Source organism: Burkholderia sp. KBS0801, from assembly GCF_005937855.2.
Taxonomy (GTDB): Bacteria; Pseudomonadota; Gammaproteobacteria; order Burkholderiales; family Burkholderiaceae; genus Burkholderia; species Burkholderia ambifaria.
In genome coordinates, this window is the sequence record NZ_CP042179.1 from 743,462 (window position 1) to 801,132 (window position 57,671).

Annotated in this window: 45 protein-coding genes and 2 pseudogenes (2 of these 47 running past the window's edge); 16 read left to right on the plus strand and 31 right to left on the minus strand. The window is 67.0% G+C overall.

What is annotated here, in order from left to right; genetic code table 11:
• The 3 genes in view from narJ to FFI87_RS32935 are tightly spaced (each overlapping or abutting the next) and all read right to left on the minus strand, a layout consistent with a single transcriptional unit that may run on beyond the window.
• Positions 1–311, minus strand: partial view of a nitrate reductase molybdenum cofactor assembly chaperone gene (gene narJ, locus FFI87_RS32925; RefSeq protein ID WP_138850577.1) — the 5' end (the start) only. 391 nt of this gene lie to the left of the window's left edge; the window shows 311 of its 702 coding nt (coding positions 1–311); its start codon is at positions 309–311; its stop codon lies off the left edge, out of view.
• Positions 308–1,843, minus strand: coding sequence for a nitrate reductase subunit beta (gene narH / locus FFI87_RS32930; RefSeq protein WP_138850578.1), 1,536 nt, complete (start codon positions 1,841–1,843; stop codon positions 308–310). The genes narJ and narH overlap by 4 nt, the downstream gene beginning before the upstream one ends.
• On the minus strand, positions 1,840–5,610 hold the full coding sequence (locus tag FFI87_RS32935; RefSeq protein ID WP_138850579.1) for a nitrate reductase subunit alpha: 3,771 nt from the start codon (positions 5,608–5,610) through the stop codon (positions 1,840–1,842). The genes narH and FFI87_RS32935 overlap by 4 nt, the downstream gene beginning before the upstream one ends.
• 427 nt (positions 5,611–6,037) lie before the next feature.
• On the opposite strand from FFI87_RS32935, the gene FFI87_RS32940 reads away from it, so the two are divergent.
• Positions 6,038–7,228, plus strand: a complete 1,191-nt coding sequence (locus FFI87_RS32940) for a tetratricopeptide repeat protein (RefSeq protein WP_138850580.1) — start codon at positions 6,038–6,040, stop codon at positions 7,226–7,228.
• Positions 7,229–7,334: 106 nt separating this feature from the next.
• On the opposite strand, the gene FFI87_RS32945 is transcribed toward FFI87_RS32940, so the two are convergent.
• Together FFI87_RS32945 and FFI87_RS32950 are read right to left on the minus strand one after the other, a co-directional pair.
• Positions 7,335–7,526: a DUF2964 family protein gene (locus tag FFI87_RS32945; protein ID WP_011660611.1), complete on the minus strand. Its 192-nt coding sequence runs from the start codon at positions 7,524–7,526 to the stop codon at positions 7,335–7,337.
• A gap of 14 nt (positions 7,527–7,540) precedes the next feature.
• Positions 7,541–8,020 (minus strand): universal stress protein, encoded by a 480-nt coding sequence (locus FFI87_RS32950; protein ID WP_012372759.1) that lies wholly within the window; start codon positions 8,018–8,020, stop codon positions 7,541–7,543.
• A gap of 264 nt (positions 8,021–8,284) precedes the next feature.
• Here FFI87_RS32950 and FFI87_RS32955 point away from each other — a divergent pair, with 264 nt between their 5' ends.
• On the plus strand, positions 8,285–9,046 hold the full coding sequence (locus tag FFI87_RS32955; RefSeq protein WP_138850581.1) for a 2-keto-4-pentenoate hydratase: 762 nt from the start codon (positions 8,285–8,287) through the stop codon (positions 9,044–9,046).
• 294 nt (positions 9,047–9,340) lie between these two features.
• Positions 9,341–10,753 carry a 3-deoxy-D-arabino-heptulosonate 7-phosphate synthase gene (locus FFI87_RS32960; RefSeq protein WP_138850582.1) on the plus strand — a complete coding sequence of 471 codons (1,413 nt, stop codon included), beginning with the start codon at positions 9,341–9,343 and terminating at the stop codon, positions 10,751–10,753.
• Positions 10,754–10,798: 45 nt separating this feature from the next.
• Here the strand turns inward: FFI87_RS32960 and FFI87_RS32965 are convergent, their stop codons facing one another.
• The 3 genes from FFI87_RS32965 to FFI87_RS32975 form a co-directional block, all read right to left on the minus strand.
• Positions 10,799–11,851: a helix-turn-helix transcriptional regulator gene (locus tag FFI87_RS32965; protein WP_138850583.1), complete on the minus strand. Its 1,053-nt coding sequence runs from the start codon at positions 11,849–11,851 to the stop codon at positions 10,799–10,801.
• 145 nt (positions 11,852–11,996) lie between these two features.
• Entirely contained in the window at positions 11,997–12,323 is a 327-nt protein-coding gene (locus FFI87_RS32970; RefSeq protein ID WP_138850584.1) for a hypothetical protein, read from the minus strand.
• A gap of 31 nt (positions 12,324–12,354) precedes the next feature.
• The gene (locus FFI87_RS32975; protein WP_138850585.1) at positions 12,355–13,869 is read right to left on the minus strand and encodes a hypothetical protein; all 1,515 of its coding nucleotides are present in this window, start codon (positions 13,867–13,869) and stop codon (positions 12,355–12,357) included.
• 418 nt (positions 13,870–14,287) lie between these two features.
• Between FFI87_RS32975 and FFI87_RS32980 the strand changes: the two genes are divergently transcribed.
• Together FFI87_RS32980 and FFI87_RS32985 are read left to right on the plus strand one after the other, a co-directional pair.
• Complete coding sequence (locus FFI87_RS32980) at positions 14,288–16,459, plus strand: hypothetical protein (RefSeq protein WP_138850586.1); 2,172 nt, start codon at positions 14,288–14,290, stop codon at positions 16,457–16,459.
• Positions 16,460–16,466: 7 nt separating this feature from the next.
• Entirely contained in the window at positions 16,467–17,174 is a 708-nt protein-coding gene (locus FFI87_RS32985; RefSeq protein ID WP_138850587.1) for a DUF3142 domain-containing protein, read from the plus strand.
• A gap of 81 nt (positions 17,175–17,255) precedes the next feature.
• Here FFI87_RS32985 and FFI87_RS32990 read toward each other — a convergent pair whose 3' ends face one another.
• Positions 17,256–18,092: an alpha/beta fold hydrolase gene (locus FFI87_RS32990; protein WP_138850588.1), complete on the minus strand. Its 837-nt coding sequence runs from the start codon at positions 18,090–18,092 to the stop codon at positions 17,256–17,258.
• A 177-nt stretch (positions 18,093–18,269) separates the two neighbouring features.
• Complete coding sequence (locus FFI87_RS32995) at positions 18,270–19,322, minus strand: RNA-guided endonuclease InsQ/TnpB family protein (protein ID WP_138850589.1); 1,053 nt, start codon at positions 19,320–19,322, stop codon at positions 18,270–18,272.
• 204 nt (positions 19,323–19,526) lie between these two features.
• Here FFI87_RS32995 and FFI87_RS33000 point away from each other — a divergent pair, with 204 nt between their 5' ends.
• Entirely contained in the window at positions 19,527–19,901 is a 375-nt protein-coding gene (locus FFI87_RS33000) for a VOC family protein (RefSeq protein WP_012372769.1), read from the plus strand.
• An 80-nt stretch (positions 19,902–19,981) separates the two neighbouring features.
• Here the strand turns inward: FFI87_RS33000 and FFI87_RS33005 are convergent, their stop codons facing one another.
• On the minus strand, positions 19,982–20,815 hold the full coding sequence (locus FFI87_RS33005; protein ID WP_012372770.1) for an oxidoreductase: 834 nt from the start codon (positions 20,813–20,815) through the stop codon (positions 19,982–19,984).
• Between the two features lie 94 nt (positions 20,816–20,909).
• Here FFI87_RS33005 and FFI87_RS33010 point away from each other — a divergent pair, with 94 nt between their 5' ends.
• Positions 20,910–21,881: an AraC family transcriptional regulator gene (locus FFI87_RS33010; protein WP_138850590.1), complete on the plus strand. Its 972-nt coding sequence runs from the start codon at positions 20,910–20,912 to the stop codon at positions 21,879–21,881.
• Between the two features lie 30 nt (positions 21,882–21,911).
• Here the strand turns inward: FFI87_RS33010 and FFI87_RS33015 are convergent, their stop codons facing one another.
• On the minus strand, positions 21,912–23,075 hold the full coding sequence (locus FFI87_RS33015; protein ID WP_138850591.1) for an aldose epimerase family protein: 1,164 nt from the start codon (positions 23,073–23,075) through the stop codon (positions 21,912–21,914).
• Between the two features lie 175 nt (positions 23,076–23,250).
• On the minus strand, positions 23,251–24,579 hold the full coding sequence (locus tag FFI87_RS33020; protein ID WP_138850592.1) for an MFS transporter: 1,329 nt from the start codon (positions 24,577–24,579) through the stop codon (positions 23,251–23,253).
• Between the two features lie 240 nt (positions 24,580–24,819).
• On the opposite strand from FFI87_RS33020, the gene FFI87_RS33025 reads away from it, so the two are divergent.
• Complete coding sequence (locus FFI87_RS33025; RefSeq protein ID WP_138850880.1) at positions 24,820–25,725, plus strand: ketopantoate reductase family protein; 906 nt, start codon at positions 24,820–24,822, stop codon at positions 25,723–25,725.
• Positions 25,726–26,145: 420 nt separating this feature from the next.
• Here FFI87_RS33025 and FFI87_RS33030 read toward each other — a convergent pair whose 3' ends face one another.
• The 5 genes from FFI87_RS33030 to FFI87_RS33050 all read right to left on the minus strand — a co-directional run bounded on the left by FFI87_RS33030 (position 26,146) and on the right by FFI87_RS33050 (position 29,425).
• A complete protein-coding gene (locus FFI87_RS33030) occupies positions 26,146–27,063 on the minus strand; it encodes an anti-sigma factor family protein (RefSeq protein ID WP_138850593.1) in 918 nt (305 codons plus the stop codon).
• Positions 27,060–27,608 (minus strand): RNA polymerase sigma factor, encoded by a 549-nt coding sequence (locus tag FFI87_RS33035; RefSeq protein WP_006751176.1) that lies wholly within the window; start codon positions 27,606–27,608, stop codon positions 27,060–27,062. The genes FFI87_RS33030 and FFI87_RS33035 overlap by 4 nt, the downstream gene beginning before the upstream one ends.
• A gap of 202 nt (positions 27,609–27,810) precedes the next feature.
• Positions 27,811–28,656, minus strand: coding sequence for a CPBP family intramembrane glutamic endopeptidase (locus FFI87_RS33040; RefSeq protein WP_138850594.1), 846 nt, complete (start codon positions 28,654–28,656; stop codon positions 27,811–27,813).
• Positions 28,657–28,713: 57 nt separating this feature from the next.
• The gene (locus tag FFI87_RS33045; RefSeq protein WP_012372778.1) at positions 28,714–29,130 is read right to left on the minus strand and encodes an organic hydroperoxide resistance protein; all 417 of its coding nucleotides are present in this window, start codon (positions 29,128–29,130) and stop codon (positions 28,714–28,716) included.
• A gap of 49 nt (positions 29,131–29,179) precedes the next feature.
• The gene (locus FFI87_RS33050; protein ID WP_012372779.1) at positions 29,180–29,425 is read right to left on the minus strand and encodes a DUF4148 domain-containing protein; all 246 of its coding nucleotides are present in this window, start codon (positions 29,423–29,425) and stop codon (positions 29,180–29,182) included.
• Between the two features lie 325 nt (positions 29,426–29,750).
• Between FFI87_RS33050 and FFI87_RS33055 the strand changes: the two genes are divergently transcribed.
• Positions 29,751–30,197, plus strand: a complete 447-nt coding sequence (locus tag FFI87_RS33055) for a cupin domain-containing protein (RefSeq protein ID WP_138850595.1) — start codon at positions 29,751–29,753, stop codon at positions 30,195–30,197.
• 92 nt (positions 30,198–30,289) lie between these two features.
• Entirely contained in the window at positions 30,290–31,543 is a 1,254-nt protein-coding gene (locus FFI87_RS33060) for a condensation domain-containing protein (RefSeq protein WP_138850596.1), read from the plus strand.
• Between the two features lie 92 nt (positions 31,544–31,635).
• On the opposite strand, the gene FFI87_RS33065 is transcribed toward FFI87_RS33060, so the two are convergent.
• From FFI87_RS33065 to FFI87_RS33095, 7 genes are all read right to left on the minus strand, one after another.
• A complete protein-coding gene (locus FFI87_RS33065) occupies positions 31,636–32,829 on the minus strand; it encodes an MFS transporter (RefSeq protein ID WP_138850597.1) in 1,194 nt (397 codons plus the stop codon).
• A 184-nt stretch (positions 32,830–33,013) separates the two neighbouring features.
• On the minus strand, positions 33,014–33,436 hold the full coding sequence (locus tag FFI87_RS33070; protein WP_138850598.1) for a DUF3331 domain-containing protein: 423 nt from the start codon (positions 33,434–33,436) through the stop codon (positions 33,014–33,016).
• Positions 33,437–33,458: 22 nt separating this feature from the next.
• A complete protein-coding gene (locus FFI87_RS33075; RefSeq protein WP_138850599.1) occupies positions 33,459–34,307 on the minus strand; it encodes an SDR family NAD(P)-dependent oxidoreductase in 849 nt (282 codons plus the stop codon).
• Between the two features lie 248 nt (positions 34,308–34,555).
• Positions 34,556–35,683 (minus strand): sensor histidine kinase, encoded by a 1,128-nt coding sequence (locus FFI87_RS33080; protein WP_138850600.1) that lies wholly within the window; start codon positions 35,681–35,683, stop codon positions 34,556–34,558.
• Between the two features lie 135 nt (positions 35,684–35,818).
• Complete coding sequence (locus FFI87_RS33085) at positions 35,819–36,202, minus strand: response regulator transcription factor (RefSeq protein WP_012372786.1); 384 nt, start codon at positions 36,200–36,202, stop codon at positions 35,819–35,821.
• Between the two features lie 227 nt (positions 36,203–36,429).
• The gene (locus tag FFI87_RS33090) at positions 36,430–37,074 is read right to left on the minus strand and encodes a response regulator transcription factor (RefSeq protein WP_409995127.1); all 645 of its coding nucleotides are present in this window, start codon (positions 37,072–37,074) and stop codon (positions 36,430–36,432) included.
• A 132-nt stretch (positions 37,075–37,206) separates the two neighbouring features.
• Positions 37,207–42,264, minus strand: coding sequence for a trifunctional serine/threonine-protein kinase/ATP-binding protein/sensor histidine kinase (locus FFI87_RS33095; RefSeq protein ID WP_138850602.1), 5,058 nt, complete (start codon positions 42,262–42,264; stop codon positions 37,207–37,209).
• Positions 42,265–42,810: 546 nt separating this feature from the next.
• Here FFI87_RS33095 and FFI87_RS33100 point away from each other — a divergent pair.
• Both FFI87_RS33100 and FFI87_RS33105 read left to right on the plus strand, forming a co-directional pair.
• Complete coding sequence (locus FFI87_RS33100; RefSeq protein WP_138850603.1) at positions 42,811–43,047, plus strand: DUF4148 domain-containing protein; 237 nt, start codon at positions 42,811–42,813, stop codon at positions 43,045–43,047.
• 395 nt (positions 43,048–43,442) lie between these two features.
• The gene (locus FFI87_RS33105; RefSeq protein WP_012372790.1) at positions 43,443–43,874 is read left to right on the plus strand and encodes a universal stress protein; all 432 of its coding nucleotides are present in this window, start codon (positions 43,443–43,445) and stop codon (positions 43,872–43,874) included.
• Positions 43,875–43,950: 76 nt separating this feature from the next.
• On the opposite strand, the gene FFI87_RS33110 is transcribed toward FFI87_RS33105, so the two are convergent.
• The 3 genes from FFI87_RS33110 to FFI87_RS33120 all read right to left on the minus strand — a co-directional run bounded on the left by FFI87_RS33110 (position 43,951) and on the right by FFI87_RS33120 (position 46,567).
• The gene (locus FFI87_RS33110; protein ID WP_012372791.1) at positions 43,951–44,391 is read right to left on the minus strand and encodes a DUF3331 domain-containing protein; all 441 of its coding nucleotides are present in this window, start codon (positions 44,389–44,391) and stop codon (positions 43,951–43,953) included.
• Positions 44,392–44,487: 96 nt separating this feature from the next.
• On the minus strand, positions 44,488–44,877 hold the full coding sequence (locus tag FFI87_RS33115) for a BON domain-containing protein (RefSeq protein WP_138850604.1): 390 nt from the start codon (positions 44,875–44,877) through the stop codon (positions 44,488–44,490).
• A gap of 238 nt (positions 44,878–45,115) precedes the next feature.
• On the minus strand, positions 45,116–46,567 hold the full coding sequence (locus FFI87_RS33120; protein ID WP_261378660.1) for an ATP-binding protein: 1,452 nt from the start codon (positions 46,565–46,567) through the stop codon (positions 45,116–45,118).
• A gap of 293 nt (positions 46,568–46,860) precedes the next feature.
• Here FFI87_RS33120 and FFI87_RS33125 point away from each other — a divergent pair, with 293 nt between their 5' ends.
• From FFI87_RS33125 to FFI87_RS33140, 4 genes and pseudogenes are all read left to right on the plus strand, one after another.
• Positions 46,861–47,538 carry a TetR family transcriptional regulator gene (locus FFI87_RS33125; RefSeq protein ID WP_006751159.1) on the plus strand — a complete coding sequence of 226 codons (678 nt, stop codon included), beginning with the start codon at positions 46,861–46,863 and terminating at the stop codon, positions 47,536–47,538.
• Between the two features lie 57 nt (positions 47,539–47,595).
• The gene (locus FFI87_RS33130; protein ID WP_138850605.1) at positions 47,596–48,450 is read left to right on the plus strand and encodes an FAD binding domain-containing protein; all 855 of its coding nucleotides are present in this window, start codon (positions 47,596–47,598) and stop codon (positions 48,448–48,450) included.
• Positions 48,431–51,253, plus strand: coding sequence for a molybdopterin-dependent oxidoreductase (locus FFI87_RS33135; RefSeq protein WP_138850606.1), 2,823 nt, complete (start codon positions 48,431–48,433; stop codon positions 51,251–51,253). The genes FFI87_RS33130 and FFI87_RS33135 overlap by 20 nt, the downstream gene beginning before the upstream one ends.
• A 27-nt stretch (positions 51,254–51,280) precedes the next feature.
• Positions 51,281–52,558, plus strand: a pseudogene (locus tag FFI87_RS33140) (MFS transporter).
• Positions 52,559–52,632: 74 nt separating this feature from the next.
• Here the strand turns inward: FFI87_RS33140 and FFI87_RS33145 are convergent.
• The 3 genes and pseudogenes from FFI87_RS33145 to FFI87_RS33155 form a co-directional block, all read right to left on the minus strand.
• Positions 52,633–53,412 (minus strand): GNAT family N-acetyltransferase, encoded by a 780-nt coding sequence (locus tag FFI87_RS33145; RefSeq protein ID WP_138850607.1) that lies wholly within the window; start codon positions 53,410–53,412, stop codon positions 52,633–52,635.
• Positions 53,413–53,562: 150 nt separating this feature from the next.
• Positions 53,563–57,084: a pyruvate carboxylase gene (locus FFI87_RS33150; RefSeq protein ID WP_138850608.1), complete on the minus strand. Its 3,522-nt coding sequence runs from the start codon at positions 57,082–57,084 to the stop codon at positions 53,563–53,565.
• Positions 57,085–57,398: 314 nt separating this feature from the next.
• A pseudogene (locus FFI87_RS33155) lies at positions 57,399–57,671 on the minus strand (LysR substrate-binding domain-containing protein); its annotated part runs 159 nt beyond the window's last position; the annotation flags it as partial.

Here is a 57,671-nt window from a genome sequence, read left to right on the forward strand (position 1 = left end):
TCGTACATCTGCAGCAGGTCGACCATCGCCTGCCCGCGATCGCGCGATTCGCCGTGCACGTGCTCGAACAGGTGCAGCGACGTCGCGCGGCCGCGATCGAACAGCGCGACGTAGTTCTCCTGCAGCGTCAGCAGGTCGCGCTCGCGCACGTACGCGAAGAACCTGTCGAGGCCCGCACGCACCGCCTGCGGCACGCGCATGCGTTCGCGCAGATGGGCTTCGATCGAGTCGAGCACGTCGACGAGCGCGTCGTCGGGATAGTCGAGCAGCGCCGCGAACGCCGCGTAGGTCGGATCGGGTGCGGTGCTCATCGCGATACCTCGTGAATCGGAATCGTCCGCGTGCCCTTCTCCTTCTTCGCGCTGAACAGGCTCGCCGACGAGCGGCCATCGGAACAGCCGTTGCCGAACGAGAAGCCGCACGATGCGCGCAAGTCGTACGCGTTCTCCGCATACTCGCGATGCGTGGTCGGGATCACGAAGCGATCCTCGTAGTTCGCGATCGCGAGATAGCGGTACATCTCCTCGACCTGCGCGAGCGACAGCCCGACCTGGTCGAGCACGGCGCGCGCGTCGATGCCGTCGACGTGGCGCGCGCGCATGAACGCGCGCATCGCGAGCAGCCGTTCGAGCGCGAGCTTCACGGGCGCCTCGTCGCCGGCGGTCAGCAGGTTCGCCAGATAGCGCAGCGGAATGCGCAGCGATTCGACGTCCGGCAGGTAGCCGTTCATCCCGAGCGCGCCGCTGTTCGCGGCGGCGTTGATCGGCGACAGCGGCGGCACGTACCAGACCATCGGCAGCGTCCGGTATTCCGGATGCAGCGGGAACGCGATCTTCCAGTCGATCGCCATCTTGTAGGTCGGCGAGCGCCGTGCGGCGTCGATCCATGCGGCCGGCACGCCGTCGCGCTCGGCCTGCGCGATCACGGCCGGATCCTCCGGATCGAGGAACAGCGACAGCTGTGCCTCGTACAGGTCCTTCTCGTTTTCCGCGCTGGCGGCCTCGCTGATCCGGTCCGCGTCGTACAGCAGCACGCCGAGGTAGCGGATGCGGCCCACGCAGGTCTCCGAACACACGGTCGGCTGGCCGGCCTCGATGCGCGGATAGCAGAAGATGCACTTCTCGGCCTTGCCGCTCTGCCAGTTGTAGTAGATCTTCTTGTACGGGCATCCCGACACGCACATGCGCCAGCCGCGGCACTTGTCCTGGTCGATCAGCACGATGCCGTCTTCCTCGCGCTTGTAGATCGAGCCCGACGGGCACGCCGCGACGCATGCCGGATTCAGGCAGTGCTCGCAAAGACGCGGCAGGTACATCATGAAGGTGTTCTCGAACTGCCCGTAGATGTCCTTCTGCACGTTCTCGAAGTTGTAGTCCTTCGCGCGCTTCTCGAACTCGCCGCCGAGGATTTCCTCCCAGTTCGGGCCCCACTCGATATTCTCGAGCCGCTGGCCGCTGATCAGCGAGCGCGGTCGCGCCACCGGCATCGCGCGCGTGTTGCCCGCTTCCTGCAGGTGGGCGTAGTCGAACGTGAACGGCTCGTAGTAATCGTCGATCTCGGGCAGGTGCGGGTTCGCGAAAATCTGCGCGAGCAGCCGCCATTTGCCGCCGAGGCGCGGCTCGATCCGGCCGTCCGCTCGCCGCTGCCAGCCGCCGCGCCAGCGGTCCTGGTTCTCCCAGTCCTTCGGATAGCCGATGCCCGGCTTGGTTTCGACGTTGTTGAACCACGCGTATTCCATCCCTTCCCGGCTGGTCCACACGTTCTTGCAGGTCACCGAGCAGGTATGGCACCCGATGCACTTGTCGAGGTTCAGCACCATCGCGATCTGTGCACGTATTTTCATGACGTTTCTCCCGCCCGTACCGCTTGCGTTGTCGGCTCGACCGCGCGCTCTTCTCCGTCGAGCCAGTCGATCCTGCTCATCTTGCGCACGATCAGGAACTCGTCGCGATTCGAGCCGACCGTGCCGTAGTAGTTGAAGCCGTACGACAGCTGCGCATAGCCGCCGATCATGTGCGTGGGCTTGAGCGCGATGCGCGTGACCGAGTTGTGAATGCCGCCGCGCGTGCCGGTGATCTCGGAGCCCGGCGTGTTCACGATCTTCTCCTGCGCGTGGTACATCATCACCATCCCCGATGGAATCCGCTGGCTCACGACCGCCCGCGCGCACAACGCGCCGTTCGAGTTGTAGCATTCGATCCAGTCGTTATCGACCGCGCCGATCGCCTTCGCGTCGTCCTCCGACATCCACACGATCGGGCCGCCGCGCGACAGCGTCAGCATCAGCAGGTTGTCCGTGTAGGTGCTGTGGATGCCCCACTTCTGGTGCGGCGTCAGGAAGTTCAGCACGCGCTCGGGGTTGCCGTTCGAGCGCTTGCCGACCATGTGCGCGTAGCTGCCCGTATCGATCGGCGGCTTGTATGCGCACAGCGACTCGCCGAACGCGCGCATCCACGGATGGTCCTGGTACAGCTGCTGACGGCCCGTGAGCGTGCGCCATGGCACGAGTTCGTGCACGTTCACGTAGCCGGCGTTGTACGACACGTGCTCGGATTCGATTCCGCTCCACGTCGGCGACGAGATGATCTTGCGCGGCTGCGCCTGGATGTCGCGGAAGCGGATCTTCTCGTCCGCGCGCGCGACGGCCAGGTGCGTGTGATCGATGCCGGTGAGGCCGGACAGCGCATGCCACGCCTTCACCGCGACTTCGCCGTTGGTCTCCGGCGCGAGCGCGAGGATCACCTCGGCCGCGTCGAGCGCGGTATCGATGCGCGGGCGCCCCTGCGCGGCACCGGCGGCGACCGTGTAGTTCAGTTCGCCGAGCAGCTTCACCTCGTCCTTCGTATCCCAGCCGATGCCCTTGCCCGCGTTGCCGAGCTTGTCCATCAGCGGCCCGAGCGACGTGAAGCGCGCATAGGTGTTCGGATAGTCGCGCTCGACGGCGATCACCGCCGGCATCGTGCGGCCCGGCACCGGCTCGCATTCGCCGCGCTTCCAGTCGTGCACGTCGAACGGCTGCGCGAGTTCGCCCGGCGTGTCGTGCGCGATCGGTGCGAGCACGACGTCGCGTTCGACGCCGAGATGCCCGACGCACAGCTCGGAGAAGCGCTTCGCGATTCCCTTGAAGATCTCCCAGTCGCTCTTCGATTCCCATGCGGGATCTACCGCCGCCGACAGCGGATGGATGAACGGATGCATGTCGGACGTGTTCATGTCGTCCTTCTCGTACCACGTCGCGGTCGGCAGCACGACGTCCGAATACATGCATGTGGTCGACATCCGGAAGTCGAGCGTGACGAGCAGGTCGAGCTTGCCGCGCGGCGCGTCGTCGTGCCACTTCACTTCCTCGGGACGCGCGCCGCCCGTCGCGCCAAGGTCCTCGCCCTGCACGCCGTTGGTCGTGCCGAGCAGATGCTTCAGGAAATACTCGTGCCCCTTGCCCGACGAGCCGAGCAGATTCGAGCGCCACACGAACAGGTTGCGCGGGAAGTTGTCCGGTGCGTCCGGATCCTCGCACGCCATCCGCAGCGTGCCGGCCTTCAGCTGCCGGGCGACGTCGGCGCCGGCTTCAGCTGCATCGCCGAGACTCGCGCCGACCTTCAGCGGATTCACCGCGAGCTGCGGTGCGGACGGCAGCCACCCCATCCGCTCCGCGCGCACGTTGTAGTCGATCGGCGAGCCGTGGAACTGCGTCCTGTCGGCGAGCGGCGACAGCAGCGCGCTCGGGTCCATCGTGTCGTAGCGCCACTGGTCGGTGTGCGCGTAGAAGAATGACGTCGCGTTCATGTGCCGCGGCGGGCGGTTCCAGTCGAGCGCGAACGCGAGCGCGGTCCAGCCCGTCTGCGGGCGCAGCTTCTCCTGGCCCACGTAATGCGACCAGCCGCCGCCCGGCTTGCCGATACAGCCGCACATGATCAACATGTTGATGATCGCGCGGTACGACATGTCCATGTGGAACCAGTGGTTGATCCCCGCGCCGATGATCACCATCGACTTGCCTTGCGTCTTGTGCGCGTTCTCCGCGAACTGCCGCGCGACCGAGATCACGTCCGCGCGCTTCACGCCGGTGATCGTTTCCTGCCATGCCGGCGTATACGGCAGATCGTCGTCGTAGCTCGCGGCCACGTCGCGCCCGCCCAGCCCCTGGTCAAGCCCGTAGTTCGCGACGAACAGGTCGTAGACGGTCGCGACCAGCATCTCGCCGTCGCGGGTCGCGATGCGCCGCACGCCGATCCGGCGCGACAGCTCGGAGCCGTGGTCGGTCGAGTTGAAGTGCGCGTGCGGCTGGTTGCCGAAGTACGGGAACAGCACGTCGACCACGTCGTCGTGCTCGGCCGTGCAGGACAGCCGCGGCGACAGCGTCGCGCCCTTCGACGTCTCGCCGCGCAGGTTCCACTTGCCCTTGTCCGCGTCCGCCTGCTGTCCCCAGCGAAAGCCCACCGAGCCGACCGGCACGACGAATTCGCCCGTCGCGTCGTCGATCATCACGGTCTTCCAGTCCGGGTGCGCGGCTTCGTCGAGCGCGTCGTCGAAGTCGGATGCGCGCACGAGACGCTCGGGCACGTAGCCGTCGCCGTGCGGCACGAGGCGCACGAGGCACGGCATGTCGGTGTAGCGCGTGCAGTAGTCGATGAAGTAGTCGCTCTTGCCGGCCAGGTGGAACTCTTTCAGGATCACGTGCCCCATCGCGAGCGCGAGCGCCGCGTCGGTGCCCTGCTTCGGATGCAGCCACAGGTCGCCGAACTTCGCGCCTTCCGCGTAGTCGGGGAACACCGACACGACCTTGGTGCCGCGATAGCGCGCCTCGACGAGGAAGTGCGCGTCGGGCGTGCGGGTCTGCGGGACATTGGAGCCCCACATCATGATGAACGTCGAGTTGTACCAGTCGGCCGATTCGGGCACGTCGGTCTGCTCGCCCCACGTCTGCGGCGATGCGGGCGGCAAGTCGCAGTACCAGTCGTAGAAGCTCAGGCACACGCCGCCGATCAGCGACAGGTAGCGCGAACCGGCCGCATACGACACCATCGACATCGCCGGGATCGGCGAGAAGCCGACCACGCGATCGGGCCCGTACCGCTCGACCGTGTAAACGTTTGCGGCCGCAACGATCTCGTTGACCTCGTCCCAGCTCGCGCGCACGAAGCCGCCGAGCCCGCGCCGGCTCTGGTACGAACGCCGCGCGTCGTCGTCCTCGACGATCGAGCGCCACGCGTCGACGGCGCCGAGCGTGCGGCGGCGTTCGCGCCACAGCTTCACCAGCGCGCTGCGCACCATCGGATGCTTCAGACGGTTCGCGCTATACAGATACCAGGAGTACGAAGCACCGCGCGAGCAGCCGCGCGGTTCGTGGTTCGGCATGTCGGGGCGCGTGCGCGGGTAATCGGTCTGTTGGGTTTCCCAGGTGACGATCCCGCCTTTCACGTAGACCTTCCACGAGCACGAGCCCGTGCAGTTCACCCCGTGAGTCGAACGGACGATCTTGTCGTGCTGCCAGCGCATCCGGTAGCCGTCTTCCCATTTGCGGTCTTCGTCGGTGACGGCGCCGTGTCCGTCGGAGAAGGTCGGCCTCGTGGTGGAGAAATAACGCAATCTGTCCAGGAAATGGCTCATGGGGATCTCGTTTTTCCGGTCTGTTCGCAGACCCTGATTATTTAAGGAGGTGAAATACCGGTTGTAAAGGACCATCGAATTTCGATCGCTGCGTCCTTCTCACCGTGGTCGAATCCATTGTCGGGCGAAGCGACGTATCACGATTTGATACAAATCACGATATCGTTCAGCCACCTGCAACGGCCGCAAACAGGACGATCGAGCGGCGCCACCTGTTATGCTGCGCGCGGGCGCTCCACTGCGCCTGCCCGTCCGTTTCCCCGTGGAGCGGTCGGGCGCAATCCGCCTCGAATGGCATTGAATGAACGGCGATTCCCGTCGGGCGATCGCCGGCCCGCAGCACGTTGTTTATAGAAGACTGCGCAATGCGTTCAATGGTTTACCGGCCGTCGGTCAATAACACCTTTACCTATAAGAACCGCATTTCATGACATCACGCCTTTTCACCGCATGCATTGCCGCCGTGATCGGCTGCGCCACGCTGCCCGCCGCTCACGCCCGCACCTATATCGCGCCGACGACGTCGCTCGGCAAAGGCGCTTACGTCCATCAGTTCGTGCTGCGCGACCCGGTCACGCACCAGCCGCTGCCGAATGCGCGCTACCGGCTGTTCCTGCCGGGGCAGGTCATCGCGGGCCTGCCGGTCAAGCCGGGCCAGCACGACAGCGTGGTCTTCGGCACGACCGACGACGCCGGCCGCACCGTGCGGATCCGGCTGCCGAAATCGCATCCGCAGAAGCAGTGGGTGTTCAACCCGGTCATCGGCGACGGCGACCTGGGCGAATCGTTCCGGCTCGTCGATGCGGGCGGCGACGCGCCGCTGCGCGGCTTCCCTTACCTGCTGGACGTGGAACACGAATATCTGGCGTGCGGCCACTCGGACGCGAACGGCTACACGTACTACGCGCAGTCACGCACGCCGCGCACCGTCAATCTGTATACCGGGATGCTGGGTGATTCGGCCGACACCGACTGGTGCGCGGGCCCCGGCGCGGCGATTGCGAACAGCGCGAACGAACCGGGCGCGCCGGACCTGTACACGCAATACCTCGGCAGCCTGGTCGCCAACGGCGACCGGATCGGCAGCGAGTTGCGCCAGCAGATCGTCATCAAGCTGCTGTCGCTCGCGACCGAAGAACGTGACGCCGACCGCGTGGCCGCCGTGCTCGACCTCGGCGAGATCCCCGACGACCGCCTGAACGATACCGGCTATCGGCTCGTCGACGCGGGCGTCGCAGTCGATCGCGGGCTCGCGATGATCGACGCGCATCTCGCGAAAGCGCCCGACGATGCGTACGCGCTCGACAGCAAGGGTTGGGCGCTGTATCGGCTCGGCCGCAACGACGAAGCGCTCACGTGGTTCGACCGCTCGATCGCGATCTTCGAGAAAAATGGTGACCGCGACAGCGACACGCGCGAAGCGTGGGCGACAGGCCTGACGCACAAGGGCGAGGTGCTGTGGAAGCTGGGCCGCCAGGATGAAGCGCGCGCTGCGTTCGCGCAGGCGAGGACGATTCAGCCGAAGAACACGGAGCTGGCGGAAACGTTGAAGCGGCTGAATGTGCAGGAAAAGCCTGCCGAGGCCGGTGCGTCGGCATCCGGTACGACGGGAACATGACACGTCACCGGCCCGCCACTCGCGGCAGGCGGTGATCGTCGGGCCCCGCCGGTCACTGCCGGGCGCCGGCGCGCGCCGTTACGGGAAGACCGGCGTCTTCCCCGGATCACCCTTCGCCCTTGGGCCCCGGGTTGAGCATCACGACGAAACCGGCCACGCCGACGATCAACGCGATCGCACCGCCGCGCAGCGCGATCGCTTGGTCGAACAGCAGCCCGGTCACGACGGCCATCATCCCCGCGAGCGACAGGAACACGGCGATCGTCGCGACGACGATCCGGGACTGGCGGCGTATCATCGCGCGCTCCCGGGTCAAGCCGCCGCGGCGGACGCCGGCACGTCGCCGTCGTCGCCGCGAACCAGCAGCACCGGGCACGTCGCGCCGCGCACGAAGCGCTCGGCGACGCTCCCGAGCAGCACGCGCCGGATGCCGCGCCGCCCGTGCGTGCCGACCACCGCGAGCTCGATGCCGCACTCCTTCACGTAACGCTGCAGGCGTTCCGCGATGTCCTCGCCGATGGTTTCGGTCTCGACGAGTTCGCCCTCGCCCTTCGCGCCGGCCAGCGCGATGATCTGTTCGGCTTCACGCAGCACCTTGCGCCCGTCGTCGCGGATTTCCTCGATGAGCGCATGCGGATCGAAGCGGCCCGCGTACGTAAACAGCACCGACTTGTCGACCACGTATACGACGCTGACGTGCGTATCGGCCGCCAATGCGACCTTCACGGCCTCGGCAAGCGCCTGTTTCGACGAAGCGCTGCCGTCGACGGCCACCATGATCTTCTTGTACATACGAACCTCGCTGGGGTGAGTTGCCGCGAGCGGTCGCGCGCGGCCATGCCCCCATCATCGGCGGACCGCGGGTTCGAAGGTTGACGACGATCAAGGTCCGGCCGAAGCCGGTCGTGCGGCAAAGCGCCACGTGGGAAATCGGCGTGCCAGGCCTGCGGCCGCGCCGCGCGACCGAGCAGGCAGGCCGCCGAAGGCGCTATCATCAGAGTTGCGATCTTCGTCCGGCCCCTTTTTGCCGGTTCACTTTCAACTCGCTCAACCGACATGACAACGACAACCGAACGCGTGGACGGCGCCGCCCAGCATCTCGTCGCCGCCCGCCATGCCGGCGCGCCCGGCCCGCTGCTGCCCGACGCCTTCCGCCCCGAGAACGTCGACACCGCGCTCGCGATCCAGCATCGCGTCGCCGATCTGCTCGGCGAAACGATCGGCGGATGGAAATGCGCATTGCCGCCGCCCGACCGGGTGATCGTCGCGCCGATCTTCGCGTCGACGATCCGCGAAGCCGATGCGCCGTACCGCGTCGTCGGCGGCCCGATCGTGCGGATCGAGCCGGAAATCGCGTTCGTGCTCGCGCGCGACCTGCCGGGCCGCGCGCGGCCATACGACGAGAACGACGTGCGCGGCGCGATCCGCGAAGTGCGCATCGTGCTCGAGGTATTGGGCTGCCGCTATGCGGAGCCTGCGCGCGCGTCGAAGTTCGAACTGCTCGCCGACGGGCAGTTCAACCAGGGGCTGTGCGTGGGCCCCGTCGTGCCGGACGGCCTGAACGTGCCGCTCGAGACGCTCGCGCTGTCGTTCGAAGGCGCACTGAATCGCACGATCGACGGCCGCCATCCGGATGGCGATCCGCTCAAGCCGCTCATATGGCTGGTGAATTTCCTCGCGTCGCGCGGCGACGGCGCACGCGCCGGCCAGATCGTGACGACCGGCTCGTATGCGGGCGCGATCGACGTGCCGATCGGCGACGTGCTGACCGTGCACTTCGGCGAGCTCGGCAGCCTGTCGGTGACGCTGACGGCGTAACCGGTCGCGGGCGCCGCTGCCCGGGCTGGCGTGAAGGCCGCGTCGACGCGGCCACGCCGATGCCGACGGCGATCCTGTTGAACATGCAGCACGCTCCGCACGGCGTCGACGGCGTCACGAGAAGAAGCAGATCCACGACGGCGGGTTGGCGGCTGGCCATCGCCGGCCGCATGCCGGGCCGCTCGCGTTTCGCGGGCCGCTAACCAGTTCCGTCCGGTCCGGCGTGATAACGTTGCACATCGTCGCCCGCGGTTCGAACCGCGGGCACGCGAACCGCTTTCACGCCCATACGCCATGTCGCTGACACCGCTGCCCGCCCTGCTCGACGAAATCCTGCACACCGTCACGCGCCGCTATCAACTGCCGCCGTTCGACGGCGCGCCGACGCCGGCCGATGCCGCGAACCCGGCGGCGACCCTTGCGCGCGTGATCGAGGACGCACGCCGGATGCTGGCCGACGGCCGGTCTCCCGGCACGGCGCTGCGGCAGCGGTTCATCGACGCGCTTGCGCACATGATCCGCGCCGCGATGGATCCGCATGCCGGCGATCACGCGTTTCAGGCGTCGGTCCTGCGGCACGACGCGGCGAGCGTGCGCGAATACGCATCGCTGCACGCGCACGCCGAGCAGGACCGGCGCGCGCTGCACTCGGCCGTCAACGCGATCGCGCACCCGGCCAAGCTCGAGCGCAGCGCGCAGGCGTGGCAGCGCGACGGGCTCGCGCGGTTGCATGCGGCCGCAACGTCCGCATCGTGGGGCGAACTGCATGCCACACTGGAACAACTGCTCGCGCTGCCCGGCATGGCGACCGACACCGCTTTCGAGCAGGACATCGTGAAGTTGAAGGACGGTGCCGCGCTCGAACACCTGCTGCGTCTCGACGCGCTGGCATCGGACGCGCACGTCCGCCGTTATCGCGCACTGTGGGTCCGGCAAGGTCCGCTCGAAGGCAGCACGGTCGCCGTCGCGCAGGGCGTCGCGTCCCAGCAGCGCGGCGCGGCCGTCGAAGCGCTGGCCGCGCAGGCGCTCGACGCACTGGCCCGCCGGCTCGACGCGGTGGACCCGCAGCGCACGTACCGCGTGGTCACGTCGATGCGCGTGCCGTCATCGATACCGGGCCGCCACGACCGCGCGAAGACCGAATGGGATGCGATCCTGCTTGAACGCACGCGCGGCGACGAAGCGGCGCCCGCATGGAACGTGCGCTTCCTCGTCGAGGCGAAGGCGTCGGCGGATGCCGCGACGACCGATTTGCCGCGACTGCTGCGCGGCCTGAAACTGCTCGCGCAGGCCGACGCGGACACGATCTATTCGTTCGAGACGCATCAGGGCACGGTGCGCGTGCACGGCGCGTCGCTGCGCGCGTTGACGACCGACGACGCGGCGCTGCGACGGGAAGTACTCTATTGCTGCGATGCGTCCGCGGACGCGACGCCGCGCCTGCTGGGCGCCGCGAGCCGGATGCAGTTGCTGTCGGCGCAGGCGAGCCTCGAATACGCGAGCGCGCTCGCGCGGCAGCCCGATGCCGATCCGTCCGGCCTCGGCGTCATCTGGCAGGCGCTGCTGACGCAGCCGCAATGGCACGCGGTGCTGCATCAATACCCGTCGTTGCGGCAGGTGCGCGAACTGATGGTGGCCATCGACGACTTGCGCGCCGCGATCGACGACGCGGACGAAGGCGGCGTCGCGAGCAGCGCGTGCGCGTGAGGGTCGAGGCGGGCCGCCGCCGCATGACGGCGTCGCGCGGCCCGCTCAGTTGGTGAGCACGCCGAACGGCAACGTCCATCCCGCCAGCCGGCCGCCGTCGCCCCATCGATCGTCGCCCGCACCGCAAGGCAGCAGCACCGGCGCGGCCGCACACTCGAGCGTTTCCTTCGGTGTATGGCCGAACTCGGCCTTGAACAGCCGGTGGAAATACTTCTCGTCGGGAAAGCCGTGCGCCCACGCGATTTCCGCGATGCGCCGATGGCGGCGCTGCGGATCGCCCAGCATGTGGTATGCGTGACGCAAGCGCCTGCGCGTGATCTGCCGCATCACGCCGCCCTCCTCCTTGAACAGCTGATAGAGCCGTGCCCGCGACACGCCGATGTCCCGGCAGATCCGCTCGGGCGTCAGGTCGGGTTCCAGCAGATGCAGGTCGATGTAGCGCCGCACGCGCTCGACCAGCGCGTTGTCGATCGGGCCGCGCGCGTCGTCGAGTGCCTGGGCGCTCGGCGCCACCGCCGCCGCCAGCAGCAGCAACAACGATTGCACGACGCTCGGCACGTCGTGCATGCGCAGGTCCGGCAGATTCCGGAACAGCGACAGCATCTGGTCGCCGACCAGGCGGCCCACGCCGCTCGTCAGCGTCTGCCCGTGCGCTTGCGCCGCATGGCTCGGAAGCAGGTATCTGGGCACGACCAGACTGATCACGTCGCCGGCCTCGACCCGGCAGTCGTTGATCTGCGCGACGTCGTACACGAACACGTCGCCGGCGCGCTTGATCAACTCGGGGCCGCCGGTATGGCTCGCGAGCCGTCCGCCGAGCAGCAGCGTGAAGCGGATCGAATCCTGCCCGTCGAGCCGGATCCGCCGGGTGGTCCGGTGAACCGTATAGGTCGGCGCGCGCGAGCGCCATTGCCGGCCCGACAGGATCAGCGGGCCGAGCGCGGCACCGCTCGCTTGCGCGTCGAACGGGCCGTGGCCGCCGGGGTCATCCAGCCGGTAGTCGCACAGCATGTCCTTGACCCAGACGTGGAACCGGTCCGGCTCGGGATAATCGGTCGTGCGAAACTTGAAAACAGGGACGAATGCCGCTTGATCCATGACGGTTTTTTTATCGAGCCGACGGGAAGGGATGAATCGGTTCGTCGATTATCGGACCAAATTGCGCCGGCGCAAGGCCGGCGCGGCATATCGTCCACAAGCGGTCGACCGACGCCCTGCGGCGGCGTCGTCGTGATCGCGGCCATCAGCGTTGCGGATGGCACTCCCAGTCGTTGTACGTCGGCCGATCGATCGGCGTGAGCCCCGGAATCATGAACACCGTACAGCCGAAACGCCGCCCCTTGCCGGTCGTCGCGTTGTAACTCACCTTCTGGCCGCCCAGCCCGTCCTTCTTCCCGTACTGCACGTTGGCGATGGTGATCTCGTCGGACGACGCGAGCCCGAGCGTCTTCGCGGTCGACGTCTGCACGTCGACCATGTTCATCTGCGTCGTGCCGCACGCGGACAGCACGACGCCGGCGACCGCGACGCCCAGCGCGGTCCGTACGGTGCAATGCATGGTTTGCTTCATCGTTTCTCCTTCGGTTTCCCGCGCAACGCGATTACGTGCCCGGGGTATAGAAACTGGACTGCAGCTGGCTGCCGATACTCGCGACGTACGACTGCCAGACGAGCGCCATCGACCCCGTGCCGTTGACAGCCAGCGCCGGCCACGATGCGCTCTGCGCCGCCACCGTCGACGCGCTCCACGCACCGTTCCGGTAGGTGGCCGCGATGACGGCCGACGCGCCCGGCAAGCCCGTGTCCTGCCATGCGGCCGTCACGTTCCCGGCCGCGTCGATCACCAGCGGCGGATACTGCGCGGCCGCCCCGTTCAGGTGCTCCGTCAGCCGCTGCAGCGGTCCCCAGTTGCCGCTGGCATCGGACACGCTCGCCTGCAGAACGGCGCCCCCTTCGGCCCACATCGCGGCAGCCATGCCGTTTTCGTTGACGGTCAGCATCGGCGTCGCGATGAACCCGGTCGGCTCCGCGATCGCCGGCGCGACGGGCTGCGCGGGCTGCCACCCGGTGCCGGCCACGTAGCGTTGCGACATCGTCGCCGTGAGGATCTGCCCGCCCGTTACATCGAGCTGCCCCCAGAGCAGCGTGATGTTGCCGTTCGCGTCCATGCCGGCCACCGGCGAGATGATCGTCGTGAACAGGCTCGTGTTCGAGACGGCCTGGTTGACGTCGGTCCAGCCGTTCGTCGCGTCGTACGTGGCCGTCCACAGCGCCGACTGCGTATGGTTGGTCTGCCGCCACGCGAGCACCGCGCGGCCGGACGGCAGCACCGAGATCATCGGCCTCACGTTGTCGGTATCGCCGGTCACCGCGCCGGGCCCGGTCTGCACCGGCATCTGGATCAGCGCCGTCGGCGACCACTGTCCCGCCTGCGTATAGCGGGTCCATGCGATGCGTGTATCGAGCAGGCTGATCGATTGCGTCCACGCGACGAGCGCGTTGCCCTGGCTGTCGATCCCGGCCGTATACGACGAACCGGCCATGTCCGCCGCCAGCTCGAGCGGCGCGCCCCAGCCGGTAGCCGGGCTGTACGGGCGCACCCACAGTGCGTACGTGTTGGGGCCCGGCATCCATTCCGTCCAGAACGCGACCGCCTGTCCGCTCGCGTTGCCGACCAGTTGCGGCTGAACGCCGGTCAGCCCGTTCATCGAATGCGAACCGTCGCTCGTGTCGAGCCGCGTCGCGCCGGCCCAGCCCGAGCCCGGGACATAGCGCGCGCCCCACATTTCGTTGCCGTTCGCGCCGGCCGGGCCAAGGGTCATCCACGTGGCGAGCGCATTGCCGCTCGCGTCGATCGTCACGCTGGGGTCGCCTTCCGGTCCCTTGCCGTCCACCGCGACGGCCGTCGACCAGCCGGCCTGCGGCTGCGCGGCGCCGCCGCCCGTCGGGCCGCCGCTCGAACCGCCGCCGCCGCCGCCGGGCGGTGTCGTCCCGGACGGTGAGCCGGGATTGCCCGGCGTCGACGACGACGCGCCGCCGTTCGTGGCAACGTCGTCGCCGCCGCATGCGCTCAGCGCGAGAACGGCCGACATGACCAACCATGCAATGGGTTTCATCGGAATCCTCTTGTTTTCTTTTTCCGGCATGCTCTCGTCTGCCGTTGGCCGAAACGTCGCCGCATCGCGTCGGTCGGCCGATCGATTAGCAATACTATTGAACAGGCATGCAACGCGGCGCCGTTTCATGTCCCCGTCGGGATCGATTCCGTCGATCGGATCGACCCGAACGCCGCCTTCTGCAGCCCCCCCGTCGGACGGCGAAGACGACGGCTTGTCGTCGATCGCCGGATGTCCGTCACTGCCGGCTGCATCTTAATTCATGCGCTCGGGATTCAAGGTGGCGTTGCGTCTACAGTGAGTGGACTTCCATCTCGCCGGGCCGGCGACCGAAGCGGCTCGTGAGGTACGATACGCGCCGAGGCGAAATGCCCGCTGAGAGAACCGGCCGCCGCGGCCCCACACCAGTACAAGAAAAATGCCGAGAAACCCGACGCTGAACCGAAACCTGCTCGCCGCGCTGGCGGCCAGCCTGCTTTGCCTGCCCGCCGCCCACGCCAGCTCGGACGACAGCTGCAACGTGCCGCCCACGCTCCGGCAGGGTACGTACTCGTGCGGCAACGTGCCGATGCTGAGCCCCGCCAACGACACGCGCATCAACGCGATGCTGATGATGGTCGATGGCGCCAAGGTCGCGCGGGTGTTTCCGGACCCGAAGACCATCCCGCCGAAAGACCGGATCAGCCAGATGATCGTGCCGTTCCCAATGGATTTTTCCGGGTGGATCGATATCGGCCAGAAGGCGCCCGATCCGGCCGGCGGCGCAGCGGACGCCGATGCGCCGTCGAACCGGTACGCCGACGGCGAAGGCAGCATCTGTCGCAGCATGGACGCGGGCGCGGACGCGTTCAACGACGCGCTGGACGGTGCCGGCGGCCTTCCCCCCGACGAAGCCGCCCGCCTGCGCGCGGCGCGCACCGAGATCGCGCAGAAAACCTGTGCCGCGGGCGGCGCGAGCGCCGCGTGGACGAAGCCGCCGGTCAAGTCGCCGCTCGGCCAGCAGTTCGCCGCGTACCTCGACGGCACGAACGCGTTCTACCGCGCCGACTTCCACGCCGCGACGCGCGCCTTCGCGAGCGCATCGCACAGCGCGAACCCGTGGCTGAAGGAAACCGGCCTCTATATGGCCGGGCGCGCGCAACTGAACGCCGCGCAGGCCAACGCATTCGACAACGACAGCCCGACGCCGTCGCGCGCCCGCGTCACGAACGTGTCGCTCGACGCCGCGAATACCGTGTTTCGCACCTACCTGAAGGTGTATCCGCAGGGGCGCTATGCGGTTTCGGCCAACGGGCTGCTGCGGCGCGTTGCGTGGCTCGGCGGAGACGTCGCGCAGCAGGCCGACCTCTACGGCCACGCGCTCGCGCGCTGGTCGCCGGCGACGTCGAACGTGCCGCTGATCCAGCTGGCGAACGAACTCGACAGCAAGCTGCTGTTCGGGTCGGAACTCGACGCGCGCCAGATCCAGTCGCCGACCGTGCTCGCGACCGTCGACCTGCTGCGCATGCGTACGTCGGACAACAGCGACTCGAGCCGCGGCAAGCCGCTGACGCTGGACGACCTGCAGGCGCAGAAACCGCGCTTCGCGAACGCGCCCGCGCTGTACGACTACCTGCTCGCCACCTGGTATGTGCAGATCGGGCGCAAGCCCGATGCCGCGCTCGCGTTGCTGCCGTCCACGCCCGCCGCGCCGCTCGACTACTTCGGCCTGAGCCAGCAGGCGCTGCGCGCGTTCGCGCTGGAGGATAGCGGCCAGGGCGACAAGGCGCGCCAGCTGTGGCGCGACCTGATTCCGCTCGCGAAATTGCGCTTCCAGCGCGAGGCGCTGGAGCTCGCGCTCGCGATCAACCTGGAGCAGGCCGGGCTCGTCAACGACGTGTTCGCCGACGATTCGCTCGTGCAAAACGCCGCGATCCGCGCCGTCCTGCTGCAGCACACGGCTAGTGCGGACCTACTGCGCACACAGGCGCAGAACCAGGCGACCGGCGCCGCGCTGCGCGACACCGCCCTGTACACGCTGCTGTACAAGGAGTTCACGCGCGCGCACTACGCCGATTTCATCGCCGATACCGCGCTGGTATCCGGCGCGCCCGCCGCTCCGTTGAAACCGTTCATCGCATCGGGCGCCCGAAACGACGACAGCTACGTGTGCCCGTCCGCGCGCGAGATCGCCGCGGCGCTGCAACAGAATCCCGCCGACGCGAAAGGGCTGAACTGCCTCGCCGATTTCGTGCGCCTTCATCCGCCCGCGGTCGGCCTCGAAGGCGACGCGGTGCCGCCGTGGATGCGCAACGCGTCGGCGGCAGCCGCCACGCGCGTGCCGCCGACGCTCGGCGGCGCGCCGTCGCAGTTCGCGGGCAAGCCGTACGAGCGGATGTCGAGCTACGTGACCGTGATCGCCGATGCGCAGGCCAGCCCGAACGACCGCGCGTATGCGCTCTACCGCGCGATCAACTGCTATGCGCCCGGCGGCTCCAACGAATGCGGCGGCAAGGACGTGCCGAAGAACGTGCGCAAGCGCTGGTTCGACACGCTGAAGACCGCCTATCCGGGCACCCCGTGGGCGCGCAAGCTCCGCTACTACTGGTGAGCGCCGCGTGAAGCGCATCGCGTGTGTCGCGCTGCTGCTGGCCTGCCGCGTCGCGCTGTCCGGCACCGTCGATGCCGCGCGGTACGACGCGTTCTGGCTGTGGGCCAGTGTGAAGCCGCAGCCGGTCGTCAGCGGCGCGCGCACGCTGTACGTGCTGCAAGGGCAGATCGAAGCGTCGCCGCGCGACGAGTCGCAGGTACGCGTCATCGCGCAGGGCGTCGCGCTGCCGCCCGCGCCGAATGCGCGGGTGTGGCTCGTCTATCGTGCGCATACGCTGCGCTGGACGCCGCGCGTGACGCGGATCATGCTCGCGCAGCTCGAGCGCTGGCGCGCGTCAGGCCGCACGATCACCGGTATCCAGATCGACTTCGACGCGCGCACGCGCCACCTGCAGGATTACCTCGAATTCCTGCGCACGCTGCGCGACACGCTGCCCGCCGATTGCCGGCTGAGCATCACGGGGCTGCTCGACTGGAGCAGCCGCATCGATACCGACCAGGTCAACCAGCTCAGGGGGATCGTCGATGAAGTGGTCGTGCAGACCTACCAGGGGCGCACCACGATTCCCGACCATGCGGCCTACCTGCCGCGCGTCGCGCGGCTGCAGCTGCCGTTTCGCATCGGCGTGATCCAGGGCGGCGAGTGGGACGCGCCGCCGTACCTCGCCGCGAATCCGTGGTTTCGCGGCTACGTCGTATTTCTACGCAACGATTAGCGGGCGAAAACGCGGTGGCCGCCATCCCGCCCGCACATCGGCGACGCAGCCCGCCGAAGCGGGCATGCACCGCTTACACCGTTACGACTGCACGAAAGCCAGCAGGTCGGCGTTGAGCACGTCCGCGTTGATCGTCAGCATCCCGTGCGAGTAGCCCGGATAGGTTTTCAGCGAACCGTTCTTCAGCAGCTTGATCGACTTCAGCGCGGCATCCGCGATCGGCACGATTTGATCGTCCTCGCCATGCAGCACGAGCGTCGGCACGGTGATCGCCTTCAGATCCTCGGTCTGGTCCGTTTCCGAAAAGGCCTTGATCCCTTCGTAGTGCGCCTTCGCGCTGCCGATCATGCCCTGGCGCCACCAGTTCTGGATCACGCCCTGGTGCACCGTCGCGCCGGGCCGGTTGAAGCCGTAGAACGGGCCGCTCGGCACATCGACGAAGAACTGCGCGCGATTGTCGGCGAGCGCCTTGCGGAAGCCGTCGAACACCTCGAGCGGCAGGCCTTCCGGGTTCGCGTCCGTCTTCAGCATCAGCGGCGGCACCGCGCTGACCAGCACCGCCTTCGCGACGCGGCCGGCCGGCTCGCCGTGCCGGGCCACGTAGCGCGCGACTTCGCCGCCGCCGGTCGAGTGACCGATGTGCACTGCGTTGCGCAGGTCGAGCGCCTCGGCCACCGCGAACGCATCCGCCGCGTAGTGATCCATGTCGTGGCCGTCGGACACCTGCGCCGAGCGGCCGTGCCCGCGGCGGTCGTGCGCGATCACGCGATAGCCTTTCTGGACGAAGAACAGCATCTGGGCGTCCCAATCGTCGGACGACAGCGGCCAGCCATGGTGGAACACGATCGGCTGTGCATCCTTCGCGCCCCAGTCCTTGTAGAAGATCTCGACGTTGTCCTTCGTGGTGATGTAAGGCATGGCTGCAGGCTCCTTTGGGGTGAATGAACGCGTGCCGGCCGGGCACCCGGACGGGTGTCGGCACGAACCGCAGCGCGGCGGCACACCGCGCCGATCGATGCGGCACTTAGCCGTTGTAACGGAAAACTGCGACCCTGTCATGAAACGAACTGAATCCGGCTTGACGTCCTCACCCGCCTAAAGGCAGGTGATTCCCACACCTGGCGATGCACGTCCGCATCGGAGAATGTTCAGCGCAGCGTTGGTATCACGATCATGCACGACACCACAGTCACTGCAGGCCCATTCTCTTATTCGCAGTCCCGCGATACCTTTCGGCCGCGTCGTGCTGTCTTTCGACCCGCACGCCGAACAGGACTGGGTGGAACCGCTTTCGTCGACTTCCTCGAACGTTGCCCCGTGCGCCATCGCCTTGTAACGGAGCTTTTCTCGGAAGGACGACCAGGATGCGTCGTAGACGCTTTTCGCCATCCTGGTTCTGGCAAGTTTGGCGGCCGACACGTTGCCGACTGCGATGTAATCGAAGCGCCGCACCAGATCGAGCGCAAGTTTGTGCTGGAAATCGGCGCGGGCATTCGCGACCTTGGCGTGCAACTTCGCGATATGCCGCTTGTGCTTGCGCGCCCGTTGCGCTTTCGCCAGCTTTTCCGCCGCTCGTCGACCGAACTGGTCATTGGGCAGCTTCTCGCCGGTCGAAAGTGTGGCGAAGTCTTTCAGGCCAAGATCGATGCCGACACCAGAACGGATCGGGCGGGCCTGAACATCGGGCATCTCGATCACGATATTCAAGAACCAGTTGCCGCGCGCATCCTGCGCGAAGTTGGTCCCATCCTTGATCTTGCCTTCGGGAAGCGGTCGGCTGTTGAACACGCGAAACGTGTTGCCGGCGAAACGGAACGCGTCACCCTCGCGCTTCAGGTCACGCCCCTTCAGCGGCACCCAGCCCAGCGATTTCCTGCCGCGATAGCGCAGGTGGGGCCGACGGTGCTGACTGCGCGACTTCGCATATTGCTCGCACGTCGCGTTGACCGTGCCGGAGTGGATGCCGAGCGCCTTGCTGCTCCCCGTCGTCAGCACGTTCAGATCGAATCCCGTCGGCCACTTCTTGCTCCACTTGAGCGCGTGCTTCTGCGTGTCATTGCAGAAGTTCCAGACGTAATTCACCGCACGGCTCTGCTTGTTGAGCAGTCCGTTGAGCGACTTCACCCGGTAGCGGTAGACAAGAATCATGCCGGTGATCCTAACCCGTGGAAGAAGCTGCCTGTCAACAGCACTCCTTTCCCTCCCGCCATCCGCCCCGAAGGAAGTCCCCTGGGGGGAAATGGCGGGGTTTCTCGGAGCAAATTCTGATGAACGAGGCCCGGCGGGCCGCCGCGCCGTATGGCAATATCGCTTCGGATCCGCCGTGCAGCCCCACTCACTTCAGGGACATTCATGTTCGATCACGTCAAATTCGGTGTCAGCGACTACGCAGCCAGCAAGGCATTCTTTCTCCACGCACTCGAACCGCTCGGCGTGGCGGTCCTCGACGAAGGCGTGCCGACCTACGGCGTCGAACTCGGCGTGCCGGGCAAGCCGACGCTGTGCCTGTTCCAGACCGACGAGAAGCCGGCCCATCTTCACCTCGCATTCGCGGCCGACACGCGCGCGCAGGTCGACGCGTTCCACCGCGCGGCGCTGGCGGCCGGCGGCAAGGACAACGGCGCACCCGGCCTGCGCCCGCAGTACCACGCGCACTACTATGCGGCGTTCGTCATCGGTCCGGACGGGCACAACATCGAAGCCGTTTGCTCGCGGCCCGAGGCCTGATCGTTCGATCGGGCCACGATGCACTGCATCCGCGCGTCACGCAACCGACCGCGGATGCGTGACACGCGAGCCATTGCGCGTCAACCGTCCGTCGACACGGTCACTGCCTCCCACGTGCGCATCTCGTCTTCCAGCGCCGCCCATTTGGCGCGCACGAGGCGCAGCGCATCGCTGCCCAGCAACAGATGGGCCGGCGGACGGTCCGCCTCAATGACCGCGAGCATCGCGCGCGCCGCCTTGGCGGGATCGCCCAATTGCCGGCCGCTCTTTTCCTCGCGCGCCTGGCGGATCGGATCAAAGATCGCGTCGTAGTCGGCGATCGAGCGCGGCGTGCGCGTCATCGAACGGCCGGCCCAGTCGGTGCGGAACGAGCCCGGCGCGACGGCGGTCACCGCGATGCCGAACGGCTCCAACTCCTTGCCGAGCGTTTCCGAAATCCCTTCCAGCGCGAACTTGCTGCCGCAGTAATACGCGATGCCCGGCATCGTGATGTGGCCGCCCATCGACGTGATGTTCAGAATGCGGCCGCGCCGGCGCTCGCGCATGAACGGCACGACGGCCTTCATCATCGCGACCGCGCCGAACACGTTCACGTCGAACTGCCGGCGCATCTCCGACAGCGGCGACTCCTCCAGGATGCCTTCGTGCCCGTAGCCGGCGTTGTTCACCAGCACGTCGACGGGGCCGACGCTCGCCTCGATATCCGCGACGACGCCGTCGATGCGCTCGAAGTCGGTCACGTCGAGCACGCGCCCGATGGCCGCATGCGGCGACAGCGCTTCGAACGCCTGCCTCGCCGCTTCACTTCTGACGGTGCCGACCACCGTACGACCCGCGGCCAGCGCCTCCTGCGCGAGCGCGCGGCCGAAGCCGCTGCTGACGCCGGTGATGAGCATGACGTTACCGGATGCCATGTGAGCTTCTCCCAAATGTCGATCGAAGCATGCATGCTAGTCTGACGACCTACGCCGAATAAGCCCGATTCTGCTGATTTTCTTGTACAAAACTATGAGCGCCGCACCCTCCTCGCCCCGATCGCCGTCGCTGCCCGCGCGCGGCCGCCAACGCCTGATCGCGTTGCTGCACGCGTTGGCGCCCGACGAAGGCTACAACCTGACCGCGCTGCCGAGCGTGCGCATCCTGCGTTCGAATCGCGCGCTGTCGCGCACGCCGGTGTTGTACGACCCGGGCATCGTGATCGTGTGCCAGGGCCGCAAGCGCGGCTATTTCGGCGGCGAACGCTATCTGTACGACGAGGATCACTATCTGGCGGTGTCGGTGCCCGTGCCGTTCAGCATGGAAACCGACGCGACGGCGGAGCAGCCGCTGCTCGCGCTGTATCTGCACCTCGATTTCCCGATGGCCGCCGAGCTGGCCGCGCAGATCGATCGCGCGGGGCTCGCGGAGCCCGTGCAGGCGCCGCGGAGCATGATGTCGACGCCGATGGACGAAGCGATGCAGGCGAGCGTGCTGCGTTTCGTCGAAGCGATGCATCGGCCGCTCGAAGCGGCGGTGCTCGGCCCGGGGCTGCTGCGCGAGCTGTATTTCCGCGTGCTCACCGGCGCGCAGGGCAGCGCGATGAGAAACGCGCTGGCGATGCGCGGCCAGTTCGGCCGGATCGGCCGTGCGCTGCGCGTGATCCACGCCGACTACGCGCAGGCCCTCGACGTGTCGCGCCTGGCCGGCGAGGCCGGGATGAGCGTGCCGAGCTTCCACAGCCACTTCAAGGCGATCACGCAGGTGTCGCCGATGCAGTATTTGAAGTCGACGCGACTGCATCAGGCACGCCTGCTGATGGTGCGCCAGGACCTGACCGCGGAGGCGGCCGGGTACGCAGTCGGCTATACGAGCCCGTCGCAGTTCAGCCGGGAATTCAAGCGGCTGTTCGGGCTCACGCCCGCGCAGGAGACGAAGCGCATGCGCGCGCAGTTCGCGATTCCGGCGGCGTTCGACGATGCGGTGTATGTGTCGTCGCATTGACGTGCCGCAGCCCGCCGCGCGTCAACGCGGTCATCGCGCGCCCACCTTCCATACCGTCACCTCGTGCAGCGTCTGCCCCGGCTTGAGCACGGTCGTCGGGAACGACGGATGGTTCGGCGAATCGGGGAAGTGCTCGGCTTCCAGCGCGAACGCGTCGGTCTGCCGGTAAGCCCGCCCGCCCTTGCCCGCGACGCTGCCGTTCAACCCGTTGGCCGTATAGAACTGCAGCCCCGGTTGCGTCGTGTACACCTCGAGAAACCGCCCGGACGCCGGATCGTACGCGCGCGCGGCAAACGCCGGGGCCGACTGGCCGCCCTGGTCGAGCACCCAGTTCTGGTCGTAGCCATGCGCGACGACGAGCTGCGCATCGTTGTCACGCAGATGCGCGCCGATCGGCGTCAACTGGCGCAGGTCCATCGGCGTGCCCGCCACGCTCGCGAGTTGCCCGGTCGGGATCGACGTGCCGTCGGTCGGCGTGAAGCGCGACGCGGCGATCTCGATCAACTGCCGCTCGACACTGCCGCCATCCTGCCCCGCGAGGTTGAAATAGCTGTGGTTGGTCAGGTTGACGACCGTGGTCTGGTCCGTCGTCGCGCGATAGTCGATGCGGATCAGGTTGTCGCGCGTCAGCGTGTAGGTCACGTCCGTCGTCAACGTGCCGGGGAAGCCGTTCTCGCCGTCGGGGCTCACGTAACGCAGCGTCACGCTCGCCCCGTTGCCATCGCTGTGCGTGCCGGTCACCGTCCACACCTTCGCGTCGAAACTGTCGGGGCCGCCGTGCAGCGTGTTCGGCGGGTCGTTGACCGGCAGCGTCCACGTCTTGCCGCCGAGCGTGAAGCGCCCGCGTGCAATGCGGTTCGCATAACGGCCGATCAACGCGCCGAAGTGGATGTTGCCGTTGTGCGCTTCGTAGTCGCGCAGCGAATCGAAGCCGAGCACGATGTCGGCGATCTTGCCGGTGCGGTCGGGCACCTCGAGCGTGGTCACGATGCCGCCGTACGTGATGAGCTTCAGCGTCACGCCGCGCGCGTTGGCCAGCGTGTACTGGCTCACCGCCTGCCCCGCGGCGGTCGTGCCGTAGTCCGCGCGGCCGAGGGTCACGTCGGGCGCCGTCGATGCGGCGGTTGCGTATGGCCCGAACGTTGCGAGCGCACAGATCGCGAGTAGCGGGTGGAGCGGCCAAAGTCGTTTCATGGAATGCCTCCGAAGCGGGTTCTTCGCGTGGGGCAAATTGTATGCCCGTGCGGCGCCCGGAGATAGGCCGACCGACGCGCTCGGGGAATGCCGCCGGCCATCGCGCATGAACATCGACGACGGTCGACCCGCGCCGTTTCGCGTCAACGCAGGTCCAGATCGTCGTGCGGCCCGGTCACGGCTTCGAAATGGCCGCCTCGATCCCGGATGACGACCGTGCAGGGCGCAACGCGAAGCCTGCCAGCGCGCCGACGATGCACAGCGTGCCCACATAAATTTCCGGCGCCTGCGGGTTCGACTTCAGCATCACTGACACGAACACCGGCGTCAGGCCGCCGAACAGCGCATACGCGACGTTATACGAGAACGAGATCCCCGAAAAACGCACGACCGGCGGAAATGCCTTGACCATGGCGACCGGGATCGCCGCCACCGCGCCGACGAAGAAACCGGATACCGCGTAGAGTGGCAGCAGCAATGACGGCTCGACGGCGAGCTGCCGGAGCATGAAAAAATACGATGCGCCGAGCAGCAGGCAGCCGCAGAAGATCGTGCGGGCGGTGCCGATGCGTCCGGCCACCGTACCGGCGACGATACATCCGATGGTCAGGCAGAGCGTCGCGGCCGAATTGGCCTGCAGCGCAAGCGCCGGCTCGATATGAAAACGCTTCGCGACGAGCGTCGGCGTCATCAGGATCACGACGACGATCGCGGCGGTCAGCGTCCACGTGAGCATCATCGAAACCAGCACGGCCCTGCCGTGATCGCGCAGCACCGCCTTCAACGGCACCTCGCGGGTCAGCGCGCGGCTGCGCTTCATGTCGATGAACACGGGCGTTTCATGGAGCCAGCGTCGCAGAAATGCGGACAGGATTCCGAACAATCCGCCGATCACGAAAGGAATCCGCCATGCATACTCGCCGATGGCGGCATGCGAGTAGTGCTGGTTGATCCCCGCCGCGATCAGCGAGCCGAGCAGGATGCCGAGCGTCAGGCCGCCCGTCAGCAGGCCGCATGCATAGCCGACATGGCGCGGCGGCACGTGCTCGGAAACGAACACCCACGCGCCGGGCACCTCGCCGCCCACGGCCGCGCCTTGCAACACACGGCACAGCAGGAGCAGCACGGGCGCGGCCACGCCGATCGATGCATAGGTCGGCAGCAACCCCATCATCAACGTCGGGAGTGCCATCAGCATCACGCTCATCGTGAACATGCGCTTGCGGCCGACGAGATCGCCGAAATGCGCCATGATCACGCCGCCGAGGGGGCGCGCGAGATAGCCGGCCGCGAAAACCCCGAACGTCTGCACCTGGCGCAGCCAGTCGGGAATCGACTGCGGGAAGAACAATTGACCGATGACCGTCGCGAAAAACACGTAAATCACGAAGTCGTAAAACTCTAGTGCGCCGCCCAGCGCGGCGAGCACCAGCGTTCGGTGGTCGCTGCCTGTCAGCGGACGGGGCGGCGCAAGCGGAATCTGAGACGCGTTCAATGAATTCATTCCTGGAAGAGGTTGGGTTTCCGATCGGCATGCCGATTCCGGGCCGATGACGTGCCACTCACGAGAACACGCGACGCGTTCGCGTCATTCCGTCGCGCGTCCGATTTATCGGAATCACGAAGGTGCCGGGAATAAACCGACGGTCTCGCGTGTTTGACGTGCATGGACGGGCCGACGTGCCTGTTTCACCCATGCGGCTTGTTCGCGCATCCCATGTTCATTGATTCCCTCGGAGACATCATGCGGTTTGCGGTCCTCGGCGCCGGCGCGGTCGGCTGCTACTTCGGCGGCATGCTGGCGCTGCACGGCCACGAGGTCATGTTCATTGGCCGTCCGCTGCATGTCGACGCGATCCGCGACCACGGCTTGCGCATTCAGACGCGCACGTTCGACACCCGCGTGTCCGCCCATGCGTCGACCGACATCGCCGCCGCCGGCTCGGCCGACGTGGTCTTCATCTGCGTGAAAGCCGGCGATACCGCCGAGGCCGCGCGCGGGTTGCGTCACGTGCTGGCGCCGGACGCCATCGTGGTCAGCCTGCAAAATGGCGTCGACAACGCGGCGCTGTTGCGGGCGGAGATCGCGCAGCCGGTCATTTGCGCGGCCGTCTACGTGGCGAGCGAGATGGCCGGCCCCGGGCATCTGCTCCACCATGGCCGCGGCGATCTCGCGATCGAAGCGTCGCCGTCCAGCGAACGGCTGGCACACGTGCTGCGCGCAGCGGACATTCCCACCCGGATAGCCGACGACGTGCGCGCGGTACTCTGGCGCAAGTTCATGCTCAACTGCGCTTACAACGCGATTTCCGCGATCGTGCACCTGCCGCTGGGCGAGATGCCGCATCGCGATGCGTTGCGCGAAACGATGTGCGCGATCGTCGCCGAATGCATCGCCGTCGCCGCGGCCGAAGGCGTGCATCTCGGCGACCAGCCGGTGGATATCGTCGCGCAAATCGAAGCTACGATTCCTCCGGGCCAATATTCTTCGACAGCGCAGGATCTGGCGCGCGGCAAGCCCGGCGAAATCGACCATCTGAACGGCGCGGTCGTTCGGCGCGGTCTGGCCGCCCGCATCGGCACGCCGGTCAATCGGACACTCCATCTGCTCGTGAAGATGCTGGAAGCCAAGGCCGCGGCGCGCGCGTGACGGGCGACGATCGCGTGGGGTCGACCGTGGCAGGCAGTCAGGTCGCCGGAGACGGACGAACACATTCAGCCTATCGCGAGAGATCGGATACACCGTCGCCTTCGCCAACAGCGAAGTCGTGGCGCCGAATCCGCCCTTGGTGGCGGCAGCGACGCCGGCGCCCGAAAGCGACAGAAGCCATCTATCGGCGTCACCGCGGTGCCGGGAATAAACCGACGGTCTCGCGTGTTTGATGCAGGCCTCGCGAGCCGGCGTGCGATCGCGGATGCCAGCGAGGTCATCGCGGAACTTCAGCCCCAGGCGCGGCAAATGGCCGCCAGCCTCAACCGGCTGCTCACGCCGACGCCTGACGGCCCCCACGAACCGTGACGCATCGGCATGCCGGCCGCGGCGCGCGCACGGTGTCGCCGCCGCGAACGCTCAGCTCGCGATCGCCGGGCCGGCCTGCTGCAGCTCACCGACCACTTCTTCCATGCCGTTGTCGGCGATCCGCTTGCCGATCGCGCCGAGGTCGGTGTCGCCGGGCGCGGCGATCAGCGCATAGGTGACACTGGCACGGCGCCACGTCACGACCTCCATGCTGCCGACCTGTTGTCGCGCGAGCGCCGTGTCGGGCCGTTCGTCCTTCATCACGCACAGCGCCACGGGCAAGCCTTTTTCGGGCAGATAGACGATCTGCACCAGCGGCTTGTGATTGAAATTCAGCCGCTGTATGCGCTTGAAGGTCAGCCCGACCGAGCGCAGGTCCGGAATGCGGATCCGCAGCCCGTCGTCGCGGCGAATGTTTTCAACCATATGCGCGGCGGCCGCCAGATTCAACGAATCGAAAGCAACGGTGTCGCGCGTATAGAGCCGCTGATAGTTCACGGCTGCCATGATCCACGGGGATATCTGCGTGCGCGCGCTCATCAGCGCGTCACGCGGCACGAAGTGCAGGACGGCGCCGCAGCAGAACGCGCCCGCGACGAACGCGGCAGCGAGCCACGGCACCATCGTGCGAACGCGCGAGCGAACCGGCGCGGAAGACGGCGCGTGCGCGCGCGCGTCGGGCCGCGACGCCGGTGCATCCACGCGACGCGCTCCGCGGGTCGCGGACGGCGTCGAAGGCCCGGTATACGCCCGCGCGATTTCAGCGACCTTGCTGACCAGGCTCTGCGGCAGCGGCGGCCATTCCTGACGCTGGAACGCATACTGATAGGGCAACACCGATGCTTCGAACAGGGCAACCCGCCTGGCGATATCGGCCGACGTGTCGATCGCCCTGTCGACTTCCTCTCGCTCGTGCGACGTGAGTTCGCCATCCACGTATGCCATGAGCAGGATGTCGTCCATTTTCATGCCCCCTGATCCTCACTCTTCGCTGCGCCCTTCATGGGTCGTTCCTTTCCATCGCTGAACAGGGCGCCGATCGTCTGGCGGGCACGCGAAAGCCGGCTCATGATCGTCCCGATGGGTACGCCGAGCGCCTCGGCCGCTTCGCCATAGCTGAGCCCTTCCACCGCGACCAGCAACATCACCACGCGCTGCGCTTCGGGCAGCTGCTGCACCGCCCTGACGATCTGCGCATCGAGCGCCTGCTGTTCCAGGGTCGGCGCGGTGGGATCGGCGATGGTTTCGAGCAGGTCGTCGTCCCAGTCCATGCCCGAGCGCCGACGCACGCTGCGTGCGCGGAGTTCGTTGAGCCAGGTGGATTGCACGATCGAGAACATCCAGCTGAGCGGCGCGGTTCCCGGTCGTAGCTGATGCGCTCGTTCGAGCGCACGGACGCACGCGCCCTGTACGAGATCCTCGGCGTCGTGCCGGTCGCCGGAGATTCGCAGCGCGAAGGTCCAGAGACGCGGCAGCATCGCGGGGAGCATGGCGGACAGTTCGGCTGCGGTCATCTACGTCGATCCTCCCGCGGTGCAACCAAGCCGACGTTGACGAACTGCAGTATCTGACGTGTATCCATGGGTTTAGGCGAAATTGAGCGGGCAACACCCCTGCAGTGCACGTAAACAGCTGGACGGCGCAGATATTCCATCCGCCGTCGCGTATTACCCGAACTGCCGGATCGCAGGTCCTCGTGCCAGAGCGCGCGTTCGCTCAGGCACGGGCGATGAATGGATAGGTCAGCAACCCGAACTGCACCAGATTGACGCCGAAGTGCGCGAGCACGGCCGATTGCAGACCGCCCGCGCGACAGGCCAGCCCGTAACCGATGCCGGACAGGCCGGCCAGCAGAACCAGCAGCACGCCGCCCTGGTAATGAGCCAGGCCGAACAGCACGGCGCCCGCGACAAGCGCCAGCCAGCCGGCATTCGGTTGCGCGCGCATCAACCGTGTTGCGCCCGCCTGGACATAGCCGCGGAAAAACGCTTCTTCCGCGAACGCGACCAACAGCAGGTTGTCGAGCACCCACAGCCATGCGAAATGCGGCCACTTCGGCGCCCACGCAATCAATCCGGCCCACCACGCGATCGAGAAGCAGACCGCCGATGTCACCGCGCACGCGACGACCGCCGCGATCACCCGTGTCGACAGCGGCTTCTCCGGCAGCACCCACGGGTAGGCCAGCACCAGCCAGAACGCGATCAGCGGCTTGTCGAAGTTCAGATACATCGTGTAGGGCGCCGCATCCGGCGTCAGGCGTGCCGCATGAATCACCCTGAGATTGTCGAAACCCGGCAGCCAATGCTGAAACAGACCGACCGCAATGACGCAGAACACGACGTTGCACAAAACCTTGCCGACGAACGGCAGATTCCGCTGCAACAGCACGCCGGTGCCGACCAGCAGCGCGATCGGCACGAGTGCGGCCGGCTGCAACTGCCGCGACGCGAACGCGATCGCATAGCCGATCGCGAGCAGGCTCAGCGTGAGCCCGCGCGGCAGCCTCGAGATCGCCGTCAGCGCGGCCAGAAAAATCGCACACCACGTCAATGCGGTCATTGCACCTTCCGGAGAGTTGCCAACGGCGCGTCGATCGCGTCGAGCGCCGCACGCGTATCAGGCCACCGTGACGACCACGTCGATGTTGCCGCGCGTCGCCTTCGAATACGGACACGTCTGGTGCGCCGCATCGACCAGCGCCTGTGCGACGTCGGCGTCGACGCCCGGCACGCTGACGTTCAGCCGTGCCTGCAGGAAGTACGCGCCGTCGTTCGTGGCCAGATCGATCTGCGCATCGACATGCGTGTCGCGCGGCAGCGAAACCTTCAGCTTCTGCGCGGCCAGGCCCATCGCACCGATGAAGCAGGCCGACCAGCCCGCGGCCAGCAACTGCTCGGGATTCGTGCCGGGCGCGGCCGAGCCCGGCGCGGAGAGCTTCACATCCAGGCGGCCGTCCGCGCTGTGCGCGGCGCCGTCGCGGCCGCCGGTGGTGCGAACTTCGCCGGTGTACAGAATTTTCGTTTCGTGGTTCATGGTCGGGGTCGTGTTGAAGAACGGGGTGGGTGAATGGCGAGGCCCGCGATCAACTGCCGCGGTAGAGCTGTTCGAGCGCCGCGAGCTGGCCGTCTTTCTCCGCTTGCACCAGTTCCGCGCGAACCTGGGCGCGCGTCTTGCCCTTCGGCGCCTTGCCGCCCGTCGCCCATTGGCTCGCTTGCGCGACGGTCTGGTCGTTGATGCTCGTGTCGGCGGCGCTGCTTGCAAAAGCGGAAGTGGTGGCTGCAACGGCGGCGCACGCCGCGAAAACCAAAGCGATCGTCTTTACTTTCATGTCGTTCTCCTGGATAAATTCGGCTGTCGTGAATCTGTCGGGGCGCTCGGCGTTCGCTGATCTCGCGAAGCCGTCTCGCGCGCCCTGATCGGATTCGATCGATGAGATGCATTAAATCCAGACCACGTATCTGACGTGTGTCTCGACAAATGGCTTTTGCAAGGCCATGTATCCAGACCGGTTTCATACACATTGAGAAACAAAACTGCCGTCTCGTTTTCGATCGATCGCCAAACGAAGGCAGGTTTTTCCGACAAAATGGCGCCACGACAGCGCGTTCACCCTTCACGTCGCTGCCGCGAAAAAACCAACGGAGAGATAGCCGATGTCCAGTTACGCCCTCGCAGCGCTGCTGTCGTTCAGCGTCATGACTGCGGTCGACGCGCACGCCGAAACGATCAAGCCGATCAAGGCGTCGAGGTCCGACCTTGCCGGTGCGATATTCAATCGCGCCGACGCCGTGAAAAAAGACGAAGCCGGCGAAACGAGCGCGGACGTCGCGACGTTCACGTCGACCGACAACGCTTACCAGACCGGCGTGTATCGATCCGGCCCGTCGCATGAGGAAATCAAGGGCCCGCACGGGCTGCCGTACAACGAATTCCTGTACTTTCTTTCAGGCAGCGTGAAGCTCACGTCGTCGGACGGTTCGGTGATGCTCGTGAAGACCGGCGAGGCCGTCACGCTTCCAAAGGGATGGACCGGACATTTCGACACGCCGGGCTATACGAAGCTCTACGTGACCTACAACCCCGACGACAGGAAAAAATAGTCCGGCACATGTCGAGCGTATCGGCCATGGCGGAATAGCGCACCCACCTCGATTGTTCTGTTGAGGCAGACCATCACTTCGGGAGTCCTAGGGTGCGGAATCAATCGCAGGAAATCGACGACAAGCAGCGGCTCGTGCGCGCGCTCGGGAGCACGGAACACCTGTTCTGGCTGCTCGACCAGAATCGGCCGACGCACTTCGCGATGGTCGCCGAGATCGACCGGCGCTTTGCGCCGGACGCATGGCACGCGGCGTTTCAGGCGCTGCAGCACAGGCATCCGCTGCTATCGACCTGCATCGCCGTCGACGCGCAACAGCATTCAGGCTTCTATCGCGTGACTGACGCCACGGTGCCGTTGCGCGTGCTCGAGCAAGACCCGACTGCGTGGCAGGCGGAAGCGGCCCGCGAAATCGCCACGCGCTTCGTCGGGTCCGCGGCGCCCCTGCTGCGCGCGACCTTGCTGCAAGGCGAACGCAGCTCGACGCTGATTCTGGTCGCGCATCATTCCGTGATCGACGGCCTGGGCAGTGCATCGCTGATCGACGAGCTGTTGCGCATCCTGTCGGGCGAGCGACTGGCGCCGTTGCCGCTGGTGCCGTCGCTGGAGACCGTGCTCGATACCGATCTGAGCCATGCCGCCGTGTTGCCGCCGCCGTCGCCGGCGCCCGCGCCCAAGCCATTTCGTCCAGATGCGGCGCAAGCGCCGCATGTCGACGCCCTTGCGCTTTCCGCCGACATTACTCGCCGGCTCGTGGTCCGCGCACGTGCCGAGCAAACCACCGTGCACGGCGCGATTGCCGCGGCCGTTCACGAAGCCGGCCGGCGTCTGTCCAGCGCGTGGACCGAACGCGCGTTGAGGACCGTCACGCCGATCGACCTGCGCGGTCCCTCCGACGACGCGCGTGTCGCCGCCGGCGTCTACATCACGCAGACCATCACGATCGACGATCACCCGCGCGGTACGGATCTATGGACCGCCGCCCGCAAGATCAAACAGGATCTCGCACCGTCGCAAGCGCGCGCGAGCGTGGCGGCGGAACTGAAGGCGCTTGATGCCGTGATGTCCACGCGGCCGAGCGTCGAGCATGCGGCGGGGTTCCTGTCGGCCGTGCTGGCCTTCGACGTCATGGTGTCGAATCTGGGCAATCAGCCGATTGCTGCCGCGTACGAAGGCGTGTCGCTCAACGCGCTGTGGGGCCCCATCGTGACGTCGGGTTTCGCCGACGACCAGATCATCGGCGCGTGCACGATCGATGGCGTGCTACGTCTCACGCATACGAGCCATGGCGCGATACGCGGACTGCTCGAAGAAGTCCGCGCGATTCTCGAGGACGCCGTGAGCTGACCGTCGGAGGCTGCTCGCCTCGTGTGCGCTCGACGCCGACCTTCGTCGCGCGTCGCACCGGCAGACGGATTCCGGAACGCCGGCGCGCGCGTTCAGCACGCCACCGGCAACACCCGCTTGCGGTGCTCGACGATCGACAGAAGCAGCGCCGCCAGCCCGCATGTGGCAATCAGGATCAACAGCATCGTCTTGCCCATGCTCACAAGCACCATGCTCCCGAGCGCGGGGAACCCGAATGCGCCGACGAAATACGACGCCACGAACCACGTCAGCACCGCGTGCCGATGCCGCGCGTCGGCACTGTTGACGGCCTGCGCCTGCACGATCGGATAGACGAGGCCATATCCGGTGCCGAGCAGCACGGCGCTGGCCGAATGAAGCAGTGCGTTGTGCGGCACGGCGAACGTCACGGCAACGCTCAGGATCATGAAGCCGAGCAGGATCTGCGTCGTCGCGCTGAGGCGGATCTGAATCACGACCGCGCCGAGCAGCCCGCGGATGACGACCACCGTGGCCGAATACAGACCGAAAAACGTTCCGGCCTTCACGCCGGGGCCCTGCGCCATCGACATCTGGAACGTCATCAGCCCCGAGAAGACGCTCGAGCCGAGCGCGATGATCGCGATCGGATAGATCGCAGGCGTGCGGACGATCGCGCCCATCTCGCGAACCCACCGATCCCGCACCGGTGGCGCGACGGCGTGCGACGCGGGCGACAGGCGGCCGAAACATTCCAGCATCACCGCGGCCGTCGCGCACAGCGCGCCGACCGTGCAGAACACCGCGCCGGTCGTCCAGTGCCAATTGCGTATCGCGAGTGCCGCAACGGCCGGACCGCCGCCGACGCCAGCCATCTGAAACGACCCGAACCGCAGGAACCAGCGCTCACGTTCGATATCCGCCGTGCGCTCCGCGATCATTATCGGCGCCGCGAGGCAGAAGCCGCCCCAACCGATGCCGACCAGCAAGCCGGGCACGACGCTCAGCGAGCCGGTGCGCGCGATCAGCGCGAAGCCGACGACGCCCGCGCCCACGACCAGCGCCGCCAGCGCGGTCGCCCGCGCGGCGCCGATCCGGTGCGCGCACCACGCGACCAGCGGCAGGCCGAGCAGCGCACCGATCATCGCTTCGGCCAGTGCGGCCCCCGTGTCGATGTCGCTTCCGCCCGCCACACGGAAATGCATCGACAGCAGAAATGTCGCGCCGTAGCCGCATGCCGTCAGCAGCGCGCCGAGCAGCACGAACGCGGAGACGCGCGGCGACATCGTGCGTGGATCGGCCATCATGCTTCCCCTTGTTTCAAGATTCCGGTCGGTTCGGGCGGCGGCGCGAACAGCTCGCCGCCCCCATCCATCGCAACATGATCCGCACAATCCGCAATCGAGGAAATGAACTGTTCCGATGATGCGCCGCATACGTTCGTATAGGCGCCGACGACCGCCCACGTTCCCGCACACGCGTTCGACGCGCTCAGGTATCGGCGAGCGGCAGATCGGGACGCTGCGCGACCGTGGCGGCGAGGATCGTGAGTTCCCGACTGACCGGAACGCGCGCCTCGCCGGCGAGAGGGCGAAACACCGGGTCGCCGCGGCCGATGCAACGCCCGCTCAGTGCACATATCGCCGCGCCGTCGGCAAAACCCCGGCTCCAGATCTGCTCGGTAGACTTGCCCAGACACGCGTCGCTCCACGAAACGCTGATCGCGCTGGCCGAAATCCGCCTCACGATCACGACGTTGACGGGCCGCCGCGCCGTGCGCGAACCCGTGCTTGCACGGCGCGGCCGGTGGCCGACGGCCCACTTCTTCGTGCACGCGTGAAGCTGCTCGGCGGATGGATCGAGCACGTTCAGCAGCACCCGCGCGACGATGTTGTCTTCGGACAGCGTGATCATCTGCAGTCTCCGGCAGCCGGCTTCATTCGGTCTGCACCGGCGGAAACGAAACCGATTCGCTCAATTCGCGCCATTGCGCGTCCTCTTCCGCGCGGAACCTTGCGGCCGCGCCGGCTACCGCGACCGCGTCGCTGCCCATCAGCAATCGCAAAGGCGCGGTAGGCGATCCGGCGATGCCGAGCAGCGCCTGGGCAATGCGCGCCGGATCGCCGGGTTGCATGCCGTCGATGCTGCGCAAGCGCGCCGCTACCGGTTCGATGATCGGCTTGTACGCGTCGCTGATCGGCGGAATGGTCATCGACGAACCGGCCCAGCGGGTCCGCATCGATCCCGGCTCGACGATCGTGACCTGGATGCCGAAATCGCGGACCTCCTTCGCCAGCACTTCGGAGAACCCGCCCACCGCCCACTTGGCTGCCTGATAGGCGGCGAGCCCGGGGCCGCCGACTCGTCCGCCCACCGACGAGATCTGAATGATGTGGCCGGCCCGTTGCCGACGCATGAACGGCAACGCCGCGCGCGTGAGATTGCACACGCCGAAGAAGTTGACCTCGATCTGCTCGTGCAGCGCCTGGTCGGTGATGTCTTCGATCGACGCCAGATCGGCATAGCCCGCGTTGTTCACCAGCACGTCGAGACGGCCGAATTGCTCGACCGCCAGGCTGACGGCGCCGCGCGCCGCGTCCGGATCGGTGATGTCCAGCGGGATCGCCAGAATCCGGTCGCCATATGCGTCCGTCAGGCTGGCAAGACGCGTCACGTCCCTCGCCGTTGCCGCCAGTTTGTGGCCGGCGGAAAGCACCGCCTCGGCAAGCTGAAGACCCAGGCCGCCGGAGCAGCCCGTGATGAACCAAACTTTGCTGTCATGCATTGTCGTACTCCCGGTATTTGCGATCGACGTCCGGTCCCGCACACGGTTGTGGAAACGGGTGGTCGCCGTGCGTCCGCGGGATCGCGGACTCGCCGGACCCGACGTCATGCGTCATTGGGAGCCCGCGATGTATCTCGTGTATGTCCGTCGCGTATCGGAATGTATCTGGCGAGACCGTGCGTACGACGCGGCGATCGCGCAATCGTCCCGAAGGACGCCTCGCTGTCGATGAGCGGCCACTGCGTGCGTCAGGACAGATAGCGTCCGCAACGACAGGCGCGTGCCGGCTCGCACGCGACATCGTGTCCGGCAGCAGCAAGCGGCAACGTCACGCGCGCTTCGAGGCCGCCGGTGCTGCGATTGTTCAGCTGCAGCTCGCCCTGCATCGCTTGTGTCAGCCGCCGTGCGATCGCGAGCCCCAATCCGGACCCCGGCGCACGCGCCGCTGTCTGCGGCGCCCGATACCACGGCGTGAACACCGCTTCCATCTCCGCCGGCACGATGCCCGGCCCCGAATCCAGCACCGCAAGCATCACACGCCGGGCATCGACGCGAACGCACAGGCGGACATCGCGCCCGTAGCGCAGTGCGTTGTCGAGCAGGTTGACGAGCACGCGCCGCAGCGCATGCGGAAACGTCACGAGCGGACAGTCCAACCGCCCGTCCAACGCGACGGCAAGCCCCGCGTCGCGGTAGTTGTCGACGAGCGAGCCGAGCAACTCATTCACGTCGACGCTGCGCGGCGGCTCCGCCACGCTGCACTGAAGCCGCGCGCAGGCAAGGCTCGCGTTGATCAGTTCGCCCATCTCGGCAAGGTCGCGCTCCATCGCATCGCGCACCGTGCGATCTTCCAGCATGCCGCTACGCAGCATCACGCGCGTCAGTGGCGTGCGCAGATCATGCGCATAGGCGGCGAGCACATGCAGCAGTTCCGTCACGCGATCCGCATGCTGGTGATGCGCGCCGTTGATCGCGGCGGCCAGTCGCGCGATCGACGGCGTGCCGTGCTCGACCAGCGAACGAGGCAGCTCTTCCAGTCCATGGTCCTCGAGCGCCGCGGCGAGTTGCCGGATTGCCGCGTCCAGTCGCAGCGCACGCAGCCACAGCACCGCCGCCACCAGCGCGAGCAGCGCGCACGTCGCGCTCGCCATCAAAAGATCGCGGTCGACGGCGGGAAGCAATGCATGCGCGAGCAGGTCGCGAGCGTCGTACAGCGCCGCCGCGACGAACAGCACGCCCGCGACGACGAACAGCCGGGCCGGACACGCGACGAAACCACGTGCATGCTCGCGGCAAGTGCGGCTGAAGTTGCGTATGGAGCGCGTGAGCCGAGCGTCAAACCAGGCTCCGGACGATAAGGTAGGAATGTTGGCCATCTTCGTTCTCCTGTCGCCGTCGCGGCGGACGGTACAGGGACGATGAAAACATGCGTGCGGGGGTTCGCACCATCAAACAAGCGGCCATCTACCCCCTACGAAGGTTTAGGTTGCCGTTGCGGCGCGGGCCGGCGATCAGCCGTATCCGAGCGCACGGGCGAGCCAGCCTTCGAGCTCCTGTGCGTCGATCGGCTTCTCGAGCAGACACAGCGCGGTGCTGGCCCGCGCTCGCTCGGACGTGCGAGCGCCGACGAACGCCGTGACGAGCACCGTAGGAATACGCAGGCCGAGCGCTTCCATCCGGGCCAGCACTTCGAGGCCGTCCATCTCGGGCATCTGGAGATCGCAGATCAGGCACCGCGTGCGCGACACCACGTCGGACGCCAGGAATGCCGGCCCCGACGCGAATTCGCGCGCCTCTCCGCCCAGCGAACGCACGAAACTTCCCGCGGCGGCGCGCACGAAGGGATCGTCGTCGACAATGGACACGAGATCGGAGGCTGAGAGTGAAAAAGGCATCCCTGCTTAATGACGAGGGGGACGGACCGGGCCCGTCCCGAGCACTGTTACCCAAGTTGCCAGCATACCGTCACGCCGCGGCATCGCCATCATACCTACGTATGGGTAGGCTCGGCGCGGGTGCCTGGGCCTGTCGATGAAGGATGCGGGTAAACGAGTGACGCTCGGGCTTTCCCAAGCCGGGCGCGCGGTGCACCGCGCCGACGCGTTTCGCGCCCGCGCCGCCACTAGCGCGACGGTACGTTGATGCCGAGTGCGGTCATCTTGCGCACGAGCTCGGCCACCGAGCGGCACTTCATTTTTCGCATCGCCTGGCTGCGATGAATCTTGGCCGTGATCTCGGCGATGCCCATGTTGCCCGCGACCTGCTTGTTCATCAGACCCGTCGCGACGTGTTGCAGCACCTCGCATTCGCGGGGTGTGAGCGATTCCCAACACGCGCGCAGGTCGAGCAGCGAGTGATCGTCCTGCAGCCGTTTCGCATCGCGCTCGAGCGCCGCGATCACCGCATCGATCATGTCCTGATCGCGGAACGGTTTCGTCAGGAAATCCATCGCGCCGGCTTTCATCGCCTTCACCGTCATCGCGATATCGCCGTGCGCGGTGATGAAGATGATCGGCATCTGCGGGCCGCCGCTCTCCGCCAGCGACGTCTGAAACGCGATGCCGCTCTGCCCGCGCAGCCGCACGTCCAGCACGAGGCATGACGGCCCCGCGCCCTTCGGTGCCGCGAGAAACTCATCCGTCGACGCAAAGGCGCGAACCTCCAGGTCGATCGATCGCAGCAGGCTGATCAGCGCGGCACGCACGAATTCGTCGTCATCGACGACGTAGACGGTGCGGCTGTTGCGATCAGGTGTCGCGTGGGGCATTCTGGTTTCCGGCATCGATATTCGCTGATGAATTTTCAGGAGTCACCGCTCAGCGGCTCAAACACAACAACGCGAAGAACCTGTCCGCCGGCTGCGCGCCGCCTGCCGCGCGTCGCGCCGACGGACGACACATCATGGATCGACGCGCGGCAGCATCACGGTTGCGCGCGTACCGGCACCCTCGCGCGGCGACAGCGTCAACGTGCCGCCGTGAGCGTCCACGATCGAATGCGAAATGGCGAGGCCCATGCCCATCCCGTTCTCCTTGGTCGTGAAAAGCGGTTCGAGCAGCCGGTCCGCGATGTCGGGTGCAATGCCGCTGCCCGAATCCTCCACGCTCACGCACACACTGTCAACGCCATGCGTTTCGCACGCAAGCGAAAGACGACGCGCCGTCTCGAGTTCGGCCATCGATTCGGCGCCGTTCGTCAGCAGATTGATCACGACCTGCTGGAGCTGGATCCGGTCGCCGTATACGTAGACGGGACCTTCATGACTGCGCAGCTCCAGCACCACGTCCAGCGTGTCGAGCTGCCGCGCGACGAGCGCCGCGGCCTCGCGCACGGCCTCGGCGAGGTCGACCGTCGCAAACTGCGGCGCGGCCTTGCGTGCCTTCGCGCGCAGCGCCTGGATGATGCTCTTGGCCCGCGCCGCGCTCCGGTTGATGTGCTCGAGCATTGCCCGCGCTTCGCCGAGGTCCGGCGGTTCCCGGTTCAGCCAGCGCAATCCGGCGCTCGCCGACGTGTCGACGGCGGCGATCGGCTGTCCGATCTCGTGGACGATCGACGCGACGAGCTCGCCCATCGCGGTCAGCCGGCTGGCGCGCTCGAGGCCGGCCAGTGCGGCACGCAACTGTTCCTCGGCATGCGCGCGCTGACGGTTCTGCTCGACCAGTTCCTCATAGAGCCGCGCATTCTCGAGCGCGAAAGCGGCCTGCGACGCGATCACCTCCACCAGCGCCGCCTTGGCCGCGGTAAACATCCGCGCCGCCAGATTGTTTTCCATATACAGCACGCCGACGAGCGTCGCATAACGCATCAGCGGCACGCACATCACCGAACGCGGGCGCCGACGGCGAACGTAGGCATCCTGCCCGTGAACCGGCGACTCCGATGCATCGTCGATCACCACCCCTTCCTGCGTCCGCGCGACCGCCTGCAGGACCGAGACGGGTAGCACGCTCGCCGTCAACGACACGGCCTCCTGCGTCACGACGATCGTGCCGTCGATCACGTCCGCGCGCGCCGGTACATGCCAGACGCCCTCGCGCAGCACCGCGAGCGCGCCATGCTCGGCCCCGGCGCTTTCGAGCGTCGTGCGCAACAGCGTTTCCACGAGACGCGCCGGCACGATGTCGCTCGCCAGCGCGTTCGACACGCGCAGCACCGCGTTCACGTCCAGTGCGTGCATCCGGCTCCCGACCGGATTGCCGGCTCCGGCATCGAATACATCGGGATGCGCGGCCTGCAACTCGCGCACCTTCGCGAGCGCTCCCCAACGCTGCCATGCGCTCAGCGCGTGGCGCAAATACGCGTGCGCGGCAATCGTGTCGCGACCGGCATGGAAGCGCGCCGCATACTCGGCGGCCAGCGCCTCGACCTGCGTAAAGCCATGCCTGCCCGCGTGCATCACGGCGCGCGCATAGGCTTCCGCCGCGTCCAGCGGCTGTCCGTTCACGCGTGCATACTCCGCGCGCACCAGCTCGCGTCGCGCGACGAAGTTCTCGGGGCACGCCCGCGCCCAGACGTCGAGCTGCTCGACATGGCGCCGCAGCGCAGCCTCGTCGGACGCATCGCGGCCGGGCAGCGCCAGCAGTGCGAGCGCGCCATAGAACGGCAGATCGGCCCGCTCGGCAAATGAACGCGCCGCATGCTCGCAAGCTTCGGCGTGCCGACGCGCGTCGAGCGCGTCCGGAAGATCGCCGAACAACAGTGCGGCCTGCAGCCGGTAGACCCAATACGCGAGATCGACGAGGGTCGGTGGCCGGCCCTCAGGCGGGGCCAGCAGGTCGCGATCGTCACTCTCGCCTTCCTGCAATCGCTTCAGCAGCATCTGCTGCGCGAGCAGCGCATCGATCACGAGCTGGAAATTCGCATCGCGCGCGATCGCAAGCCCGTGCGTCACCGTATCGCGCACATCGCCGAGAAATTCGCCGGAGAACAGCATGCCGGTCGCCTCGTTGCGCTTGCAATAGAGCGCGAACGTATGGTCGCAGCACTCGACCGTGATCTCGAATGCCCGCGAGATATACGCGCGGGCCGAGCGCGCCGGCAACACCCACGGCACCACGATCGTGCCGTGCGCCATGTATACGCGGCCGCGATAGCGATCGAGCCCGCGCTCGTCGACCAGATGCAGCGCGAGCTCGCCGAATGCCAGCGACGCGGCGTAATCGCCGTAACGTACGCCGAAGATCTGGTTCATGCAGACGTAGACGTCGGCCGATGCATCGGAATGGCCGTGCTCGATCGCCAGATTCACCGCGCGCAGCAGAATCATGTCGACCAGGTCCTGGTCGGAATAGAGCGCCGGCGGGATCAGGTCGGCAAAGATGTCGACGATCGCGCGCTGCAGCGGATCGGCGATGATCGGCAGGTCGCGCAGCGCGTCGATCCCGTAGCGATCCAGCCAGCCGCGCAGGCGCAGGTATTCGCGATGCACGTCCGCGCTGTCCGGATGGGGCGGGATATCGATGCCGGCACGCTTCAGGAACGCAAGGCCGACACCGAGCGCGAGATCGAAGCGGCCCAGCGCCGTGTACAACGCCGCGCGCAGGCGCGTGAGATCCGCGCCGAACGTGCCGTCGCCGGCTACCCGCTCCAGCTCGGCGAGGCGCGCTTCGGCCGCTTCGAGCGCACCGGTCATGAACTCGGCCTCGCCGCACAGCATGCGCGCGTCGAGCCCGTCGTCGCTGGTGTCCCGTTCGCCGAGGAAATCGACGGCCGCGCGAAAGAAGCCGAGCGCGGAATGATGCGCGGTGGCGGCCCGGGCTTGCCGTCCGGCCTCCAGGTTCACGCGTGCGAACGCGCGGCGCTGCGCGGGTGTCGCGACCATCGTGCCGGCGAGGTTCGCCTGCGCGGCCAGCACGAAGGTGTCGGCGCAGGCCTCGCCGGCCGCCAGCAAACGGCACGCGATTGCATGATGCAGCGGCGCGCGCTCGTCCTCCGGAATCGACGCATACGCAGCCTCGCGAATGCGATCGTGCCAGAACGTCCAGTCGTCGCCGTCGCGCTGGACACTGCCGGCATCGAGCGCCGCCTGCAGCCCCTCGGTCGCATCGGGCTCGCTCAAGCCGGCCGCCGTGGCCAGCAGGCGCGTCGGCGCACGCTGGCCGATGCAGGCCAGCAGTCGCAACATGAATCGCGCGGCGTCCGGCAGCAGCTCGAATTGCCGCGCCAGCATCATCGCGACGTCATCGCCGCCACGATGCGCGGCGATGCGTGCCATGTTCCAGCGCCACAGGCCGGCTCCCGCATCGTAATCGAGCATGCCTTCGTCGGCCAGCAGGCGCAGCAGATGATGCACGAAGAACGGATTGCGGCCGGTTCTCTGCCCGATCAGGTCGGACAACGGGCGAAGCGCATCGGTGTCCTGATGCAGCGCGTGGGCGATCAGCTCGGTCGTCGCGCGCTCGTTCAGCGGCCCGAGTTCCACCGTCAATGCATCGGCAACGTCGGCCAGCGGGCCGGCCCGCAACGGGTGACCCGCATCGATCTCGTTGCCGCGATAGGCGCCGACGAGCAGCAACGCCGTGTCGCTGTGTTGCTGCACCAGCCGCTCCAGCACCTGGATCGTGCCCGCATCGGCCCATTGCAGATCGTCGAGCAGCAGCGCGAGCGGACGCTCCGGCGCCGCGAAACACGCGATCAGCCGGGCGATCGCTTGCAGCACGCGCTCGCGCTCCAGCCCGGGCGCCAGTTCGGATTGCTCCGGCGGCCCCGCTTGCGGGCCCAGCACCGCCGAGAGCGCCGGCAGGAATCTCGCGAGCGTGCGTCCGACGGGCGCGACGGCCGTTCCGATTCGCGCGCGCCACCTGTCGAATTCGTCGTCCGCGCAACCCAGCACGAATTGCAGCAGCGGCGCCAGCGCCTCGGCAAGCATCGCATACGGCGTGCCGCGGCGCCCTTCCTCGCCCTTGCTGGTGGCCACGAGCAGCGCGCCATCGTGCCTGATGCGCGCGACGGCCTCCAGCAGCAGCGTCGACTTGCCGATGCCCGAGTAGCCGGAAATCCATGCGACGCGCATCTCGCCACCGGCGGCGACGGCACGGTACTGCGCGCGCAGCGCGTCGATCTCCGGTTCGCGGCCCACCACGTGATCGGCGTGCTGCAGACGCTGCAGCGCCGCATGAACATCGAGCGCGAACATCGGAATGCGACCGTCGCGACGCAGGCACTGCTCGCATCGCTGCAGGTCGGCGACGAGCCCCGCAGCTGTGCCGTAACGCTGCTCCGGCGCCTTTTCGAGCAACTTCACGACGATCCGCGAGATCTGCTCGGGTACGTGCGGAACGAGTTCGTGAGGGGCGCGCGCCGAATGCGTGGCATGCGCGTGCACGAGCCCGGCCGCATCGGGCGCATCGAACGGCGGCACGCCGGTCAACTGCTCATAGAGAATGCAGCCGAGCGAATAAAGATCGGCGCGCGCGTCGACACGCAGGTTCATGCGCGTGCCGAGCTCGGGCGCCGTATAGACGAAATCCGTGTCGTCCCACTCGAGAGCGGTGTCGCGCAACGGGTCGGCTGCATCGGGGCCGATCGCATAGCCGAAGCCCGTCACGAACGCACGATCGTCGTCATCCACGAGGAAGCGATGCGGCGCAAGCGCGCGATGCACGATACCGGCTGCATGCATCTCGCCCAGCGCGGTCGCGAGCGCAATCGCGCGCCGCAGAAACGCAGACAAACGCTGCTGCGGAATAGCTTCAACGGAGAGCGGCATGCCGCCCGGATCGGCCAGGATGAGCACGGCGCCGCCACCGTGCGACACGATGGCTTGCGGCACGGCGGACCAGCGTTCGTGCAGTGCCGAGCGCAATACATATTCGCGTTGCAGCGCCGCGACCGCGGACGGCGCCGCCGCGCCGCGCCCGGCGACCAGAACCGGCGGCGCATGGTCGTCGATCGCGCGGTGCAGCCGTGGCGAGCCGGGGCTCAATTCGATAAAGCGGCGTGTCGAAAGTTCGATCATGCGAATGCAGTAAGGAAACGGTGGCGTTCATCAGCTCGAACGCCGCTGGCACGGCGGCGTGGAGCACGGCATGCGGCGCCCGTGCCACCGGCCACATGTTGCGGCGGGATGCCGGGTTGTATCCGTTCGTTCGAACCCGCGGTCGTGACGCAGGCCGCGGGGCGCACCCGGTTTCGCTCGTGCGGTGTCGCACCTCACCGGCCGCCTCGCCTTCTTCCAGGTACCCGTGATAACACGCGAACCCGCCGATTATTCCAGCGCGATATCGTCAATGCAACAACGCGCGCCGGCCACTGCCTGCGCGTTGCCGAAGCGCATTCGCGTCGCGTCATGATCGGCGCTTTCGTATCCGGATGTATCGCGTGTCCGCATCGATACATGACATTGCAAAACGCCGCGCCGCGGACACACGCGGGATACCTTCGCGGCGCTCAATACACATGCGACGGATTCAGACGACATTCGCGACGCGGCCGGCGCATCCGGCTCCCGCGTTCGCCAGATACCGTGCATAACGTTCGATCGACTCACCTTCCGGATTCCGACATGAAGACCTCAAGGATCACCTTCGCGCTCGTCGCGTTTGCTACCGCAGCGTGCGCCCATGCAGCGGCCCCCGTCGATTCGTTGACGGCGAATCAAGATGCCGTCGCCACGACCCAATGGACACCGGCCATCGCGATGCCGACGGGAAAGACACGTTCCGAAGTGCGTCAGGAGCTCGCTCGCGCGCACCAGAGCGGCGAGCTCGACGCGCTCAGGAAACTCTATTCCGGTCATTGAAGCAGCAACGTTTTCCGGAGGTCCGGCACGGGCAGGCGCAATGCTCGCCGGCTCGTGCGCGCGCTTCATCGGCGACCGCCCATCCGCGTGCAGGCGAAACCACGAAGATGCCGGGATTCCTCGGCACGGCCGACGCGTCGCGTGACATGCACCACGAGACGGGACATCGCATCGACGCGCGGAGCTGACGTCGACGCGCGACGTCGCGCGCCTGCCGATGCGAACCAACCGCGACACGATCGCCGGCCCGGGGATCGCATCGGAATAAACGAGCGCCATCGCGTGTTCAGTGTTAGCAGTCGCGCCCGCTTCGGCGCACATACCCGCAACCGGTGCCCGTCACGGGCGATCTCATTCCCCCGCCGCCAATATCGAAGATGTCATCGCTGTCCAGAATGCTGCTCGTCTATGACGGATCCCACGAAGCCAACGCCGCGCTCGCACGATGTGCGTCGCTTTCGCGCGCATTGTCGGCCACGGTCGACGTCGTCGCCATCGTCGACAATGTCACCGCCAACGCGCGGTCGGCCGGACTGCTCAGCGAGCTCGCCCATCAGCGGCTGGCGGAATCCGCCCATCGCGATCTTCAACGGGCGATCGACACACTGACGGGCGACGGCATCGCCGCGCGCGGCTATGTCCGGTTCGGACGCGCGGCCGATGCCATCGCCGCACATGCGTCGACGACCTGCGTGGACATGATCGTCGTCGGATATCGCGCGCCCACCGGGTTCGCCCGCTGGTGGCGCGAGCCTCCCGTCCACTTCGATCTGGCCGAGCGCGTTCCAAGCGCGGCGCTTGTCGTCGTCACGGTCGCGTCGTCCTAGCGCCGCAGCGCATCGATACGCGCGGACGACGCGCGATCGCGTTCGTCCGCAGTTCTTCCGCCGTTCTCCGGCCCACTTAATTCGCGTCGGCCGCATCGATGCACGGCTGAACGGTGGCGGCAAGAATCATTCGCTGCCGGTTGCCGGGCAGACAGACATCGCTCCCGCGCGGACGAAACACCGGATCGCCGCGTTGGATCGCGCGCCCCGTCAGCGCACAGATCGACGGCACGCGCGCGCGGCTCCTGCACCAGATTTGCTCCGCATACCGCCCTGAACACGAGTCGCTCCACGAAACAGTGATCATGGACAACGACAGGCGCTCCATCACGGCTATCCTGGTAGGCGGTTCGGCGCGCGCACGCGCGTCGTCCTCGTTCCATTGACGCAGCCCGACGCGTCGCGCCTTGTATCGCGTGCGCTGCGCTCGCAAGCACACGCTGCGCTGTTCCTGCGAAGGATCCAGGACATTGATCAACGTGCGAGCCACGATGTCCGCTTCATGCAGCATCCCCATCACCTCTTCTCCCAATCAATCGGATCGATCATGTGAAAGCGGACGCACGAATCACCGACACCCTGTCATTCGGCCCCGCGATGCGCGCGCCCTCGCTCAGGCGCCGCCTTTCTCACGCAGCATCAGTTCGCTTTTCACCGACTTGACGCCGCGGATCTTCCGGGCCGACTCGACCGCGAGATGATCTTCGTCTTCGGTTTGCACCTGGCCGGCCAGCGTCACCTGTCCGGTCGCGGCATTGGCGAAAACCGTGATCGCTTGCCCTTGCAGCCCCTTCGTCCGCGACAGCGTCCTCTGAATCGACCGCGAGAACGTGCGATTGGCCGCACGCGTGGCCTTCTTCGTCTGCGCGGGTGTCGGGGTGGACGTCACCGCGGCATCCGTGCTCGCCGCATTGGCACTTTCATCGGCAAATGCCTGCAGTTGCAGGCCAGCGAGCAGGACGGCCGCGAGGCCGCCATTCAGGAGGACTTGTCGGATTTTCATGATGGGTTCCTTGGGTTGCTGGTATCGAATGGCACGCAGGTTCCGGCCGCATCGCGAAGCCGACTCGATCACCTGTCGCCCGAGTCGTCACCGATGCGATTCGTGTACCGGTGGAACCAGAATAAGGCGCTGCGTCGACGGCATCCATAGCATCTGAAGCTAGCTGCACAACCCGTCAGGATAGATGGCCGCATACGTTCGTATAGGCTGCGGACATGGCTGCACGCGTCGCCGCGCATCACGCCGCCCGAGGCGCGGCCGCTGCACCGTCAACCGCAAAACGCGGAAGCGTCACCATTGCGCGCGTGCCGCCTTCCGCGCGCGGCGTGAGTGCCAGTTGACCATCGTGCGCATCCACGATCGACTTGCAGATGGAAAGGCCCATGCCCATCCCGTGCGGCTTCGTGGTGAACAGCGGTTCGAAGATGCGTTGCGCCACCCGCGGATCGATGCCGTCGCCGCTATCGTCGATCCGGATACGCAAGCCATCCTGAACGGCTTCGCACGCCAGCACGAGTACGCGGCGCTCCTCCGGGATGCTCAGCATCGCTTCCGCGCCGTTCATCAGCAGGCCGATGACGGCCTGCTGCAGCTGAATGCGTTCGCCGCGCATCGGCATCGGAGAAGCGAGCCCGTCGACGCGCAAGCGCACCTTCATCGCATCCAGCGTGCTTGCCATGATCTCGGCCGCCTCGGAAAGTGCGTCGGCGAGATCGAACGTCGCGAAGGCGGGCGCTTCGTGCCGTGCGTTTGCGCGCAGCGCGCGGATGATGGTGCGCGCACGCTCGGCGCACGCGCAGATGTGGGCGAACATCTCGCGCGCGGCGTCGAGGTTCGGCGCGGCGCGATCGAGCCACTTCAGCCCCGCGCGCGCGGACGTATCGATGGCCGTGATCGGTTGCGCGACTTCATGCACGATCGAAGCCGCCAGCTCGCCGTACGCCTTCAGGCGATCCGCACAATCCGCGTCCGAAGGCGTGTCGCCGATCCTTGCCGCGATGCTGTCCGCGCGGGCCTGCCGGGCGGCAAGCTCGTCGTGCAGCCGCAGGTTCTCCAGAACGAACCCGGCATGCAGCGCAAGGATTTCGACCAACGCGGCATTCGCCGACGTGAAAATGTCCGGCAAGTCGCCGTGCTCCAGATACAGCGCACCCATCAATGCGCCATTGCAGCGGATCGGCACGCACATCACCGAGCGCGGCTTGCGACGGCGCACATAGTCGTCGGTCCGCCAATGGTCGGCGGCGCAGGCGTCGCGCAGCACGAGCCCATCGCGCAGATGCACGGCGGCGGCCATGATCGGCACCGGCAACCGGTCGGCCGGCAGCCGCTCGACGTGTGACGGTTGCGCCGCCGTCGCGCTGGCGGCCGCCTCCCAGCTGCCGTCGCGCATCACCGCAATCACGCCGCACGTCGCGGCCGTGCCCTGTATCGCCGCCTCGAGCAATTTCCCGACGCGCGTCGCGGGCGCGACCTCGTCCGCCATCGTGTGGGAAAACTGACGCAACACCTGCACGTCCAGTGCGAGAAGCGATTGAGACATGAGTTCCTCGATGACCGGGGTCATTTCAGGGCCGCTCGGGCCGGAGAGCGATTTCCAGGTAGTCCGCGCAGCGAAAGCGCTGCAGGAATCGTCGAGTTCGTTGTTCATTCGTCTATCTCCTGCGTACCGGGTTGCAGCCTCTGTCAACCTGAAATCAACGTTTCATGTAGTGAGTACTCCACAAACGAATGTTAGCAGCAGTTTCTCGAAATAAAAATATGAAGATATCGAGATTCGTTCGCCACGGCGCGGGATCGGCCGTGTAGTGCGTATTCAAGTCATTGAATATACGATGAATTTATGTCATGTTGCGGACAAGAGAAGAGTTCCGTAGAATTCGAAGTTCATGTAGCGTTCCCTGTACGAAAGTTTGCGGGAACGCCGCCCGTGCAAGTTTTTTCAGGCGGCATGGCCCGGTTGGCGGCCGCCATAGGAACGGTATGGCTCAAGCAGCAAAAGGCAAGACTGTGCGTGGAACCGGCGTCCGGGAGGCGGCGGCGCAGGAAACCCGCGACAAGATCCTGCACGCGGCGACCAAGGTCTTCGCGCGCTACGGTTACGAAGGCGGCAGTGTCGAACGGATTTCGCGGCTGGCGAAGTCGTACGACCGGATGATCTATTACTACTACGGGAGCAAGGAGGGGCTGTTCGTTGCGGTGCTCGAAGGCATCTATCGACGGATGGACGAGGCGGAGCTCAAAATGGCGCCGGATGCTTCGAACCCCGTGGAAGCGCTCAAGTCCGTGATTCGCTTCAAGCTGGACTATTATTGGCGCAATCCGGATTTCATCACGCTGCTCAACACGGAGAACCTGCACAAGGGCAAGCACTTGTCCAAGCTCGAGCGCCGGGGCGAGTACTCGTCGCATGCGGTAGAGATCATTGCGAAGATTCTCGAGAACGGCGTCGAACAAGGCCTGTTTCGCACGGGCCTCCGGGCGCGCGACGTTTTCCTGCTGATCATCTCGACCGCGTATTTTTATACGTCGAACCTGTATACGTTGTCCGCGTTCCTCGGAGAGGAGTTGAACGCGCCGGATGCCGTGCGCCATTGGGAAACGTTCGTGATCGACAGCGTGCTGCGGGTGGTCCGCAAGGACGCGTCGATCGACGCTTGAGCGTGTGCCGGCGCCGCTGTCGACCCTCGTGACCATCAAGATGCAGGCCCCGTTGCGATGAACTACCTTCGCGCCCACACCATCGACGAAGTGCTCGGCCGGCTGGCGGCCCAGCCGCGGCCGCGCATCGTGTGCGGGGCCACCGACGCCTTCGCCGATATCGGCCTCGTGCCCGCCCGCTCGGCCTGGGTGGATATCAGCCGCGTGAATGCATTGCGCGCGATCGAGCAGCACGACGGCATGATCCGCATCGGCGCGGCGAGCACCTGGGAAGCCATCGCGCGTACGACCTGGCTGCCCGTGGCGCTGACGGCCGCCGCCGCTTGCATCGGCCCACGGCAGATTCGCGTCCAGGGCACGATCGGCGGCAACGTGTGCCATGCGTCGCCGGTGGCGGACGGCATCCCGGCGCTGCTGGCGCTCGACGCGCGCGTCGAGCTGGCGAGCCTGCGCGGCGTGCGCCGCTTGCCATTGGCCGAATTCCTGCTCGGCAACGGCCGGACCGCGCTGCACGCGGACGAACTGCTGGTCGCCGTGCTGCTTGCACCACCGCACACGCACGACCGCACGTCGTTCATCAAATGCACGAATCGCGACGGCTCGGCGATCGCCGTCGTTTCGGCCGCCGCGCAATTGCGCGTGGGCGCGGACGGCACGGCCGACGCGGTCGCCGTCGCGATCGGCGGCGCATCCGACGTGGCGCGCCGGATGCCGGCGCTCGAGGCGGCACTCGCGGGCCGGCGGCTCGACGAACTGGCCGGCGCGATCGCGGCGGCGCCGCTTGCCGAGCTGTCTCCGGTCGACGACTGCCGGGCGACCGCGTCGCATCGCATTCATCTCGCGCGGCTGGCGGTCACGCGCGCTTTCACATGCTGCATCGAGGAGAACGCACGTGGCGCATCCACTGCCTGATCAGCTGGCCGATGTTCGCGAAACCATCGCGGGCGGCAGCACGCCGGTTTCGCCGGAACCGGACTGGTTCGAGCTCAACGGCACGCGGCGAAGCCTGCCGGCCGACCACTCGCAGCGGCTCATCGACCATCTGCGCGCGGACCTGCGCCAGTTCGGCACCAAGGAAGGTTGCCGCCAGGGCGATTGCGGCAGTTGCACCGTGATCGTCGACGGCGACGCGCGCTACGCGTGCCTGATTCCGGTCGGCCAGATCGCGGGGCGCCGTGTCGTCACCGTCGAGGGCCTCGCCGAAGGCACCCGCTGCGGCGGCCGCTTGCAGCACGCGTTTCTCGCGCATCAGGCGGTGCAATGCGGCTTCTGCACGCCCGGCATGCTGACGGCCGCGGCGGCCGCAATCGACGCCGGCGAGGTGAGCGATCGCGCCAGTGCGCGGGCCGCCATCGACGGCGTGCTGTGCCGCTGCACCGGCTACCAGAAGATCGTCGACGCGGTGACCGAGGCGGGCTGCGGCGGCGCCGCGCGATGCGTGACGCCTCCTCCGTCCCAAGGGCCGTCCGTCGGCGTACCGCTGACGCGCCTCGATGGCCCGGAAAAAGTCGATGGAAGCCAGCGTTTCGGCGCCGACGGCTATCCGGCCGACAGCCTGTTCCTGCGCGCGGTTCGCAGTCCGCATCATCGCGCGCGTTTCGCATTCGGCGACCTCGACGCATTCGTGCGCGCCCATCCGGGCGTGCACCGCGTCCTCACCCACGCCGATGTGCCCGGCATGAATCTGCACGGTGTCGCGACGCCGTACATGGATCAGCCCGTCCTTCCCGAGACGGAGGCGCGCCACCATCTCGAGGCGGTGGCGTTGGTGGTCGGCGAGCGCGCCGCGATCGCGGCGCTCGACCTCGACTGCTTTCCGGTGAACTGGGAACCGCTGACGCCGGTGCTTGCGATCGCCGATGCGGTGCTGGACGACAGTCCGCTGCTGCACGCCGATCGTCCCGGCAACGTGCTGATCGAGGGGCACGTGCGCCGCGGCGACCCGGAACGCGCGATGCAAGACGCCCGTCACGTTGTGAGCGCAACGTTCGAATCCAGTTTCGTCGAGCACGCGTACCTCGAGCCCGAGGCCGGCTGGGCGCGACGCGTGGGCGACATCATCGAAATCCATTCGTCGACGCAGGCGCCGCATCCGCATCGCGCCGATCTCGCCCGCATTCTCGCGGTCGCGCCGGAACAGGTGCGCGTCGTGGCGACCGCGGTCGGCGGCGGTTTCGGCGGCAAGCTCGACATGACGGTCCAGCCGCTGCTCGCGATCGCGGCCTGGCATCTCGACAAGCCCGTCGCGATGGTGCTGTCGCGCGAGGAATCGATGGCCACGTCGACCAAGCGCCATCCCGGCCGCATGACGTCCAGCATGGCCGCCGATGCCGACGGCCGGCTCCATGCGGTGACGTTCGACGCCGACTTCAATACCGGCGCGTTCGCGTCGTGGGGCACGGCCGTCGCCAACCGCGTACCGGTGCATGCCGGCGGCCCGTACGTCATCCCCCACTATGCGGCGCGGGCCCGTGCGATTCATACGCACGTGACGGCCGCGGGCGCATTCCGCGGCTTTGGCGTACCGCAAACGACGATGTCCCAGGAACAGCTCATCGACGAGCTGGCGTTCACGGCCGGCATCGATCCGCTCGAATTCCGCGCGATGAACGCGCTGCGGCCGGGCGACACCCTGCCGACCGGGCAGGTGCTGGACGACAGCGTGGGGCTCGTCGCCTGCCTCGATGCGCTGCGACCGGCGTGGCGTGACGCACACGCGCGCGTCGCCACGCTGAATGCGGCGGCGCCGGGCCACCTGCGTCATGGCGTCGGGATGGCGGCGTTCTTCTACGGGTGCGGCAACACCGCATTGCCGAACCCGTCGACCGTGCGCTTCGGCATCCGGCCCGACGGCACGATCGTCCTGCACCAGGGGGCAGTGGATGCCGGCCAGGGCGCGAACACCGTCATTCCGCAAATCGCCGCCGATGCACTGGGCGTACCGGTCGATCGGCTGCACTTCGTCGGCCCGGACACGTCGGTCACGCCCGATTGCGGTCGCACGTCCGCTTCGCGTCAGACGTTCATTACCGGTCGAGCGGCGTTCCTCGCCGGCACGACGCTGCGCCACCGGCTGCTCGCGTTCGCCGGCGCGGCACCCGACGCGCGGATTTCGGCCAATGCGCGCGGTGTTGCCGTCGATGGCGAAGTGCTCGATCTGCGGACGCTGCCGGTCGATGCACACGGCTACGTCATCGCGGCGGAAGAGAGCTTCGATCCACCGACCACGTCGCTCGATGCGTCGGGGCAAGGCTCGCCTTACGCCACCTACGCGTTCGGCGCGCAGATGGCCGAGGTCGCGGTGGACTGCGACAGCGGCCGCGTCCGCGTACTCAAGGTCGTGGCCGCGCACGACGTCGGCAGAATGGTCAATCCAACGCTGCTCGAAGGGCAGATCGAAGGCGCGGTGGCGCAAGGTATCGGCATGGCGCTGATGGAAAAGTACCACCCCGGCCGATACAACAATCTGCACGACTATCTGATTCCGACGGTGCATGACATGCCCGACGTGCAATCGATTTTCATCGAAGCGCCGACGGCCGTCGGCCCGTACGGGGCAAAAGGCATCGGTGAGCCGGCGCTGGTGCCCACCGCTGCGGCCATCCTGAATGCGATCCATCACGCCACCGGCGTCCGCATCCGCCAGGCCCCGGCCACGCCGGACGTCGTGCGTGTCGCGCTCGCGGCCCACAATTCGCCATCCGCGCGCCGATAGCGCCGTTCCCACTCAGCGAACAACACGATGACGCCAACAAGAAATGCCGAGGAAGTCTCGCTCCGAGCCGGATCCGGCTCGTCCTGGTACGCGGAACTCGATCCCGCCGGCAAGCGCGCGTTCAAGGCGTCGTTCGCCGGCTGAGCGACCGATGCGTTCGACTTCATGGTGTTCAGCTTCGTGCTGGCTTCGCTGATCGACCTGTGGGGCCTCGATCGCGGCAAGGCCGGCCTGTTGAGCACCGTGACGCTGATTTTCTCGTCGGTGGGCGGCTGGATTGCCGGCATCCTCGCGGATCGCTACGGACGGGTCAAGGTACTGCAAGGCACGATCCTGTGGTTCTCGGTCTGCACGCTCGCGATCGGCTTCGCGCAGAACTTCGAGCAGATCTTCGTGCTTCGCGCGCTGCAAGGGCTCGGGTTCGGCGGCGAATGGGCGGTGGGCGCCGTGCTGATCGGCGAGATCGTCGCGCCCGCACATCGCGGCAAGGCGGTCGGGCTGGTACAAAGCGGCTGGGCGATCGGCTGGGGTTGCGCGGCGATTCTCTACAGCATTGCGTTTTCCGTCCTGCCCGAGTCGCTGGCGTGGCGCAGCCTGTTCTGGGTGGGCATCGTGCCTGCCCTGCTCGTGCTCTACATCCGCAAGCACGTGCCGGAGCCCGACGTGTTCGTGCAGGCGGACGCCGCCCGGAAACACGGCGCGAGCCAGCCGTCGGTGTGGGCGATCTTCTCGCGTTCGCAGGTGCGCCGCACGGTCCTCGCCGCGCTGCTGTGCACGGGCATCCAGGGCGGCTTCTATGCGATGTCGACCTGGCTGCCGGCGTTCCTCAAGATCGAGCGACACCTGTCCGTGCTCAACACGAGCGCTTATCTGTTCGTGATCATCGTGGGGTCGTTCTGCGGATATGTCGTCGGCGCGTACCTTTCCGACCTCTGGGGACGCCGGCGCAACTTCATGCTGTTTTCCGCGCTGTCGCTCGTGTCGGTGTGTCTGTACCTCACATTGCCGCTGTCGAATGCGCAGATGCTGTGGCTCGGCTTTCCGCTGGGCTTTTCTTCATGCGGGATCTTCAGCGGGGTCGGCGCCTACCTGACGGAACTGTATCCGTCGAACTTCCGCGCGAATGCGCAAAGCTTCACGTACAACTTCGGGCGCGGAATTGGCGCGCTGTTCCCGAGCCTCGTCGGGATGCTGAGCCATTCGCTTGGCCTGGCGCTGGCCATCGCGATCTTTTCGGGCGCGGCCTATGGCGTGGTGCTGTTGGCGGTGCTCCTGTTGCCGGAGACGAAAGCGCGATCGCTTTGATGGTCGGCGAGGGAATGAGCGCCGTTCAACGCGCGGACGACGCGAGCGACCCCACGTGCGTGCGCCCGCGTCATTCAGCCACCGCTGTACACCTGCCACTCCTCACCGGTGGTAAAGCCCATCGACTCGTACACGTGGCGGCCTGCCGGCGTGCAATGCAGAAACGCGGTATGCGCGCCGGTCTCGAACGCGGCATCCAGTACCGCCTGAGTCGCGGCCCGCGCGTAGCCTCGTCGCCGATAGGCCGGTAGCGTCGACACATTGAATACGCCGACCTGAGCGTTGCGCACGACGCCGAACGAGGTCGCGACCGGCACCCCGTCGACCTCCACCCAAAAGCCCATCATGCCGTCGGCCTCCAGCACGGCCGGCGCGCTCAGTCTTCGAAATACGCCCTCCGGCGCCTCATAGCCCGCGGCAAGCGCGCCGTTGTATCGTTCGCTGTCCTCTGCGGTGACGCGCCGCACGACCACGTGCCCGTCGCTGCTCGCCGGCGCGGCGGTGCGCGCTAGCCGCTTCGTCATGAACGGCAACGGGACGCGTTGTGTCAGGCCATGATCGTCCGCGATGCGCGCGATCTCGTCGGCGTGCGTGCTCGCGTCGCGGGTCTGAATGCTCCACGGCACTGCGCACGTGCTGAACGCGTCGGAAAGCAGCCTGATTTCGTCGACATCGGGCCGACGCGTCATGCTGACAACTGCGTTCAGCACGGACACGGGCGCGCCGCTGTAGAACGCCTTCGTGCCATGCGCGCCGCGTTCCACGAAGCCGCCATTCTGCAAGCGGCAAAACGCGTCGATCGACGCGTGCCACGCGGCCACGGAAGCATCCAGCAGTTCGGTCGGAGAGGTCATTTCGGTCCTGAACAAGGTCGGTGGCTGATATCCATCGACAACACTCGAGCAAACCGATTCATTCCGTGCCGGCGAGCGGATGCCATGTGCGACACGTGCCGCGAGCCCGGCGCGTCGCGATTCCCGGCACGGTCAGCATCACGGCAACCCTCACTGCGTCGGATCTTTCAACTCGATCAGCAGATCCTTCGCCGCGACCCGCTCACCCGGCTTCACATGCACGGCCGCGATCTCGCAGTCGCGCTCCGCCGCGATGTGGGTTTCCATCTTCATCGCCTCGAGCGCGAGCAGCGTCGTGCCGGCCGTCACGCGCTGCCCGGGCTGCACGGCGACCGTCACTACCGAGCCCGGCATCGGCGCGGCGACATGCAGCGGATTCGCCGGGTCGGCACGCTGCAAGCCATGGCGCTCCTTGCCCGCCTGCACGACCGTCTTCTGCTCGACCAGCGCGGAACGCGACTGGCCGTTCAGCTCGAACAGCACCTTCACGATGCCGTCCTGCGCATCGGCATGCTGGCCCTGCAGCGACACGAGCAGCGTCTTGCCCGGCTCGATGTCGATCGCCACTTCCTCCTGCGGCTGCAGCCCGTACAGGAACGCCGGCGTCGGCACGACCGACGTGTCGCTGTACGCGCGAACGTGCGCGTAGTAGTCGACCGTCTGCTTCGGATACATCAGGTACGACGCCAGTTGCCGGTCGTCGAGCGGCTGCTCGCATGCAGCCTCGGCCTGCGTGCGTACCGCGTCGAGATCGACCGGCGGAATCTGGTCGCCGGGACGATACGGCGCCGGCGGCTCGCTCTTCAGCACCTTGCGCGACAGCTCCGCCGGAAAGCCGTCGGGCGGGAAGCCCAGCTCGCCCTTGAACAGCGACACGACCGACTCGGGGAACGCGAGGTCCTTGTCCGGGTTGCGCACGTCGTCCACGCTCAGGTCGTTCGCGACCATCATCAGCGCCATGTCGCCGACCACCTTCGACGTCGGCGTGACCTTCACGATGTCGCCGAACAGGCGGTTCACGTCCGCATACGCGCGCGACACCTCGGTCCAGCGATGATCGATGCCGAGCGAGCGTGCCTGCTCGCGCAGGTTCGTGTACTGGCCGCCGGGCATCTCGTGCCGATAGACGTCGGCCGTGCCCGCGCGGATCTCCGATTCGAACGGCGCGTAGTAGCGGCGCACGCCTTCCCAATACATCGACGCTTCGTGCAGGCGGTCCGCGTCGAGCCCCGGATCGCGCTCGCCGCCGGCCAGCGCGGCCGCGATGCTCGACAGGTTCGGCTGCGACGTGAGGCCGCTCATCGCGTCGAGTGCGCCGTCCACCGCGTCGCAGCCTGCTTCGACCGCCGCGAGCACCGACGCCGCGGCGATCCCGCTCGTGTCATGCGTATGGAAATGCACGGGCAGCCCGGTTTCCTCCTTGAGCGCCTTCACGAGCGTCGCGACCGCCTTCGGGCGGCAGATGCCGGCCATGTCCTTGATCCCGAGCACATGCACGCCGGCCTGCTGCAACTCGCGCGCGATGCCGACGTAATACTTGAGGTCGTATTTCGAACGCGACGTGTCGAACAGGTCGCCGGTGTAGCAGATCGCGCCTTCGCACAGCATTCCGCTTTCGCCGACCGCATCGATCGCCACGCGCATGTTGCGCACCCAGTTCAGCGAGTCGAATACGCGGAACACGTCGACGCCGGCGCTTGCGGCCTGCTGCACGAAGAAGCGCACGACGTTGTCCGCGTAGTTCGTGTAGCCGACCGCATTCGAGCCGCGCAGCAGCATCTGGAACAGGATGTTCGGCACGCGCTCGCGCAGCAGCGCGAGGCGCTCCCACGGGTCTTCCTTCAGGAACCGCAGCGCGACGTCGAACGTCGCGCCGCCCCAGCATTCGAGCGAGAACAGTTGCGACAGCTCGCGCGCGTAGAACGGCGCGATCGGCAGCATGTCGGCGGTGCGCATGCGCGTCGCGAACAGCGACTGGTGCGCGTCGCGCATCGTCGTGTCGGTCAAGAGCACCTGCTTCTGATCGAGCATCCAGCGCGCGAATTTCTCGGGACCAATCTCACGCAAGCGATCGCGCGTGCCCGCAGGAATCGCCACGGCCGTATCGATCTTCGGCAACACCGGCTTCGGCAACGGCAGTGCCGGCAGCGTGCGGCCGCTCATCTCGGCGTTTCCGTTCACGTTCAGCTCGCCGAGATAGCGCAGCAGCTTCGTCGCGCGATCGCCGCGCTTCGCGAATGCGAGCAGCTCCGGCGTCTTGTCGATGAAGCGCGTCGTCACTTCGCCCGCGATGAAGGCCGGATGGTTGATCACGTTCTCGAGGAACTGCAGGTTCGACGTGACGCCGCGAATCCGGAACTCGCGCAGCGCGCGATCCATCCGGTGGATCGATTCGGCCGCCGTCGGCGCCCACGTCGTCACCTTCACGAGCAGCGAGTCGTAGTACGGCGTGATCACCGCGCCGCCGTAGGCCGTGCCGGCATCGAGCCGCACGCCGAAGCCCGCCGCGCTGCGGTACGCGGTGAGCCGCCCATAATCGGGCAGGAAGTCGTTCTCCGGATCCTCGGTCGTGATCCGGCATTGCAGCGCGTTGCCGTTCAGCGGAATCGCCTGCTGTTCCGGCACGCCGGCCGCGCGCGCGACGAGCGCGCCGCCGGCGTCCGTCGCGTCCTCCGCCAGGCCGATCCGCCCGCCTTCGGTGATGCGGATCTGCGCCTTCACGATATCGATTCCGGTGACCATCTCCGTTACCGTGTGCTCGACCTGGATGCGCGGATTCACCTCGATGAAGTAGAACTGGCCGGTGTCGGCATCCATCAGGAATTCAACGGTACCGGCATGCGTGTAGCCCACGGCGCGCATCAGGCGCAGCGCGGATTCGCACAGCGCGTGCCGGCTTTCGCGATCGAGATACGGCGCCGGTGCGCGTTCGACGACCTTCTGGTTGCGCCGCTGCACCGTGCAATCGCGCTCGTACAGATGCACGACCGTGCCGTGCAGATCGCCGAGCACCTGCACCTCCACGTGTCGCGCATTGCGCACGAGCTTCTCGACATACACCTCGTCGTTGCCGAATGCGGCCAATGCCTCACGGCGCGCGACGGGCAGCAGCGTTTCGAGATCCTGCGCATTTTCGAGCACGCGCATCCCGCGCCCGCCGCCGCCCCAGCTCGCCTTCAGCATCAGCGGATAGCCGACTTCCGCGGCGAGTACCTTGCACGCGTCGAAGTCGTCCGGCAGCGGCGCGGTCGCGGGCATCACGGGCACGCCGGCGGCGATCGCCGCATTGCGCGCGGTCACCTTGTTGCCGAGCGTGCGCATCACGTCGGGCGATGGGCCGATCCAGCGGATGCCGGCGTCGATCACGGCCTGAGCGAAGTCGGGGTTCTCGGACAGGAAGCCGTAGCCGGGATGGATCGCATCGACCTTCGCCTGCCGCGCGACGCGCAGGATGTCGTCGATGTCGAGATACGCGGCGAGCGGCTTCTTGCCCTCGCCGATCAGGTAGCTCTCGTCCGCCTTGAAGCGATGCAGCGCCAGGCGGTCTTCCTTCGAATAGATCGCGACCGTGCGGATGTTCAGCTCGGCGGCGGCACGCATCACGCGTATCGAGATTTCCGAGCGGTTCGCGATCAGGATGGACTGGATGGGGGTAAGCATCACGGCAGCCATGGATAGTGAAGGGTTGAGTTGAACGCGCCGATGTGCCGTCCGCCACGCGCACGACGTGCACGCGTCGCCGGTTGTGGCATCGTCCCGGCTTTCGCCAGCCAACATGTTCGCCATATCGCACGACAGCCGCTATCGACATCGCGACGGCGAATAGCATCCAGCCGACCAGCAGGAAATAAGGGACCGGCTGGCGGGCCGCTCGACCGGCCGGTTCACTTCATCCGGAAAGGCCGCTCAACTAATGGACATCGATCGAGAGCATCGCTCGTCGATGCAAACGGCACGCCCCATCGAATACCCGACGGACCGGTCGGTCATTGCTCGACTTCGACGCCGGCATCGAGCCAGCCGCGCATCATCACGCCGACCTCGTCGTTCAGCCACTGCCGGAACTGCTGATATTCGGGCCGCGACTGCGCATTCCGGTGCGTGATCAGATAGTGATGTCGATCGCGAAACACCAGCACGTCCTGCACCGGCCGCATCAGGATGCCCTGGTCGATCTGCCGGTGCACGAGGTGATGCCAGCCCAGCAGCGTGCCCTCGCCGGCCTCGGCCTGCGCGACGAGCAGCCGGTAGTCGTTGCT

Coding starts and splice junctions, on each gene's coding strand:
- narH (WP_138850578.1), bottom strand. CDS start 1,843: ATGAAAATACGTGCACAGATCGCGATGGTGCTGAACCTCGACAAGTGC.
- FFI87_RS32935 (WP_138850579.1), bottom strand. CDS start 5,610: ATGAGCCATTTCCTGGACAGATTGCGTTATTTCTCCACCACGAGGCCG.
- FFI87_RS32940 (WP_138850580.1), top strand. CDS start 6,038: ATGACATCACGCCTTTTCACCGCATGCATTGCCGCCGTGATCGGCTGC.
- FFI87_RS32945 (WP_011660611.1), bottom strand. CDS start 7,526: ATGATACGCCGCCAGTCCCGGATCGTCGTCGCGACGATCGCCGTGTTC.
- FFI87_RS32950 (WP_012372759.1), bottom strand. CDS start 8,020: ATGTACAAGAAGATCATGGTGGCCGTCGACGGCAGCGCTTCGTCGAAA.
- FFI87_RS32955 (WP_138850581.1), top strand. CDS start 8,285: ATGACAACGACAACCGAACGCGTGGACGGCGCCGCCCAGCATCTCGTC.
- FFI87_RS32960 (WP_138850582.1), top strand. CDS start 9,341: ATGTCGCTGACACCGCTGCCCGCCCTGCTCGACGAAATCCTGCACACC.
- FFI87_RS32965 (WP_138850583.1), bottom strand. CDS start 11,851: ATGGATCAAGCGGCATTCGTCCCTGTTTTCAAGTTTCGCACGACCGAT.
- FFI87_RS32970 (WP_138850584.1), bottom strand. CDS start 12,323: ATGAAGCAAACCATGCATTGCACCGTACGGACCGCGCTGGGCGTCGCG.
- FFI87_RS32975 (WP_138850585.1), bottom strand. CDS start 13,869: ATGAAACCCATTGCATGGTTGGTCATGTCGGCCGTTCTCGCGCTGAGC.
- FFI87_RS32980 (WP_138850586.1), top strand. CDS start 14,288: ATGCCGAGAAACCCGACGCTGAACCGAAACCTGCTCGCCGCGCTGGCG.
- FFI87_RS32990 (WP_138850588.1), bottom strand. CDS start 18,092: ATGCCTTACATCACCACGAAGGACAACGTCGAGATCTTCTACAAGGAC.
- FFI87_RS32995 (WP_138850589.1), bottom strand. CDS start 19,322: ATGATTCTTGTCTACCGCTACCGGGTGAAGTCGCTCAACGGACTGCTC.
- FFI87_RS33000 (WP_012372769.1), top strand. CDS start 19,527: ATGTTCGATCACGTCAAATTCGGTGTCAGCGACTACGCAGCCAGCAAG.
- FFI87_RS33005 (WP_012372770.1), bottom strand. CDS start 20,815: ATGGCATCCGGTAACGTCATGCTCATCACCGGCGTCAGCAGCGGCTTC.
- FFI87_RS33010 (WP_138850590.1), top strand. CDS start 20,910: ATGAGCGCCGCACCCTCCTCGCCCCGATCGCCGTCGCTGCCCGCGCGC.
- FFI87_RS33015 (WP_138850591.1), bottom strand. CDS start 23,075: ATGAAACGACTTTGGCCGCTCCACCCGCTACTCGCGATCTGTGCGCTC.
- FFI87_RS33020 (WP_138850592.1), bottom strand. CDS start 24,579: ATGAATTCATTGAACGCGTCTCAGATTCCGCTTGCGCCGCCCCGTCCG.
- FFI87_RS33025 (WP_138850880.1), top strand. CDS start 24,820: ATGCGGTTTGCGGTCCTCGGCGCCGGCGCGGTCGGCTGCTACTTCGGC.
- FFI87_RS33030 (WP_138850593.1), bottom strand. CDS start 27,063: ATGAAAATGGACGACATCCTGCTCATGGCATACGTGGATGGCGAACTC.
- FFI87_RS33035 (WP_006751176.1), bottom strand. CDS start 27,608: ATGACCGCAGCCGAACTGTCCGCCATGCTCCCCGCGATGCTGCCGCGT.
- FFI87_RS33040 (WP_138850594.1), bottom strand. CDS start 28,656: ATGACCGCATTGACGTGGTGTGCGATTTTTCTGGCCGCGCTGACGGCG.
- FFI87_RS33045 (WP_012372778.1), bottom strand. CDS start 29,130: ATGAACCACGAAACGAAAATTCTGTACACCGGCGAAGTTCGCACCACC.
- FFI87_RS33050 (WP_012372779.1), bottom strand. CDS start 29,425: ATGAAAGTAAAGACGATCGCTTTGGTTTTCGCGGCGTGCGCCGCCGTT.
- FFI87_RS33055 (WP_138850595.1), top strand. CDS start 29,751: ATGTCCAGTTACGCCCTCGCAGCGCTGCTGTCGTTCAGCGTCATGACT.
- FFI87_RS33065 (WP_138850597.1), bottom strand. CDS start 32,829: ATGATGGCCGATCCACGCACGATGTCGCCGCGCGTCTCCGCGTTCGTG.
- FFI87_RS33070 (WP_138850598.1), bottom strand. CDS start 33,436: ATGATCACGCTGTCCGAAGACAACATCGTCGCGCGGGTGCTGCTGAAC.
- FFI87_RS33075 (WP_138850599.1), bottom strand. CDS start 34,307: ATGCATGACAGCAAAGTTTGGTTCATCACGGGCTGCTCCGGCGGCCTG.
- FFI87_RS33080 (WP_138850600.1), bottom strand. CDS start 35,683: ATGGCCAACATTCCTACCTTATCGTCCGGAGCCTGGTTTGACGCTCGG.
- FFI87_RS33085 (WP_012372786.1), bottom strand. CDS start 36,202: ATGCCTTTTTCACTCTCAGCCTCCGATCTCGTGTCCATTGTCGACGAC.
- FFI87_RS33090 (WP_409995127.1), bottom strand. CDS start 37,074: ATGCCCCACGCGACACCTGATCGCAACAGCCGCACCGTCTACGTCGTC.
- FFI87_RS33095 (WP_138850602.1), bottom strand. CDS start 42,264: ATGATCGAACTTTCGACACGCCGCTTTATCGAATTGAGCCCCGGCTCG.
- FFI87_RS33100 (WP_138850603.1), top strand. CDS start 42,811: ATGAAGACCTCAAGGATCACCTTCGCGCTCGTCGCGTTTGCTACCGCA.
- FFI87_RS33105 (WP_012372790.1), top strand. CDS start 43,443: ATGCTGCTCGTCTATGACGGATCCCACGAAGCCAACGCCGCGCTCGCA.
- FFI87_RS33110 (WP_012372791.1), bottom strand. CDS start 44,391: ATGGGGATGCTGCATGAAGCGGACATCGTGGCTCGCACGTTGATCAAT.
- FFI87_RS33115 (WP_138850604.1), bottom strand. CDS start 44,877: ATGAAAATCCGACAAGTCCTCCTGAATGGCGGCCTCGCGGCCGTCCTG.
- FFI87_RS33125 (WP_006751159.1), top strand. CDS start 46,861: ATGGCTCAAGCAGCAAAAGGCAAGACTGTGCGTGGAACCGGCGTCCGG.
- FFI87_RS33130 (WP_138850605.1), top strand. CDS start 47,596: ATGAACTACCTTCGCGCCCACACCATCGACGAAGTGCTCGGCCGGCTG.
- FFI87_RS33145 (WP_138850607.1), bottom strand. CDS start 53,412: ATGACCTCTCCGACCGAACTGCTGGATGCTTCCGTGGCCGCGTGGCAC.
- FFI87_RS33150 (WP_138850608.1), bottom strand. CDS start 57,084: ATGGCTGCCGTGATGCTTACCCCCATCCAGTCCATCCTGATCGCGAAC.